Genomic DNA, 57671 nt, shown 5'->3' with positions numbered 1-57671 from the left:
CCCCTGTCAGGCGCCGCATTTACATACGTTTGCATAGAACTGACGGCAGGCACGAGGTATTCCCGTCACATTTCGCCGCTCACGCCGGGCATGACTTGCCGCGGGATGCCCGGTCTGGTCTGCTGAGCAGGCGAGCGATCCTCGCGATTCCCTCCTGTAGAGCGCCCGGCTGCCCACCCCCGTGGCCGGACGCTCCAAGGGGCGGTCGCGCCACCCCCACCCGAGGGCCAAAACTGAGGAAAGTTTTCGTTGGTCCTATTGAGTGCCGGTCAGTTGTCAGATAATCTGTCGTCTGGTTTCTACCACCCGGGGGACGGTAATGGATTCGGATCGGCGCATGCCGTCGTGGCTCAAGGCCACGATTCGTGCTGCCCTGATCGCGACCGCCGTCGGCGGCGGGCTCTTCGTCCTGTCGCAGGTTCTCTCGCCGTCTGAAGCGCACGCAGAGACCCTCTCTGACTCGACGCAGGCCGTCAGCCACACGGCATCCGACAGCTCGCTGCTGGGCCCGGCACTGTCGGGCGTCGGCTCGACGCTTGGCTCGGTGACCCATGCGGTCGACGGTGTCGCCGGTGGCGTCGGAACGACGGCGGACGCCGTGGTGAAGCCGACGACCGGCACGGTCTCAGCCGTCGTGTCGACGGCCGTTCACACGCTTCCGGCGCCGGTCCAGGCGCCTGTCAAAGCCGTCACCACGCCGGTCACCCAGACCGTCTCACACGTGTCTTCGCCGGTCACCCACACCGTGTCTCAGCTTGGTGCCGCAAAGCCCGCGAGCACCGTGCTCGGGGGCGTCTCGGCCGCGGTCGACGGTGTCGTCTCCGGCATCGAGCAGGCTCCTGTTGTCGGCTCCGCGGTCAGCGGAATCGCCGGTCACAACCCGATTTCGACGGTCACGTCGCCTGCGGCGGCCGGCCTCGACGACGCGATCGCCTCCCTCACGGGAACGGTCGACACGACGGTGACGGAAACGACCGACGGGCTCGACGCCGGGCTCTCCGGCGAGGCTCCCACGATCGGCTCGCTGCCCATCGCGGACGGTCTTCTGCCCGGTGGCGACGCGCTCGGCAGCGGCCTCGACAGCGCGCTTTCCGGCGACTCTGCAGGCCTGCCGACGCCTACCGCTGCCGCTCCGAGCATCGCCGCCGCTGAGCCGCTGCACGGCCCTGTTCTGGGTTCTCTCAGCGCGCCCGGCAACGGCCGCATCGCAGCGCTGACGGTCACGCCGTCCGCTGTCGGGCCGGCGCAGCTCACTACCCCGCTCGGCAGCCCGCTGACACCCGGCGGCCTGCTCGCCGGCGGCGCCGGCTCCGCCGCTGTCGGCGGCGGCAGCGGCGCGGGCTCCACGCCCTTCGCGAGCTCGCTCAGCGGCTTCGACTTCCCCGCGCTCGGTGCGGGGCTCTCCACCCTCGAAGGCACCGATGCTCTGCCGGCATCCCCCGTCTTCGAGCACGACTCAACGCCTGACTAGGTAGGGCGCAGTCCGCCTGCTTGCCGTCTCGGCGAGCGCATGGCGGGCAGACGCGTACCCACGGATCGCGCGATCGCTGCGGTCCCTCCTACCCAGTCAAGGAGTTTTCTCGTGAAAGCCAATACCGCTAGGGCGCTGTGGTTCGCAGTCGCCCTCGGGGGTCTGACCCTCGCGGGGGCCGCGGCGGCGAATGCCGCCACCGGCGACCCCACCACATCGACAGCATCCGACCCGACGAGCACCAGCCCCGTCTCGTCGCTGCTCACCAACAACGGCCTCGTCGACGCCGTCGCGGGCGACACCGTCGTCGACTCCGTGGTCGGCGGAGCGGGCACGGCCGTCGCGCCGGTAACCGACGCCGTCGACCAGGCAACGGCCGGCACCGCGGTTCCCGCGGTCGTCGACTCACTCGTCGGCGCGGATTCCGCCGCCGCAGATGTTCCCGGGGACGGCAGCCTCGTGGACGGCGGCACGGTGGGCGACGCCGCGGCGAACACCGACAGCGTGCTCGACGCAGTGACTTCCGGCGGCGACGTCGCGGGCGCTGTGAGCGACACCGTCAGCGACGCCGTGTCGGACGTCAACACGACCGTGACCGACGCGCAGACCAACAGCACCCAGGTCATCGGCGATTCGGGCATTGTCCCGACCGCAACCGACAACGTGGCCGACACCACGAGCGACCTGCTCTCGGGTGACGCGGCTGCGACCGGGGCCGACCTCGGCACGACGGTGAACGACGCGCTGACCGGCACGGCGGATGCCACCGACTCGACCGGCCTCACCGACACCGCGCTTGCGGACACGCTCGGCGCGACCACCGCGACCAGCTCGGCCCCCGGCACGGACACCGTTCCAGGCGACGAGCTCAGCAACGCAGTCGCCCCGGTGACCGACACCGGGCTCACGGATGCCACGTCCGCACTGCTCGGCGGAACGGACGCCACCCCGCTCGAGGACCTCACCGGCTCAGACAGCCCGGTCGACACCGTGGCAGGCGACGACCTGCTCGACTCGGTGCTCGGCTCGGACAGCCAGGTGCCCGCCACCGCTGACCCGGTCACGGGCACGGTCGACGGCCTGACCGACACCACCGCCACGTCGGACATCGTGGACGCGGCCGTCGGGCAGGACTCGGGCCTGAACGACATCGCCGGTGACGGCACCCTCGTCGAGGGCGGCCTGGTCGGCGACGCCACCCAGAACACCGACGCGGTGCTGAACGACCTCGCCACGGGCGCCCCGGTCTCCGACGACCTCGGCACCGACGTGAACGGGGTCACGAACGACCTCACCACCACCGGCCAGGACGCCGCGGCCAACCTGAACGACCAGGTCGCGAACGGCCTTGCCGCAGACGCTGCGACCGACACCGCCCAGACCGTGACCGACCTGCTCGGCGGCGGCGACGTCGCGGGCGATCTGTCGCAGACCGTGACGGACGCGGGTGACAACACCTCCGATGCTCTCGACAGCACCGGCCTCACCGATGACGCAGCCGCCGACCTGCTCGGCGACTCGGGCACCGGCGCCGGCACCACGGCCCCGGCCGGTGGAGCTTCCGCCGCGACCGACCCGGTCAGCTCTGCGATCGACAACGGCATCGTCGACAGCGCGCTCGGCGCTGACAACGCGGTCGACCAGGCCACCGACGGCGGGAACGTGGTCGAGGACCTGACCGACCCGGGCGCCACGCTCGACCAGACGGTCGGCGACCCGATCGTCGACCAGGTGCTCGGCTCGGACAGCCCGCTCGACGCCGCGACCGGCGACGACTCGCCCCTCGCCGACATCACGGGTGACGGGTCCGCGGCGGACGACATCGCCGGCGACGGTGCCCTCGTCGAGGGCGGCCTGGTCGGCGACGCCGCGACCAACGGCGACGACGTGCTGACAGACGTCGAGTCCGGCGGCGACGTGGTCGGCGACCTCACCGACGCTGGCGGCCTGCTCGACGACGCTGCCGCTGACACGGCGCAGACGGTGAATGACGCCGTGGCCGGCACCGACCAGACCCTGGCCGACACCGCCGCCGCGCTGCAGTCCGACGACCCGGTCGGCGGCCTGCAGGACGTCGTGAACTCCGACGTCACCACGCAGTCCGGCCTGCTCGACCCGGTGCTCACCGACGTGCTCGGCGACACCGACACGACCAGCACGCCCGGAAGCGGAGCCGGCAGCGGCACTGGCACCGGCACCGGCACTGACCCGATCACCTCGGCCCTCGGCGCCGGTGTCGTGGACACCGTTCTCGGTGACGGCAACGTGGTCGACCAGGCCACCGACGGCGGCAACGTGCTCGAGGACCTGACCGACCCGGGCGCCACGCTCGACCAGACGGTCGGCGACCCGATCGTCGACCAGGTGCTCGGCTCTGACAGCCCGCTCGACGCCGCGACCGGCGACGACTCGCCCCTCGCCGACGTCACGGGCGATGACTCGGCCGCGAACGACATCGCCGGTGACGGCGCCCTCGTCGAGGGCGGCCTGGTCGGCGACGCCGCAACCGACGTCGACAACGTGATCACCGATGTCGAGTCCGGCGGCGACCTCGCCGGCGACCTCGCGACCACCGTCGACGACGCGCTGAACAACACCGCTCAGACGGTCGACGACACGCTGAACGGCGTGGCGGACACCGCGGCTGACACCGCCGCTGCGCTGCAGTCCGACGACCCGGTCGCCGCCCTGCAGGACGTCGTGAACTCCGATGTCACCACCCAGTCCGGCCTGCTCGACTCGGTGCTCACCGATGTGCTCGGCGACACCGACGCCACCGCTACGGATCCGGGCGACGGCAGCAACCCCGGTGATGGCAGCAACCCTGGTGACGGCAGCGACCCCGGCACCGGCACGACGCCCGGCACCGGCACCACTACCCCCGGCACCGGCACGACGCCCGGCACCGGCACCACCACCAACCCCGGCACGGGCAGCACGCCCGGCAACGGGACCGACCCTGGTGCAGGCACCAGCGGCACCGAGCCTGCCGGTCTCGTGACCAGTGGCGCGCTGGCCGCCCCGCTCGCCCTCGACCCGTCTGCGGCAGCCGCCGCTGCGGCCGATGGCAGCCTTGCCCGCACCGGCACAGACATCAGCTCGGGCCTCGCCGCCGCGCTCGCCCTGCTGATGATCGGCGCAGTCGCTCTGCTGCTGCGCCGGAAGGAGCGGACCGCCGACTCTCCCCGTCGGTAGCCGCAACCCTTGACTGGGGCCGACGCGGTCAGGAAGTGCTTCCTGACCGCGTTGGCCCCATCATCCGTTTAACGTGCGCAGCATGTGGGCTCAGGCAAGCGCGAACAGCGCGGACGCCCCGACCGCGAGCGCCACTCCAGAGACCTGCACCGCCGAGAGCCGCTCGCGCAGCACCAGCCACGCGAGGAGCACCGCGGCAACCGGATAGAGGTCCGCGAGCACCGAGACGACGGCGAGCGGGCCGGCGCGCAAGGCCAGCACGAGCAGCGTGTTGCTCGCGCCGAGCAGGACGCCGGAGGCGATGCCCGCCGCATAGGAGCGGATGCCGGACCGCCCCGGTGCGGCGGCCGCAGGTGCGGCATCCGCGCCGCCGTCGAAGAGTCGCAGCAGACGCGAGACGCGCGTGCTCGCCCGCGCCCACGCAAGCAGCGCGGCCATGATGACGAAGCCGACACCGCCCTCGAAGACCGCCGGGATCAGACCGGAGTCGCGCGGCGCGCGATTCAGCGCGATGATCGAGCCGCCGAAGAGCAGTCCGCCCGCGACGGCCAGCAGCGCCGGCCGCGCGGTCAGACGCTCGCCCGCTCCGATCTTGAGCGACACCAGCGCGCCGCCGGCGATCGCGAGGACGATCGCGAGCCAGGTGAGCGCCGTCATGCGCTGCCCGATGAGCACCGCCGCGATGACCGGCACCGCCGATTCGATGGTGCCGACGATCGGGGTCACCAGGCTCATCGGGCCCGCGACGAGTGCGGCGTAGAACGCCAGTGTGCCCGAGACCGCGAACAGCCCGGCGAGGACGGCCCAGGCGAGCGCGCTGCCGCTCCATCTGCCGCCCGCGACGAGCAGGGCTGCGGCGGCCACGACCGTCGCGAGCCCGTAGGTCAGGAACGAGGTGGGCGCGACGCGCACCCGCGCCGAACTCACCCCGCCGAAGAAATCGCTGACGCCATATGACATTCCGCAGGCGAGGGCCAGTGCGACGGCGACGATCACCGGGCGCGGTCAGTTCTGCAGGATCGAGAGGATGTTGCCGCTCGGGTCGCGGAACCAGGCGATGTCGGGGCCCTCGCCGACCGACTTGCCGCGCACGATGCCCGCCTCGTCGTGCGGGAGGCCCTCGTAACGCTCGAGCTCGATGCCGGCCAGTCGCAGTTCGGTCGCGGCGGTCGTGATGTCGGCGACCTCGAAGTTGAGCACCGTGTAGCCGGCGGGCTCGAAGCTCGGCGACTGGTACACGAACAGGCTCGAGCCGCCGGGCAGCTGCAGCGTGAGTCCGGCCGGGTTCTCTTCGACGACGAGGCCGAGCTTGCCGCCGTAGAACTCCTTGGCGGCGGCGAGGTCGGTGACGCCGAGACCGCTGAAGGCGTGCGCGGATGTCAGCATGGTGGGCTCCTTCGCTCGACGGTCAGTTTGCCTTGCGGCGGCGGGTTCCGGAAGAGGACTTGTCGCTGTCGCTCGAGCGCGAGGACCGCTTGCGGTCGACGCTGCGACGCAGTGCCTCCATCAGGTCGACGACCTCTGCGCCGCCCTCCTCTTCACCCTCTTCCGCCTCTTCGCCGAAGGTCGCGGCGGTGTCGACCGAGTCGCCCTCTTCGAGCTTCGCGTCGATGAGCTTCTGAAGCTCCTCCTGGTACTCGTCCTTGTACACGGCCGGGTTGAAGTCGGCTTCGAGGCTCTTGACGAGGGAGTCCGCCAGTTCCTGCTCCTTCGGCGTGATGCGCGGGGGCTTCTCGAGCACCGAGAAGTCGGCCTCGCGCACCTCGTCGCCCCACAGCAGCGACTGCAGCACCATCACGCCGTCGTCGTGCACGCGCAGCGCGCCGAGGTGCGTCTTGTTGCGCAGGGCGAAGCGCACGATCGCGGTGCGGTCGGTGCGCTCGAGCGTGCGGCGCAGCAGCACGTATGCCTTCACGCCGCCCTTCTCGGGCTCGAGGTAGTAGCTGCGCTCGAAGGTGATCGGGTCGAGCTGCTCGGAGGGCACGAACTCGACCACCTCGACGTCGTCGCGGCTCGCCTCGGGCAGCGACTCCATGTCCTCGTCGCTGATCACGACCGTGCGGTCGCCGGAGTCGTAGGCGTGGTCGATGTGCTCGAACGGGATCACCTTCCCGCAGACGTCGCACCGGCGCTCGTAGTGGATGCGCCCGCCGTCCTTGTCATGCACCTGATGCAGAGAGATGTCGTGGTCCTGAGTCGCGGTGTAGATCTTCACGGGCACGTTCACGAGCCCGAAGGAGATCGAGCGCTTTCCGATTGCTCGCATAGATCCATCTGGCCCGGGCATCCGCTCAGCGTCAAGGCCCTGGAAGCCTGCCGGACGTGCCCGTAGCCTGCCGCCGTGGCCAGGAAAAGCGAACAGCAAGTCGTCAGCGTCGAAGGACACCGGCTCACCCTGAGCAACCTCGACAAGGTGATGTACCCCGAGACGGGCACCACGAAGGGCGACGTGATCAGGTACTACACCGAGGTCGCACCCTATCTGCTGCCCTACGCGAGCGACCGGCCGGTGACCCGCAAGCGCTGGGTGAACGGGGTCGGCACCGCCGAGAAGCCCGGCATGGTGTTCTTCCAGAAGGACCTCGACGACTCGACGCCCGAGTGGGTCGCCAGGCAGGTCATCCACCACAAGGATCACGACAACTCGTACCCGCTGCTCAACGACGTCGCCACGCTCACGTGGCTGGCGCAGATCGCCTCGCTCGAGCTGCACGTGCCGCAGTGGCGGTTCACGGAAGACGGCGAGCGCGGCAACCCCGACCGGCTGGTGCTCGACCTCGACCCCGGCGAGGGCGTCGGGCTGCCGGAGTGCGTCGAGGCGGCGAAGCTCGTGAAGGCGATCCTCGACGACATGGGGCTCGACTCCGTGCCCGTCACGAGCGGCAGCAAAGGCATCCATCTCTACGCCGCGCTCGACGGCAAGTCCACCTCTGAGCAGACGAACGAGCTCGCGCACGAGCTCGCCCGCTCGCTCGAGGCCGACCACCCCGACCTCGTGATCTCGACGATGAAGAAGGTCGATCGCCGCGGCAAGGTCATGCTCGACTGGAGCCAGAACAACGCGGCGAAGACCACCGTCACGCCCTATTCGCTGCGTGGCCGCTCGCGCCCGTTCGTCGCGATGCCGCGCACGTGGCGCGAGATCACGTCCGGCCGGCTGCGCCAGATCGAGCTGCACGAGGTCATGGGGCTGATCAAGAAGCGGGGGGATGCCGCCGAGCCGCTCGCGCCGCCCGCGCAGAACGCCGGCGAGGCCGACCGCCTCGCAACCTACCGCAGCATGCGCGACGCGAAGAAGACGCCGGAACCGGTGCCCGAGAAGGCGCCGCGGCCGGGGTCGGGCACGTCGTTCGTCATTCAGAAGCACGCAGCGCGGCGCCTGCACTACGACTTCCGCCTCGAGCACGACGGGGTGCTGGTGAGCTGGGCGCTGCCGAAGGGCGTGCCGGAGCTCGGTGAGAAGAACCACCTCGCGGTGCACGTCGAGGACCACCCGATCGAGTACGGCTCGTTCTCCGGCGACATCCCGAAGGGCGAGTACGGCGCCGGCCACGTCGACATCTGGGATCACGGCGAGTACGAGTACGAGAAGTTCCGCGACAACGAGGTGATCGCGACGCTGCACGGTGCGCGCGACGGCGGGCTCGGGGGCGAGCCGGTGAAGGTTGCGCTCATCCAGACGAAGCAGGGCGGGGACGAGAAGAACTGGCTCATTCACCGCATGGAGCTGGACGAGGACAAGGGCAAGGCTCGGAACACGGCGAAGAGCACGGCGAAGAGCAAGAGCGCCTCGTCAGGAAAGGGTCTCGATACGGTCGCAGAGCGAGATATTCGACCGGCGGAAGCGAAGAAGAAGGCGGCCTCGTCGGCGAAGAAGCCGTCGGGGAAGGCATCCGCATCGAAACGCGAATACCAGCCCATGCTCGCAACGCTCGGCAGCGAGAAGAGCGCGCACGCCGATGACGCGGCCGTCGAGATGAAGTGGGACGGCGTGCGCGTGCTCGCATATGTTCGCGGCGGCGAGACCAAGCTCGTGAGCCGCAACGGCATCGACATCACGACGACGTACCCAGAGTTCGCCGACCTCGCCGACCGGCTGGGCGGCCACGACGCCGTGCTCGACGGCGAGGTGATCGGCGTGAACAAGCGCGGGCTGCCCGACTTCGGGCTGCTGCAGCAGCGCATGCGGCTCACGAAGCCGGGTGATGTCGAGCGGGTGCGCAAAGGCGTGCCGGTGAAGTTCATGCTGTTCGACGTGCTCGAGCTGGATGGCGAGGACGTCACGGGCGAGTCGTATGACGAGCGGCGGCGGATGCTGGAGGACACGGTGCGCTCAGAAGGCGACATCCTCGTGCCGCCGGAGTTCGACGGGTCGGTCTCGGAGGCGCTCGACCGCGCGCGTGAGCTGCGCCTCGAGGGCATCATGGTCAAGGACCGCGAGGCGCCGTACCGAGTTGGGAAGCGCTCAGAGGCGTGGATCAAGGTCAAGCTGCACCGCACGCAGGAGGTTGTGATCGCCGGCTGGCGGCCGGGGAACGGGCGGCGGTCGGGCACCGTCGGGTCGCTGCTGCTGGGGATTCCCGGCAAGGGCGGGCTCGCCTACGTGGGCCGCGTCGGTACGGGATTCAACGACCGCACGCTCTCGGAGCTGTCGGAGCTCGCGGCCAAGCGCGAGCGAAAGACACCGGCGCTGGTCGACGTGCCGCGCGCCGATGCGAGAGACGCGCACTGGCTGAAGCCCGATCTCGTCGGCGAGGTCGAGTTCGCGGAGTGGACCCGAGACGGGCGGCTGCGCCAGCCGTCGTGGCGGGGGCTGCGGCCCGACAAGGCTCCTGAGGAGATCGTGCGGGAGTCGTGAGGGTCGCCGGCTCGTTGCGTCGCCGGTTTTGGCTCTAACCGCAGGATTTTTGAGCCGGAAGCGGCGACGCGGTGTCCACCTTCTCGTGCACAGCCGGTGTGAGAATCGTGGGGTGGCCGATCTCGCGCGATACTCCCGCCAGCTGATGCTCCCCGGCTTCGGCGCGGGCGGGCAGGCTGCGCTGGAAGCGGCGCGGGTGCTCGTGATCGGCGCAGGCGGCCTCGGCAGCGCGGTGCTGCCGCAGCTGGCCGCCATGGGCGTCGGCACGATCGGCATCGTCGACGACGACCTGGTCGACGAGACGAACCTGCACCGGCAGACGCTGTACGCGCCGTATGACGTCGGGGCCCCGAAGGCGGCGCGAGCCGCCGCCCGGCTGCGCGAGCTGAACCCCGAGGTCTCCGTGCGGGTGCACCTCGACCGGCTCTCGTCCGACAACGCGCTCGCCCTGTTCGCCGAGTACGACCTCGTGATCGACGGCAGCGACAACTTCCCGACGCGGTACCTCGTCGACGACGCGGCGACGCTCACCGGCATCCCGTCGGTGTGGGGCGCCGTGCACCAGTTCGGCGGCCAGGTCGGCATCTCGTGGGACGCGCAGGGGCCGACCTACCGCGAGCTGTTCCCCGTTCCGCCGGAGCCCGGCACGGTGCCGTCCTGCGCCGAGGCAGGGGTGCTGCCCTCGGTGTGCACGGTGGTCGGCGGCCTGCTCGTGTCAGAAGCCGTCAAGCTCATCACCGGCATCGGCGCGCCGCTGCTCGGCCGCGTGGTCGCGTACGACGCGCGCGGTGGCGGGTTCCGCGAGCTCGCGTATGGGCGAGATCCAGAGCGGATGCCTGTCACGGGACTCGTGGATTACGAAGCGTTCTGCGGAGTCTCGGTCTCCATTCGGACTTCGTCCGAGTCGACCAGCGAAGCATCCGCACCCACCAGCGACAGCCAGGAGGAAGAAATGGACGTTCCCGACGAGATCTCAGCCGAGGCATTGGCCGCGATGCGCGAGGCCGGCGAGGCGATTCAGCTCGTCGACGTGCGGGAGCCCTGGGAAGCCGAGATCGCCTCGTTGCCGGACTCGGTGCTGATCCCGTCGCGTCAGCTCGTGGCGCGGTGGAGCGAGCTCGACCCGGCGGCGCCGACCGTCATCTACTGCCACTCCGGGTACCGCTCGGCGATCGCCCGCGATCAGCTGCGGCAGCTCGACTTCGAGTCGGTGACCTCACTCGCCGGCGGGATCGATGCGTGGTCGCGCCAGGTGGATCCCGCGGTTCCTCGGTACTGACGGGGTCTCGATACGCACGGCTTCGCGCGAGCTACTCGGCCAGCGGTGAGGAGCCGCATCAGCCGCCGGCGAAGGGCGGCAGCACGTCGACCGTTCCTGCAACGGGCGTCGCGCGGTCGCGGCGCACGACACCGCCGACGAGGAACGAGCCCGACCGCAGGATGCGCTGCATCGGCTCGCCGTAGCGCTCGACGAGCGCGTCCTGCAGCGCCCCGAGCTCGGCGGGCGACACCGCGAGTGTCTCGCTCTCGACTCCCGTCGCCTCGGCGGCCGCGGCGAAGTACCGAATCTCAATCTCCGTAGGCACAGCTTCAGCCACCGATCGCCCCCATCGACCGCACGGGCGGCGCGAAGTCCGGCAGCGAGATGCCGTGCCCGGACTGCTTGTTCCACATGGCGGCGCGCCAGGCATCCGCAATCTCACGATCCGTGCCGCCTTCGCGCAGCAGGCCGCGCAGATCGGTCTCGTCGTCGCCGAACAGGCACGAGCGCACCGTGCCCTCAGCGGTGACGCGCGTGCGATCGCAGGCCTCGCAGAAAGTGCGGGTGACCGAGGCGATGATGCCGAGCGTCGCGGGGCCGCCGTTCACGAGCCATTCCTCGGCGGGCGACGCCGGGTCGTCGCGGCCGACCTCGGTGAGCTCGAAGTGCTCGCTCAGCACGGCGATGAGCTCGGCCGCCGTGACCATGTGCTCGCGGGCCCAGCTGTGGTCGGCATCCAGCGGCATCTGCTCGATGTAGCGCAACTGCGCGCCGTTCTCGAGCGCCCACCCGAGCAGCTGCGGCGCGTCGTCGAGCGTCTCACGCATCATGACGGCGTTGAGCTTGAGCGGCGAGATCCCCGCAGCTCTTGCCGCACGGATGCCTGCGAGCACCGACTCGAGCCGGTCGCGCCGCGTCAGGCGCGCGAAGTGCTCGGGGTTCACCGTGTCGAGCGAGATGTTCACGCGGTCGAGGCCGGCGGCCAGCAGCGCCGGCAGCCGATGATCGAGCCCGATGCCGTTCGTCGTGATCGAGAACTCGGCGCTCGGTGCGGCGGCGCGGCTCGCGGCGATGATCTCGGCGAGGTCGGCGCGCATGAGCGGCTCGCCGCCCGTGAACCGCACCTCGCGCACGCCGAGGTCGCGCACCGCGATGCCGACGACCCGGCCGATCTCGCCCGGCGTGAGCAGGTCGTCGCGCGCGATCTCGGGCAGGCCCCCCTCAGGCATGCAGTAGGTGCAGCGCAGCGAGCACTTCTCGGTCACGGAGACGCGCAGGTCGCGGGCGATGCGACCGAACCGGTCGATCAGCTCGGGGCTGTCCGGGCGGCCGTCGGTGGGCGGCAGCGCGCGGGGGTCGCGCCGCAGCTGCGGCATCCCCAGCGCGATCGACGTCATTGCGTCACGATAACCCAGCGTGCGCACGCCCATTAGCCTGGGCGGGTGGATGAGCGAACGGATGACTCGGCCGAGGTGCTCGCAGGGGTCAGTTCTGACCCCATCACGATCGAGATCGTCGAGGAGTTCGTGCGCGCATCGGCCAACGGTGCCGTCGTGAGCTTCAGCGGAGTCGTGCGCGATCACGACGGCGGGCGCTCGGTCAGCGCGCTGGAGTATCAGGCGCACCCCGACGCGGAGCGGTTCATGGCCGAGTGCTGCCGCGAGGTCGCGGCCTCGACGGGTCTGCGGGTCGCTGCGATCCACCGGGTGGGTGCGCTCGAGATCGGCGACACCGCGCTGGTGGCGGCGGTGGCTGCGCCGCACCGGCGCGAGGCCTTCGAGGCATGCGCCGAGCTCGTCGAGCTGATCAAGCAGCGCGTGCCGATCTGGAAGCGGCAGCGGTTCAGCGACGGCGTCTCCGAGTGGGTCGGGCTCTGACCGCGTCAGCTTGAGGCGGTCGCCGGTGCGGGTGTGCTCGTCGGTGCGGGTGTGCTCGTCGGCGTAGAAGTGCCCGGTTGCGCGGGTGCGCTCGGCTGCGCGGCCGCCAGCTCGGTCAGCAGCCAGGGGGTGATGGCCGCACCACCGGCCGGGGTCAGGTGAAGACCGTCTGACGTCATCGCCTGCCCGTCGGCGGTCTTCGTGCGGCAGCCCGACTTCGGGCAGATGTATGCGTTGTAGTCGAGCAGCTGCACGTCGGGCTCGTGCTCGGCGGTCTCGCGGATCGCATTGTTGAAACAGCGCATCTGCCGCTTGTCATCGACCACCACGCTGCTCAGCTGATCGGTCGCCAGAAGTACCGTCGGGTGATTCTTCGCGGATCGGACGATGCTCAGCAGCGCCCCGATCTTCTCGGTGTAGCGCTGCTTCCAGGCGGAGTCGCAGGGGCGCAGCCATTGGCCCTCGACCAGCTGCTTCGTGGCATCCCACCCGTTGTGCACGACAACGAAATCCACATTGTTCTTCGCGACGCGGACGCGCAGGTTGGCCTGCCACGGCCAGCAGGCGCGTTTGTTGTCGGCCTTGCTCTGCGTCCAGCCCGTGGCCGTCACCGCTTCGTCTGAATCGAGGATGCCGCAGCCGCCGTACGCGATGCTCTCGGCGCCGATCGCCTGCGGGGCGTTCGCCGTGAGCGCGGAGGACCAGTCCACGGCCAGGGAGTCACCCACGAACAGCGCTCGCGGCGCGGCCCCAGCCACTCCGGGCTTCAGCGTGGGCACAGGCGTCGGCGTGCTCGAGCCCGAGCCCGAACCCGAGCTCAGCATCGCTGCGGCTTCCGCCGTGCTCGGCAGCGACTGCAGCGACGGCAGATACAGACCCGTCGCCACCACAGCGGCGCACGCGACGACCGCGGTGATGATTCCACCCGCGCGCGACCACGGCCGAACGCGTATCGGCTCGGTGATGAACCGGTGAACGAGCCACGAGAGCAGCAGCGTGACCGGGGCGCCGATGCCGAACATCGCCCAGCCGTGAATGGCGGCGCCGCTCAGGCGCTGCAGGATCCAGTAGACGGGCAGGTGAAACAGGAACAGGACGTAGGACATCTTCCCGACTTCCACGAAGAAGCGGTTGTGGAAGGCCTTGGCCAGCAGGTTGCCCGGCAGGCAGAGCGACGCGGTGAGGACAGCCGCGATGACGGCGACGCCCGCGAGGCCGCCTTGGTAGATCCACGCGTCGTGGTAGCTCGTGACCGCGACGCTGGCCAGAACGAGCAACGCGAAGAGCGCGGCCGAGGTGAGCGTCAGCCAGGCCCCGGGCCTGCGCGCCACCTGGACACGGCCGCGCGCCTCCCAGCCCGCGACGACGGAGGCGGCCGCGGCGCCGGCGATGAAGGCGACAGCGCGGCTGTCGGTGCCGAGGTACAACCGGTCGCTGTTCGTTCCGTCGAAGAGCAATGGTGCGACAGCGCCGGCGGCCACCGTGAGCAGAATCAGCGTCGTGATCAGCCACGCCGGCCGGCGCCGCGTGATCAGCCACAGGACGAGCAGGAGGACGGGCCACACCAGATAGAACTGCTCGGTGATCGACAGCGACCACATCTGCCCCAGCGGGTTGATCGCGCCGAGCGCGTCCCAGTACGACTGGTTCGCGGCAAGCTGCTCCCAGTTGGCGACCTGCAGCATGCCGGCGATCGCCGTGCGGCGGGCTCGGCCGAGCTCGGCGTCGGTGCCGAAGCGCGCGACGAGCGCGACCGTGACGATCAGAGCAAGCACGACGCCCGGCAGGATGCGCCGCGCCCGGCGGCCGAAGAACGCCCCGAGGCGCAGGCGCCCCGTCTTGCGCAGCTCGCGAAGCGCGAGCAGGGTGACGAAGAAGCCCGACACGACGAAGAAGACGTCAACGCCGAAGAGCCCGTGGCTCGTGACTCCCGAGTGATAGAAGAGGACGGACAGGATCGCGAGGCCCCGGAAGCCGTCGACCGCAGTGAAGCGCGCTGAACGCATGGCCGGCCCCGACGCCGACGACGGCGACGGCGACGAGCGCACCGTCGACGCTGACCTCCCCGCTGGGGCGGAAGCTCGCGCCGCCTGCAGCTGCTGTTCCGCGAGCCGCAACGACCGCCTGGTCGGGAACGGCGCCTGCTCGGGCGCAGTCGGCTGGTCGGTCATCGGCCGCATTCCCCTGCGGCCATCGGCTCCACGAGCGTGCACATGGCAACAGCCTCGCAAGGGCCGCTACCGAGTGATCACTGAGCCGCTACGGAAAGTCGGCGTGCCGACTACTGAAAGTAGTCGAGCGTCTACGCCGCCTGAGGGAGCTTCGTCAAGGCATCCTCGACGGCGACCCAGGACAGCATCGCGCACTTGACGCGCGCGACGTAGCGCGAGGCGCCACCGAGCACGACGGCGTCGCCGAGCAGCTCCTCGTCGCCCTCGACCTGGCCGCGCGAGCGCATCATCTCGCGGAACTCGTCGATGCGGTGGGTGAGGTCTGCGGTGTCGAGGTCGACCACGAGATCGGAGAGCAACGAGGCCGAGGCCTGCGAGATCGCGCAGCCGTGCCCTTCCCAGCTGAGCGACTCGACCCGATCGCCGTCGGCGCTCAGGTGCAGGCGCACCGTGACCTCGTCGCCGCAGGTGGGGTTGAGCTGGTGCGATTCCGCCGCGGCGCCGTCGCGCAACCCGAAGTGGTGGGGCGCGCGGGCGTGATCCATGATCGTCTCGCGGTAGAGGTCTTCGAGGTCGTCGCTCACCCTCTCAGGCTACGTCGAGTGCGCACACCGTGCCTGAGTCAGTCCTCCGACAGCGCCTGCGCCACGCCCTGCGCCGCGGCCTGAAGGTCGGCGCCCGCGGCGACCTGGTCCTTCGCGGCGAGCGCCTGCTGGGACTGCGCGACGAAGCCGTCGGCGGCGGACTTCTCGTCGGCGCTGAGCTTGGACGAGGCATCCGCATATTTCTTCAGTGCGCGGCCGGCCGCGTCGATCTCGTCCAGCGACGTCTTGGGAGAGATGCTCAGCGCGTAGGCGACCGCGTCGTTCAGCGAGTGCACCTGCGCCGCAGAGGTCGCGGTGGTGGTCGGCACCGAGATGGTATCGGTCGCCCTGTTGTCTGACGCGCCCTTCGAGCAGCCGGTGAGAGCGAGCGCCGCGGCGAGCGCCACTGTCATCACAATGGGGGACTTTTTCATCACCAGGCCAAGTTATCGACGGGCGGGGGCGATACGAAAGGATCTGATTCATGAGTGACGAACTCGTGCTGGGCCTCGACACCTTCGGCGACGTGCTCGAGGACGATCAGGGCGGGTTGAAGACGTATGCCGCAAGCATCCGCGACATCGTCGAGCACGCCGTGATCGCCGACCAGAGTGGCGTCGATGCGATCACGCTCGGCGAGCACCACCGGCCCGAGTTCGCGATCAGCTCGCCCGAGATCGTGCTCGCCACGATCGCCGGCCGCACTTCACGGATCAAACTGGGCACCGGGGTCACGGTGCTGTCGTCAGACGACCCCGTGCGCGTGTTCGAGCGCTTCGCGACGCTGGATGCCGTCTCGAACGGCCGGGCAGAGGTGATCATGGGCCGCGGGTCGTTCATCGAGTCGTTCCCGCTGTTCGGCTTCGACCTCGCCGATTACGACCTGCTGTTCGAAGAGAAGCTCGCGCTGTGGGCGAAGCTGCTCGACGAGAAGCCCGTGACGTGGCGCGGGAAGACGCGGCCGCCGCTCACCGACGCGGACGTGTTCCCGAAGACCGAGAACGGACTGACGACCTATGTCGGCGTCGGTGGCTCGCCCGAGTCGGTCATCCGCACGGCGCGGTACGGATTCCGGCTGATGCTCGCGATCATCGGGGGTGCGCCGGGGCGGTTCCGGCCGTACATCGATCTGTATCACCAGGCGGTGACCGAGCTCGGGAAGCCGGCGCTGCCGATCGGGGTGCACTCCCCCGGCTTCGTCGCCGACACCGATGACGAGGCGAAAGAGCTGCTGTTCCCGCGCTTCAAGAAGGTGCGCGACAAGATCGGGGCCGAGCGCGGCTGGCATGGCGAGGTGACCCGCGAGCACTTCGAGCAGGAAGCAGCGGTTGGGTCGGTCTATGTCGGCTCGCCCGAGACCGTGGCGCGGCGCATCGCCGCGACCGTGCGCGAGCTCGGCGTGCAGCGCTTCGACCTGCTCTATACCTCGGGGTCGGTGCCGGCGTCGGCTGCAGCACGGGCCGTCGAGCTCTACGGCACGAAGGTCATTCCGATGGTGCGCGACATCCTGGCGTCGTGACGCGGGTCGATACGACGGAAGCGGGTCGATACGACGGACGCCTGCGTCGGCGGTCTTCCGCGTATCGACCCATCTCCGCACAGCGGCGCGTGATGCCGCTCGGGCGGTCGGGGTACCGCGAGGGCATGACCGAGATGGAGAACGGAACGCACCCGCAGGACCCCGCGGAGGGCGCCGACGACGACCAGCAGCAGCGCAGCGACGACCGCAGCCCGCACCCCGAGCAGCCCGCAGAGGGCGGCGACCACGGCGCCCGGCAGAACGAGGAGCGCCCGCTGAACGACGGCGACGACATCACGCAGCCGGGCGGCGAAGAGCCCGCCGATTGAACGGCAGTCTGCTGGGCACCGATTGAAGGCGGGTGACGGATGCCTGAGGCATCCGTCACCCGCATCGAGATCAGCTGTGCACAGCAGCCCTCGTCGCCCGCTGCAGCGCGGCCTCGAGCTCGGACTTGGTCAGGCGCGGGCCGTAGCCGGGCGTGTCGCGCTCGATGCGCCAGCTGTCGGCGACCGGGCTCGCATCGACGGTGTCGAAGCCGAGCTGGTCATAGAAGGTGCGGGCGAACTCGAGCGCATCGGCGTGGTCGCTCGCCACGGCGAGCGCGCGGCGGGCGGGGTCGCCGGCCGGCAGGCCCTGCTTCGGGATGTGCGCCCAGTTGATGTGGTTGAAGGCCTTCACGACGCGGGAGCCCGGCAGATGCTTCTGCAGCAGGCCCGTCGTGGTGTCGCGCTCCTCATCGAGGTCGGCGATGCGCCCGTCGCGCGCGGGGTAGTAGTTGTTGGTCTCGAGCACGATCTTGCCCGCGAGCGGCGCGGGGTCGATCTGCCAGATGTTCTTCAGCGGAATCGAGACGAAGGCGATGTCGGCAGCGGCAGCCGCCTCCGCCGCCCACGCTGCCCGGGCGCTGCCGCCGATCTCCGCGACCAGATCGGCGAGCGTCTCAGGCGCACGGGAGTTGCTGACGACGACGTCATAGCCGTGCTGGGCCGCGAGCTTCGCGACGGTGCCGCCGATCTTGCCTGCACCGATGAATCCGAGAGTTGTCATGCTCGGGGCAACCGGCGCCGGCGGCGGCGGATTCCGCGCGCCGAGCTGTCTTTCAGCGTGTTACGGAATGCGACCGGCGCGCTTTGCCGCCCTGCGCCGGCGACGTACCGTCGACCTACTCAGACCGCGAAGAAGGTGAAGCCATGTCCCGCACGATCTCGTCGACAGTCCTCCCGATCCAGCAGGCCATGGCCGGCGCGACGCCGAGCGCCTGGCGCGACGGACTGGTGCTCGAGGCATCCGGCAATGAAATCGTCGTCGCGTTCTTGGAAGGCGGCGTGCTGCGCCTGCGCGCGTTCGACGCGCTCGCCGAACTCGCGGCAGGCGAGCCGGTCGCCTTCCACCCGGTCGCCGAGATCCTCGACGCGCGCCACCTCCTGACGACGGCGCGCGTCGCGTAACTCGGCCCAGCCCGCGCTCTTCAGCGGCGGCCGATCAGGCCTGCATCCCGGCCATCATGGCCTCGCACTTCGCGACCATGTCTTCGCAGGCCATGGCGCAGTAGCGGCAGTGCTCTGCCATGTCGGCGTGCATGCGGCACTCGGCGGCGCAGGCCCTGCCCATGGTCATGCAGGCGGTGAGCATCGCGGTCATGACGCCCATGTCCATGCCGAGCGGGCGCATCATCATGCGCATGCAGGCGTCGGCCATGTCAGCCATGTTCGAACACATCGCGGTGCACTTCGCCATGCTCTCGCCTTCGCCCATGTCGGCACCGGCGCACATCGTCGCCGCCATCGAACAGGCGTTGAGGGATTGGATGCACTCCTGCATCGCGCCCATGTCCATCGGCATGCTGCCCATGGACATGGACTTCATCATCTCCATCGTGTCCATCTCGTTCTCCGTTCCGCTCGCCCCCGCAGCGGCGGTCGCCCCGCCGGAGGCACTCGCAATATGACGAAATGTTACGGAGAACCGGGCGCCGCGTCACTAGCCGGCGGCCAGCGCGATCACCCCTCGTCGAGAACGACGACCCGCACGAAGGTGTAGACCGTGCGAACGTCGTCGCCCTCGCCGAAGACGACGTCGCGCTCGGGGACCCGCTCGAAGCCCAGACTGCGATAGAGCGCATGCGCGCCCACCATGTTCTCGCCGCTGTTGAGCGAGACGGCGCGCAGGCCCCGGTCGCGCGCCAGGTCGATCGCCAGACGGGTCAGCCGAGCGCCGACGCCGCGGCGGCGCGCGGCAGGCGCGACCGCGAGCAGCCGGAAGTAGAGCTCGTCGTCGAGTGCGCGGCGGCGGGACTCCGGCCCGTTGCGCAGGATCGACGTGGTGCCGAGCAGCTCGCCCGTCACCCCGTCGACTGCGACCCAGATCTCGTATTCGCCGTCGCGCAATTCGGGGTGCCGCAGCGTGTGGCCGTAGTCCTCGCCGATCTCATAGTCGCTCGCGTAGGCCGCGTAGCTGAGCTCGCCGATCGCGGCGTACTCGTCGCGGCGAGCCGGGCGCACGATGAGGTCGGATTCCGGTCGGGGCCGGTCGATCAGGGTGGTGGTCGCGTCGCTCATCGGGCCGGGTGTCCGCTCTGCGCAAGGCGGCCGGCCGAGGCATCCGCAAGCAGGCCACCGAGATAGCGGGCGATCGCGCGCGCGCCCGAGTCGGGCGCGACCGCCTCGACCGCCGCGTTGTAGTTCGTGTTCGTGTTCACGTCGTAGGTCACGAGCCGCCCGTCGGCCGTCTCGATGAACTCGATGCCGGCGATCTCGATGCCGTTCGCGCGCGTGAAGGCGAGGTACTGATCGATGATCGGATGCCGGAACCCTTCGCGCAGCGAGAAGAGCTGGTCCCCCGGCTGCGGTGCGATGGTGGCACCGGGCGGCGTGATCGGCTTTCCTGTCGCCGGATCGATCGCGCAGGCGTCCGCAGGGCAGAGCTGGAACCCGCCGCGTGCGGTATCGGCGCGGATCGCGTAGAGGAACTCGCCGCCGACGATCTCGACGCGGGTGATGAAGGGCTCGGCCGGCGGCACGTATTCCTGCACGAGGGTGATGCCGTCTTGCGGCTCGTCGAGGTCGCCGCGAGCGATCGCTGCTTCGAGGTCGTCCGGTGACTCGAACCGCGCGACCGACAGGCCCTTGCCGCCCTGGTTGTGCTTGACGATGAACGGCGCCGCGAGCTCGCGGTGGAAGTCGCGGGCGACGTCGACGAGGTGCGCCGTGCCGATCGCGGCGACCGTGCGCGGCACCTCGATGCCGGCGCGCTTCAGGGCCGCGAGCTGGGCGACCTTGCTGACTTCGAGCTCGAGCACGGCCCGGCCGTTCACCGTACGTCGGCCGTTCGATTCGAGCCAGGCGAGCACCGAGCGCGCGTACTCCTTCGAGAGCGCGTGGCCGCGCGTGTGGCTCGACGCGCTGATGCGCGACCAGAAGACGCCGTCGGGCGGCACCGCGAGCGGGTCGAGCGGGCCGTCGACGAGCAGCCACTCGACGAGCGGCACACCCTCTGCCTCGAACGCCTCGCGGAAGACCCCGAACCACTCCGGGTTCTCGTGGATCGCATAGACCGCGGGACCGTCTGCCACCGGAAGCGCTGAACTCACGCGAAATACTCCTCTACATTCAGGGCGCCGCCCGCGCCCTCGAAATCTTCCCGAGCGGCCGCCCTCAGCTCGCCGTCAGCGAGGAAGTCGAGTGCCGTCAAGGCGAGCCCGAACGCGGCATCCACCGCGGCCCGGTCGCCCGCCTCTGAACTCGCCCACCCGGCGAACTCGGCCGTGTGCAGCGCGATGCCGGGCGGGCTCACCTTGATGACCGGGTGGATGCCCGGCACGCGCACGCTCACGTTGCCGAAATCGGTCGAGGCGGCAAGCTCGCTCGGCACCTCGGCCGAGGTGAGCGCCTTGCGCCCGCGAGTGGCCTGGTGGACCGCCCATCGCTCGGACAGCGGGCGGTTGAACCGCGTCGGCAGGGTCGCGGGCAGCGGGTCCCACACGAGCGTCACACCCGTGCCGGTCGCGAGCGCGGCACCGTGGGCGATGTCGGCGAGGCGACGACTCAGCTCTTTGAGCGTGTCGGCTCGGTGCGAGCGCAGGTAGAACTCGAGCACCGCGCGCCTCGGGATGACGCTCGGCCGCTCGCCGCCCTCTTTCACGATGCCGTGCACGCGGTCGGTCGGCGGCAGGTGCTGCCGCAGCAGGCCGACAGCCTGGTAGGCGAGCGTCACGGCGTCGAGCGCGTTGCGGCCGAGGAACGGCGAGGCGGAGGCGTGCGCCGCGACGCCCTCGAACTCCATGCGCAGAATCCGTCGCCCGATGAACGGGTGGTCGATCGCGTCGTACCCGAAGCCGTGCGCCATCAGCGCGGCATCGATGCCGTCGAAGGCGCCGCGCCGCGCCATGAGCTCTTTGCCGCTGCTGCCCTCTTCCGCCGGAGTGCCGAGCAGCACCACGCGCCCCGGCAGCCGGTCGCCGAGCCGCGCGAGCGCGGCGAACGCGCCCACCGCGCTCGCGGCGATGATGTTGTGGCCGCAGCCGTGCCCGATGCCGGGCAGCGCGTCGTACTCCCCGAGGATCGCCACCGTGGGCGCGCCGCCGTGTGATGAGCCGATGGATGCCTCGACCGCGGTCTCGAGTCCGTAGGCCCCGACCGTGGCCTGCACCCCTGTCAGTCGCTCGACGGCGGCGGCGACTGCCCCGGCGCTGCGCTGCTCGTGGAAGGCGACCTCTGGCGTCTCGAAGATGCGATGCGACAGCGCGGTGATCTCGGGCTCGAGCGAGTCGACTGCCGCGGCGACCTCGGCGGCGAGTTCTGCCGGGGCACCGGTGAACGACGAGGTGATGAACGCGGCGGCATCCGCCAATCTCTCGGCACGCGCCTGCAGCGCGTCGGCATACGCGCGATCGGGCGTCTCGGGATGCCCGAGATCACGAAAGACCATGCCCGCCACGCTAGGCCGCACCCCTGACACCGCGCTCGGATGTTGCCGCGTGTGACCGGACGCGACGGCCCCGCTTGCGGGGTGCGCGCGCGGCGGGCGATGTCGGCGGCGGCTGAGAGAATCGACGCGTGAGCAGCACCAGCGCCGAGAGCACCGAGCAGACCGTCCGTATCGAGCGTGTCGAGTGGGGCGACGATCGGGCTGCTGCGCTGCGCGCCGCGATGGACGATGAGATCGGCCCGCGCTACGCCGAGCTGCAGGCTGCGCTCACCGCCGATCAGCAGGAGCTGCGCGCGTCTGCGTTCGTGCTCGACCCCGCGACGTTGGCCGGCGTGTATCTCGCGATCGACTCGGACGGGACTCCCCTGGGCCACGCGGCGCTGCGCCGCCTCGAGACCGAGAACGGTGTCGAGTGGGAGCTCAAGAGGCTCGTCACGATCGCCGCCGCGCGCGGCCGCGGGGTCGGCACGCTGCTCATCGACGCCGTCGAGCGGGATGCCGTCGCCAACGGCGCCTCGCGGCTCGTGCTGCAGACCGGCATCAAGCAGCCCGAGGCGATCGCGCTCTACAAGAAGCTCGGCTACGAGCCGATCGCGGAATACGGACCGTACGTCGGCAAGGTGCCGGAGGGGCTGTATTTCGCTCGCGCACTGGGCTGAGGTTCGCCACCCTCACCCTATCGGACACAGATTCGATTTCTTTGTGGATTGTTCTTCCACTACATTCGAACGTTTGGTAAGCTGGCGTCACGTTGATCGGGGGATCACATGGCGTCAGACCAGCAGAGTGGGTGCGAGGCGCTGGCGCGCGTGTGCGCGCTGCTGCCGGTGTCGCTTGCTGTGCTGACGGATGATCAGCTGGTCGGGTTCGCACGGGCGGTTGAGGATGCCGGGCGGGTGCTGGACGGGCTGCGGCTCGGCGTCGCCCGCGAGGTCGATAACCGCACGGACGAGACACTGGGTGAGGAGTCCCTGGCGCGCAAGCTCGGGGCGAAGAAGCCCTGGGGCGCGCTGGAGACCGTGACCCGCACCTCGGCGAGAGACGCCCGGGAGCGGGTAGTCGAGGCGCGCCGGCTGGCGAAGCTGCCCGTGCTGGAGGCGGCGGTCGAAGCCGGGGTGCTCGGGCGGGCGCAGGCGGCGGCGATCATCGAACCGCTGCTGCCGGCCACAGAGCGCGCCGACACCGCACTGGTTGAAGCCGCATGCGAGAACCTCGTGGACCTGTCGAAAGTCCTGCCGGCGACCGCGGTCGTGGACGCCGCCCAGGCCTGGGCTCTCGTGCTCGACCCCGACGGGGTGGAACCGGTGGAGAAAGCCGCCGTCGAGAAGCGGTTCTTCCGGCTCGGGCGCGCCAAAGACGGCCTCGTGAAGTTCTCCGGCGCCCTCCCGGTCGAGCAGGCCGCCGCCATCCGCGCCGTACTGGACGCATACGTGAACCCGAGAGCCGGCGCATCCGTGAGGTTCGCCCCGGCCGACGACGACGGTGCCGCGGCTGACCACGGCGAGCACGCCGACGCCGCCCCCGTCACGGAGGCCGCCGCCAACGGCGCCGCGGGCGAAGGTGGCGATGCGCCGGCCGCGCCGAGCGGCACGCCCACGCTCGTGGCGACCGAGACGCAGCCGCCGACGGACATGCGCACCCCAGACCAGAAACGCGCCGACATCCTCCACGCCGTCTTCACCGCCGCCGCACGGGCACCCGAGACACCCACCATGGGCGGAGCACACCCCACAGTCTTGGTCGTCGTGCCGAAGGAGGACTTCGACTCCGGGCACGGGGCAGCGCGCATCGACGGCGAAGACGAACCCATCACCGCCACGACCGCGAAGCGGATCGCCGAGACCGGCGGCTACCAGGAAGTCCAGGTCGACCAGGCGGGGAAGATCCTCAACCTCGGAGACACGAAACGATGCGCCACCCCCTGGCAGCGCAGAGCACTCGCGGTCAGAGACAAAGGCTGCATCATCCCCGGCTGCACGATCCCGGCCAGGTGGTGCGAAGTCCACCACATCCAACCCGATCGCGACGGCGGACCGACGGACATCCTGAACCTCACCCTGCTCTGCTGGTTCCACCACCACGACATCGACACCGGCCCCTACCAACTCCGCATGGGCGAAGACGGAACACCCGAAATCCGCTGGATCTTCGGCAGCCACGCCACCGCATGGGTCAAAGCGGTGCACAAGCCCAGACGTGACCTCACGACCGCCGCGTAAGGCGCGGCGGCGGAGCTCTGCCCTGCCCGCGCCAAGGCGGAACTCCGCGCTGCAGAACTGCGGCCGGATTCGATGGTGCCGATGTGCGCAGACAGGCGTAGACCGGAAGGCATGAACCAGATCGCACACCAGCACCACACGCTGGACCCAGCCGAAGGGCCCGATCTCGACGTCGAAGACATCCCCAGCGTCATCGACGACGAAGACGACGGCCCCGTGGTCGGCAGCGACGCCGTCGCTTCATCCGACGGCGAAGAGCCGTTCGACTGACCCAACACAGATCCAAACAGTCAAACAACACAGAAGGCCCCGCGGGGGGCCTTCTTCTGATTCCGGGCCGCCGTCACTCCGGAACGTCGGTCGGCGCAGCATATTCGATCGTCGGCACCGTGCTCGTGCCGGTGTGGAATCCGGTCACACGCGTCAGCTCCGCGTCCTCCCCGCGAACGTGCACGGTCACCGCCCGCAGCCGATGTTCGGGGAACACGCACACGCGCTGCGAGCCGATGCTTCCGCCGCGCGCGAGCAGCTCACCGGCATCCGTCACGATCTCGAACTCGACCACGCGCTGACCGTCGGCCAGCTCCTCCTGCACCTCGAGGTGGTCGAGCGCGACGTCCGCGCCGAAATCGGCACGCCAACCGTCGTCGACGCGCCTCAGCTCGGCGCGCACCGGTTCGCCGAAGCGCCGGTCGAGCTCGGCGCGCAGCTCGCGAACGCGGGTGACATCGGCGTCGGGAATGCGTCCGCGCGAATCCGGCGGCAGATTGAGCAGCAGGTTCGCACCCAGCCCGATCGAGCCATAGAAGATCGCAAGCAGATGGTCGAGCGACTTCGGCTCGTCGCCGTCCGCCCAGAACCACCCGTGCCGAATCGAGACGTCGCATTCCGGCGGCAGGTAGAGCGCACGTCCGTAATCGACCCTGTCATCCGTGTAGTTCGACAGCGCTCCGCGCTCGACGGCATAGCGCACCGGGTCGGCGGCCAACCCGTCTTCGTTGCCGACCCAGCGGATCGTCGGCGCGCCCATGTTGAATACCATGGCGCGCGGCTGAAGCTCGGCAATCACCTTGAGATAGCGCGGCCAGTCATACACCCGGCCTTCGGAGCCGGCGCCGTCGAACCAGATCTCGGCGACCTCGCCGTAGCCCGCGCACAGCTCGCGCAGCTGCGCGACGTAGAGGTCGTCGTATGCCTCAGGATCGGCATACTCGGGCGCGTGCCTGTCCCACGGCGAGAGGTAGAACCCGAAGCGCAGGTCGTGGCGCGCGCAGGCATCCGCCACCTCGCGCACCACGTCGCCGCGCCCACCCCGCCACGGGGACGAGGCGACCGAATAGTCGGTGGTCACCGTGGGCCACAGGCAGAAGCCGTCGTGATGCTTCGCCGTGAGCACGACATAGCGGGCGCCGAGTTCCCGTGCCGTCGCCACCCACTGATCGGCGTCGAACTCGGTCGGCGCGAAGCTTTCCGCCGGCAGCGTGCCGTCGCTCCACTCGACGCCGTGGAAGGTGTTCAGCCCGAAGTGGAAGAACACGCCGAGCCGCATGCGCTGCCACGCGAGCTGCTCTGCGGTGGGGCGCGGAACGGGAGCGCCCAGCCCCTCAGACACTCAGACACTCAGAGTTCCAGAGAAACCAGTCAGCGAGCGGATGAGCGCGCCGCTCAGGCTGCGAGGTGCGACTGCAGCAGCCAGCGGTCCTTCACGAGCCCGCGCTCGATGCCGATCACGATGTCCTGGCTGTTGAGGTCGATGTCGTCGAGGCCCTCAACGGCGGCGCGCACCGTCACGAGCGCCGCGTCGATGAGCGCGACGACCTGCGAGACCGTGTCGGTCCAGTCCTGGAATCCGTCCTTCAGCTCGGGCAGCGTGGTCTTCGCGGCGACCGTCGCGAGGCGCGAGTCGACCGGCAGCCCGAGGGCGACGATGCGCTCGGCCGAGTCGTCGGCGAACGACTGGGCGTGCTCGACGAGCTGGTCCAGCAGCTCGTGGATCGCGATGAAGTCGGCGCCGCGCACGTTCCAATGCGCCTGCTTGCCGTTCACGACAAGCGCCTCCATGTCGACAACGACCGGGGCGAGGAACTGGGCGACGCCGGCGGCGAGTTCTGCTGAGGTGCCGGCGTTCGACGAGGTGGTGGAAGCGGAAGTGGGGGTCTCGGTAGACATCTGTACTCCTTCGTTCAACTCAGGTGGTGCGACAGATCGGGCAGTGTGTTGAGCCCGGCGAGCCGGGCCTGCAGCACGTCGTACAGAGCGGCGATGTGGGCACTGCCGGCGCAGCCGATCCACATGACCGTGCTCTCACCGGGGTCCGCTGCGGCAGGCATCCATTCGCCCACCCAGCCGGCGATCGCGGTCGCGAGCGCCTCGCCGTGCGCGGCGAAGGTGAGCGCGCTCATCGCGCTCGGCCGCGTCGCACGCGCCAGCCAGGTGACAGTCACCCGAGGCGGTGCGACAAGTGCGACCTCGTCGCGCTCGTCGAGGACCTCGATGAAGACCTGGCCGTATGCGTCATCGGGCAGCACCGCGAGCGTGTGCTGGATCGCCGCCAGGTCGGCAAGGTCGCCGGCGATGAAGACGCGGTCGGCGGGGCGCTTGCGGTGACGGGAGCCCATGAACATCACACTAGGTTAGGTCTGCCTTACTTGGGAAGGGCTGGGCCTTGCCTGACGAACAGCCCGACCTGACGAGCCCGGTCAATGCACGAACAGGCTGAGCACCAGCACGACGATGATGCCCACGACCGAGAGCACCGTCTCGAGGATCGACCATGACTTGATGGTCTGGCCGATCGAGAGTCCGAAGTACTCCTTGAACAGCCAGAACCCCGCGTCGTTCACGTGCGAGAAGAACAGCGACCCCGCGCCGATCGCGAGCACGAGCAGCGAGACGCCCGGCGTAGACAGGTGGTGCGTGACGGGCTCGAGGATGCCTGCCGTGGTGATCGTCGCCACGGTCGCGGACCCCGTCGCGACGCGGATGAACACCGCGACGACCCACGCCAGGACGAACACGCTGATCGAGCTGTGTGAGGCCCAGGTCGAGATGACGTCGCTGATCTTCGTGTCGACGAGCACCTGCTTGAAGCCGCCGCCCGCGCCGACGATCAGGATGATGCCGGCGATCGGCGGCAGCGCGTCGGTGACCACGCTCGAGGTGCGCTTGAGGCTGAAGCCCGCACCGCGGCCGAGCACGATCATCGCGACGATGACCGCGATGCCGAGGGCGATGAGCGGCGTGCCGATGAAGTCGACCACCGTCTTCCATGCGGCCGGGTCGTTCGCGTCGGCGATGTCGATGATTGCGGCGATGAGCATCAGCGCAGCGGGCAGCAGGATCGCCACGAGCGTCGGCCAGAAGCCGGGGCGGCGAGTCGCCGAGGGGTGCGCCGCCTGATCCGCCTGGCGCAGCTGGTCGCCGCGGCCGCCGAGGTTGATGGCTGCGGTGCGCGGGGTGTCGACGGCGCCCCTGCCGGCGTCTGCGGTCGAGGCATCCCCGGTCTCGAACAGCGCCGGAACGTCGGCCGGCACCCAGCGCGCGGCGAAGCCCGCGAACAGCGGGCCCGCGACGATCACGCCGACCAACGCGACGATCACGCCCAGCCCGAGCGTGACGCCCAGGTTCGCGTGCACGGCCGAGATGGCGGCGAGCGGGCCCGGGTGCGGCGGCACGAAGCCGTGCATCGCCGACAGGCCCGCGATGGTCGGCACCGCGACCCGCATCAGCGGCAGACCGGAACGGCGCGCAACGAGCATGATCACCGGCACGAGCAGCACGAGGCCGACCTCGAAGAACATCGGCAGACCGATGATGGCGCCGACGAGCCCCATGATCCACGGCAGCGCCTGCACGCTCGCGCGGCTGACGAGGGTGTCGACGATGCGGTCAGCACCGCCCGAGTCGGCGAGCAGCTTGCCGAAGATCGCGCCGAGGGCGATCAGGGTGCCGACGGAGGCGCTCGTCGAGCCGAACCCGTTCGAGAAGCTCGTGACGGCGGCGGTCGGCGCGAGCCCGGCGGTCATGCCGGCCACGAGCGCGCCGATGAGCAAGGAGATGAAGGGGTGCAGCTTGAGCCACGTGATCAGCACGATGATCACGGCCATGCCGAGCAGGGCTGCGAAGATCAGCCGCCCGTCGCTCGCGTGATGCTGGGCTGCCGCGGCCGCGGTCAGCAGTGCGGATGATGCGTGTGTCAGTGCCATGAGCGTCCTTGATCTGGCGTGGGTCGCCGGGATTCGACAGGAATAACTCCGTCATATTACGCCGCACTCGTGGAGTTGTATGTTTTACCCATGACGGATGCCCCGCGCCTCGCTCCCGTGCACGGAGGGCTGACCGCGCGCCTCGGCGCCGCGATCGTGCATGGGCAGTACCCAGCCGGCGCGCGGCTATTCAGCGGTGACATCGCGTCGGCAGAGGGCGTCTCGCGCTCTGCCGTGCGCGAGGTCGTGCGGGTGCTCGAGACGCTCGGGCTCGTGCGCTCGCGCCGAAAGGCCGGCATCGAGGTGCAGCCCGCGAGCGAGTGGGATCTGTACTCCCCCGACGTGATCCGCTGGCGACTGGCGGGCCCCGACCGGCTGCGGCAGCTGCACGAGCTGAGCCAGCTGCGCTCGGCGGTCGAGCCGCTCGCGGCACGGCTCGCGGCGAGCGCAGCGGATGCCGCCCAGCGCAGCGCACTGAGCCAGGCCGCGCACGACCTCGCGCGGCACTCGCACGAGGCGGACGGCCAGCCCTACCTCGAGGCCGACCTGCGCTTCCATCGCGTGCTGCTCGAGGCCTCAGGGAACCCGATGCTCGCGCGCCTCGCCGGTGCCGTCGAATCCGTTCTCGTCGGGCGCACGCAGCACGCGCTCATGCCGACGGAGGCGAACCCCGACGCGCTGCGGCTGCATCGCGACGTCGCCTTCGCGGTCGCTGCGGGCGACGCAGCGGCGGCCGCTGAGGCCGCGGCGCTCATCGTCGCCGAGTCCGATGACGCGGTGCAGCGGCTCGACGGCAGCTCGAGCTCCGGGCGACCCGGCTGATCCGGTTGCTCACGGCCGGAGCGAGTCGTGCCCCTCGTCCGGCGCGCGGCGGGGGCGCAGCAGCAGCAGAGCCACAGCAAGCCCGGCCAGCCCGGCGAGCGTGAGCCACCGGCCCATGCCCCAGTCGGTGATCGCGAACATCGGCAGGAACGCGACCGCCGCGGCGGCAAGCACCGTCGGCAGACCCGGCGCCCGGAATCGTCTCGGCACGTGCGGCGCACGCTCGAGGCGCGCCGTTCCGAGCGAGATGAGGAAGATCAGCGCGAAGGTCGCAAGAAGCACCAGCGGCCGGGACTTCCACCAGGCGGCCGAGCCCGGGTCGGGCAGCCCGTGCGGAATGACCAGGCCGATCGCGCTGATCAGAAGCAGACACGTGATGTGCCACACGTAGACCGCCATGAGGCGGGTGCCGATCGCGAAGACGACGAGTTGCGCGGGCCGGGTGCGCATCAGCCGATCGAGCAGCGGGTGCAGCAGCACGAGCAGCGCCAGCTGCGCGATGCCGAGCAGCATCAGCGGCACCGACGGCGGGTTCAGGTTGTAGAGCATGTCCATGTTGTAGACACCGCCCCACAGCAGCACCGCGAGCACTGCGACGGCCCCGACGAAGGCGCCGAGCGTCAGCGCGCGGCGGCGTCGCAGGGTGCCGTCTGCGTACAGGAATCCGATCTGCTGCACGAAAAGCCAGACGAAGACGAAGTTGAGCCAGCCGATCGCGACGTGCCCGCTCAGCCGGCGCGCGACGTCGACGGCGACGGCACCCGCGGCGAGCACGACGAGCGTGGCGAGTGGATGCCGGCGATGCAACCCGACCATGACCGGGGCGCACGCCTGGCACAGCAGATAGGCGGCGAAGAACCACAGGGGCGTTCCGGCGCCCTGCAGGGTCAGGTTCACGAGCTGCGGGTCGACGCCGAGGAAATAGGCGAGCCACCCGGCGAGCGCGAAGACGACGAACACCGGCAGCGCGGGTCGCGCCAGCCGCAGAGTGCGCTTGCGGATGAACTCGGCCGGCGCTGGCACGCGCCGCTGATAGGAGGTGAGCGTCGCGAAGCCGCCGAGCGCGAAGAAGAGCGGCATGACCTGCCCGAACAGGCTCGCCGCCGTGTACCACGACTGCTGCTGCAACGGCTGCGTGACGACGAGCTCGCCGTCGTGGTAGCCCACGCCGATCATCAGCATGTGCACGATCACGACCACGACCACCGCGAACACGCGCGCGAGGTCGACAGGGAGGTCTCTGCGCGAGAGATCGATGGCCGCGCGCCCGGTGCGCGCAGGCATGCCGCTCATGGTCCGATTCTCAGATATCGAGGATGCCGGCAACAGCGGCAGATCGCGGCGGGATCTGCCCCGTCGCGATGTCCTCCTCGAGAGAGACGAGGACGTGCACAGGCGACTGCCTAGATCCAGAGGCCGTGGAAGAAGTCGATGCGCTCGCCGTCGCGCTCGGGCTCGAGCTCGATCCGAACGACGGAGCCACCCGCGCGGGAGCGCGACTCCTCAGGCAGCTCGACCTCCAACGCCTCGTCACCGCGTCGCCACTGCACCGTGCCGCTGTGGCCGAGAACGCGAACGTCGCGAATCTCTCCCACAAGACGGCTGCTCGCTGCGAAGCTTCGGATGGAGAGGCGTCCGCTCGGCGACGGCGCGAGTGCGATGGCGTAGACGTAGCGATGACCGACTTCGGTCATCGTGGTGAACCTGAAGTCCGCGTCGGAGTAGTGCGCGGAGCTGGCATCGACGAAGGAACCCGCCAGGGTCTGGGTCGGGCCTTCGCCGTAGGTGGTCCACGGAGTGGTGCCGAAGATCGCTTCCCCGTTCACCGCGAGCCACGCCCCGATCTCCTCGAGAAGACGCGCTTCCGGGTCCGGGATGGTTCCGTCGGGCTTCGGCCCGATGTTGAGCAGCAGGTTCCCGTTCTTGGAGACGACGTCTGCCAGCTCGGCGATCAGCTCGGTGGCCGTCTTGTAGTCGTGGCCCTCGACCCAGCTCCACGAGGTGCGGGACACCGACGTGTCGTTCTGCCAGGGCATCGATTGGATGCCGGGAGCGGTGCCGCGCTCGATGTCCGGCACTGCGGCGCCGCTGGCGAAGGCATCCCACTTGTAATTGATGACGACTTCTCTGCCCCACTCGGCCGCGCGGTTGTAGTAGTACGCGGCCAGGCGGCGCACATACGGGTCGAATGACGGCTCTTCGATGCCGGTGTCGAAGTAGAGCAGCTGAGGGCGGTAGTTGTCGATGATCTCGACGGTGCGCAGCAGCCAGTCTTCGAGGAAGCGCTCGGTCGGGCTGATCTCCTTGCGGAGCGCTGGGCCGTAGAGGTCCGCGTAGGCGGGGTCCCGCACGTCGGAGTCGAACTCGAGCCCGCCGTTCATGAAGAACCAGTGCTCGGCGCGATGCGATGAGGCGCCGCGGATCAGCCACGCGTCGTCCACAGCGGTGAGCAGATCCTTCATCACGTCTCGCCGCGGGCCGATGAGCGCGGCGTTCCATCGCGACCGCTTCGTCTCGTACATCGCGTAGCCGTCATGATGCTCGGCGACGGGGACGACGTACTGCGCGCCGGCCCGCTTGAAGAGCGCCACCCATTCGGCTGGGTCGAACTTCTCCATGCGGAAGGCGGGCAGGAAGTCCTTGTATCCGAACGTGCTCTGCGGCCCGTACGTCGCGACGTGGTGCTCGAACGCCGGGCTGCCGCGCCGGTACATGTTGCGCGGGTACCACTCGGTTTCGAACGCAGGCACCGAATAGGCGCCCCAGTGCAGGAAGATGCCGAACTTCGCCTCGGCGAACCACCGCGGCGGCCGATAGCCGCTGAGCGATTCCCAGGTCGCGTCGAAGGGCCCCGCGGCGATCACCTCGTCGACCCTGGCCAGGTCCGCGGTGTTGTCAGACACGTCGACCGGCTGCGGCAGGCCGGCGGCATCCAGGGGTTCCAGTGTCATTGACTTCCTCAGAACGCTTGGCTCAGTCCTTGTGACTGACCATGCGACCCTTTCCGCGGTTCACGCAGCGGTGGTCGCACAGTGGTTGTCACGCAGTGGTGGTCACGCAGTGGTTGTCACGCAGACAGCGTTCCCGCGCGAACGCCATCATCGCGTAACGATATGCCAGGGTCTCGGTTCTGTGCGCCAGGGCGCTCTGGCTTGCCGGATGCCGGTGCGGATGCACATGGACGGACGATTCGCGATTTGCTTGAAGCCAGAACAATTCCGGCGTTAGCCTGCGAACGCCCCCGTTTCGGGGCCACGCGGACCGACACCGCGGCAGCGGAGGGCGCTTCAATGGGGAGGCAGCAAGTGAAGAGACCAGACGCATCTGAACCGAGTGATCGCCGTGACCGGGGGCTGCCGCTTTCGAGGCGGACGCTTCTCGGCGCGGGGGCCGCAGCGGCCGCGGGCATGAGCCTCGGGCTCGCCGGCCCGGCGTTCGCAAGCCAGGCAAGCGCGAGCAGCGCGGCAAGACCCGCGCAAGAAACTCCCTTCGGGCCGGTGGTCGTGGCCTCGGGCGCGAACGGCCCGCTCGGCGGCCCGTCGTACGCACGCGCCGTGCGACTCAGCTCAGGGCCGGCGGGATCGTCGCGCACGATTCTCGCGACATTCCAGGGTGCCGCAGACCCGGGCTTCCCGATCTATCGGAGTGACGACGACGGCCGCACGTGGACGAAGGTGGGCAACGTTCCGAACGCCGGCACTGCGTCCGGACTGTATCTGCAGCCGTATCTCTACGAGCTGCCGCGTGCCTTCGGGGGGCTCCCGAAGGGAGCGCTGCTCTTCGCGTGCAATGACTTCGGGAACTTCACCAGCACGAACATCCGGCTCTATGCGAGCACCGACAGTGGCGTCACCTGGCAGTTCCTGAGCACCGTGGCGCAGGGCGGCCCGCCTGACACCACCAACGGTGCGACGCCGGTGTGGGAGCCGTTCCTGCTGCTCCACGAGAACAAGCTCATCTGCTATTACTCGGACCAGCGCGATCCGAACTATGGGCAGAAGCTCGCCCACCAGACGAGCACGGACCTGCGCACGTGGGGACCAGTCGTCGATGACGCGACAGGAGGGGCGTACGCAGATCGCCCGGGAATGACGACCGTCGCCCAGCTGAAGGGCGACCTGTGGATCATGACCTACGAGTTCGGCGCGCCCGACGACCCAGTCAACCCCGACCAGAACAACTACACCTACCACGTGCATTACCGCATCGCGAAGGATCCCGAGTCGTTCCGCTTCTCCGAGGACACGCCGCTCGTCGATCAGAACGGCGTCGCACCCAACGCGGCGCCGGTCGTTTCGTGGTCGGCATACGGCGGGTCGAACGGCACGATCGTGGTCACCGACAACGACAACCAGGACTTCTTCATCAACCGCGACCTCGGTGACCCGGGAAGTTGGACGCGTCTGTCGTCACCGATGCCGGCCGGGTACAGCCGGTTCACCATGCCCCTCGAAGGCCCAGGCGAACCTCAGAACCGCGGGCTGATCTTCGTCATCACCGGCGCCCAGTACGGCAAGCCCGGTGACGTCGAAGCAGGGATCGTCTCGCTGGCGGGCTGACCCGACGTCGTCGCAGGCTCAGCGGCCCGCCCGCCTCTGCGCAGGCGGGCCGCTGTGTCATTGCGGCTGAAGCACCGCCCGGAGCCAGGCGGCGGTCGTCGCGAGGGAGGCCGGTGCATCGAACGCGGCATCCTCATGGCCGGCACCGCCGAGCAGTTCGATCCGGCTGCTCGCGCCGGCGCGGGCGAGAGCGTCGTGCAAAGCGAAGCTCTCAGAGGCCGGTATGACGCGGTCGCTGTCCCCGTGCGCGAACAGGAAGGGCGGCGCGGTACGCGTGACCCGGCGAAGCAGGCTGAGTTCCGTGCTGCGCCCGACCCCGTCGCCGCCGACGTCATCACCGGGGCCGACCCCGAGGAAGTCGGACTCGTAGTGAAAAGGCAGAATCCGGGCTTCCAGCTCACTTCGGGCAGCCGCGCGCGCCAGATCCGTCTGACCGAACCAGTGAACGACCGCTTGCAATGAGCTCGAGTGATCCTGATTTCCGCCGACGTCGCCTTCGAGTGCCGGGTCATCGGGCGACAGCGCCACGAGTGAGACCAAATAGGCGCCGGCGGATGCACCCCAGCCTCCCAATCGGTCCGTCGGCAGGCCGAGCTGCTCGCCGTGTGCTCGCAGCCACCTGATGGCCGCCTTCACGTCATGAACGGGTTCCGGGAAGTGCGCCTCCGGCACGAGCCGATAGTCGACCGAGACGACGGTGACGCCGTGCTCGGCGAGGCCTGCCAGGCGGGTGCCCGCTCGGTCGGTGCGGCTACCCCGTGCCCAACCGCCGCCGTGCGCATACACCACGACGGGAGCGTCGGGCGCTGACGCGCGGTGGATGTCCAGTCGCAGCTCGGTGCCGCCCACAACGGCATACGTGATGTCCAACTCGGACCGGTCTGTGTGCTGACTCACTCGCTGCTCGCTCTCTGCGACCCACGCACGCCCGCGGCGGTGGTCCACCCAACGCCGGATGAGCGAAAACCCCCGGAACCGTAGGGTTTCGGGGGTCTTGGTAGCTGAGGCGGGACTCGAACCCGCGACCTCACGATTATGAGTCGTGCGCTCTAGTGAAGCCCCTGATATGGACGGATCTCGGGCAAAATGCCCGGAAATCCGGGGTTTTTCGATCACGTTGGATGACCCTGATCACCTTGGATCTTCTTCAGTTGTGGGCAAAATGTGGGCAAGTGGAGGGGCACCAACCCCGCGGCTCTTTGTCATGTCTCGGGACATCGGTGACGAATCTGTGTCAGGACATCGGTAACACTTCATATCTCAGGACATCGGTAACAGCTAGACGGTTTTGCGTGCCGGTCGCGGCGGCGGCCGTTGCTGACGTACTTGATCCCGGCCTTGGGCCAGGGGTGCTCGATCAGGAGCGTGCCTTTCAGGTCGAAGATCATCACCGTGGGGCCAGCGTCCATGACGCAGACCATCTGCTAGGCGCGAGCTCGTCCGATTCCGAAGCGGATGCCGCGGAACTCGACCGCGTCGGTGTTCGTGGTCTTCTTCACGCGGATCTCGTCCGATGGGCTCACGACCGGCGTCGAGGGTGCCACGGGCCTGGGCGCTTCGACTTTCGGGGTGGCCTCCCATGCCTGCTGCGCGGTGATGCGGCCGGGCAGTGCCTGGTGCGGCCGCTCGGCGTTGTAGATGGCATCGAAGGCGTCGACTTGGGCTTGCAGCTGCTCGAGGGTCTCGGCGATCGGCTGCTTGTTCAGGAACCGGAACAGCGTCTGGTGGAAGCGCTCGTTCTTGCCCTGCGTGGTCGGCTTGTATGGCTTGCCTGTGATCGGCTCCACGCCGAGGGATCGCACGTAGGCGACCAGCTTGCCGAGCTACCCACGCCTCGTCGGGTTCAGCGCCGCCCCGTTGTCCGACAGCAGCCGCTGAGGCACGCCGTGCGCGGCGATGGCCTTCTTCACGACCGCGATCGCACCCTCGGAGGATTCACCCCAGGAGACGTGGGAGGCGACCGCGTAGCGGGCCCAAGCTCGAGGCCTCCAACACCGCACGCACCCCAAAGTGCCTGCTTCACGACTTCAGCTGTGACCCGTGACGGGCTGCTCTTCGGGCGCCGTGACCGCGGCTCCAGCGCCGCCGCCGGCCCCTCCACCGCGGCACGCTTCCGGATCGCGTAAAACGTCTCCCGCGAGATCCCGTGCTCGGCGCAGAACGTCGTCACCGACCCGCGCGGTGCGTCCGGCGGCCACTGCACGATCGCCAGACGGGCACGATGACCTCGGCCGGCTCGTAGCCGAACCGCTTGTGGACCACCTCGCCGGTGGCCTAATCGATCGCGCAAGCAACCACGCTGCGCGCGTGCACATCGAGCCCGACGCTCGTACGCTGAGCAAACAACTGGGGCCTCCACATTCGCCTGTCGGATAGGCCAGCCGACCCACGCTTACGCGAATCGAGCCCCCAGCCTCAACAGCCCGGCCGAAGACCCATATCGTCTAGCGCACCGGTGGCTGTCTATTCATCGCCGTTGCGCAGTTCCCGACCGCTACTGCCGCCGGAACCAACGAAACCAGGACCGGGGCTTGTGTGCGCCCGCGCGGACTGCATCAAATCCTTCCTCCGCATAAACGGCAACGTCAAGTCGCCATCGCGAGTCCAGCGCTTGGATTTGCGACATTAGATCATCAACTAATTCGCTGTCAGCGCTTCGCGTTATAACGGGGAATGACATAGACGTGTCTCCCTCGTACCTACTCTCGGTCGACAGTTGTTCCGAGGTCAATTTCGCGGCGTATTCCTGCGCGAGGCTCATCTCTTTTTGTCGCAATTCAAAGAGCCGGCGACCAATCGCGTCCGCTTCGGACACCCCCAACGCTTCGATTTCATGGCGCAGTACACCGTCAAACAATTCCCAGGGGCGCGGTATCATCGCAACATTTACCGTACGTGACTCATCTACCCACATGAGATCTCCAATCCAAAAGCTACGGCTCCTACCAGTAAAAATGCATCGTCAATTGCTTTACGCCGTTGTGGTAGACATCCACATGAACGTGTCGTGCCCCGGGATAGTCCTGACCGCGATAAACAACTTGCCAACCGCGGCCCCGGTTCTTCTGCTGCTCCTTTTTCGCCCACTGTTTTGCTGCCGACTCAGCACTTCGACGATTCTTATAGCCAGACTTGCCCAAGTTTATCTTCGCGCCTTGCCGACTATTCACCTTTTTCTTATGGGTGTTTCGATAGTTGATGACAGCCATGACGATTAGCACGATGCCAATGGCAGCCAACACCGCTGCTAGCGCCCAACCCACGGGGTTCCAGTCCATAGACAAGTCGAAGACAACGAGTGCCATGATCCACGCGGCGACCTCGCCGCTGAGGTCGGCCTGATCTATCGGATCATTCGGGTAATTGTATACATTTTCGTTTCCTCCGGAGGTCGGATCGACGCTGGTAAAACGCCCGGACGCTGGGTTGTATATTCTGGCGCCCATGAATAGCAATCCGGCACCGTCGGCGGCCCGTTGCTGTGCTCCGAGCCATCCATAGTTCGCGCCCTCGCTGTGCGGATACGTAGATTGAGGGTTGCCATATTCGTCATAGCTCGAGAAGGCATCAATTCCTATCGCACTCCCGGTCGTCGGTAGAGTCACGGTGGCGACGATGTTTGCCCCCAGGTCGGCGAGGTCGAGACCTGTCGTTGAACTGCCTGCCGCACTCGTCGCGGACGCGGACAAGCCACCGGCAATCGACGAGGTGTACGCCGTGGTACTGACGCCTGACGTGTCCGCGTTCGTGACCCAGTTTGGGTTGTCGGAATCGTCGCCGTAATGATTGGTCGCAGTGCTCGCGCCCGCGCCCACGGTCGTCGCTGTAACCCGCCGGCCGTTCGGGTCGAGCCCGTACGTTGTCGTCGCGTCGCCTTGGGCGATAGTGCGTGCGGAGTCCGTGTCGTAATAGGCCACCGTCACGTCACCGACGGTGGGATCGGGGGCGTCGGAGCCGGGGAGCGTCGTTTGGCGTCCGAATGCGTCGTAGCTGTAGGTGCCGGCCGCGTTTGCGCTGGTGAGCTGCCGGGAGTCTGCGTCGTAGGTCCAGGCCTTGGTCGTCTGCGTGGCGTCCGCGGCGGTGGCGTCGGTGGTGCATCCGTCGAGGTCGTGTGTGGCGGTGAGGTTGGTGCGGTTGCCGTGCTGGTCGAAGGAGTACTGCCGCACGGAGCAGGTGGTATCGCCGCTGTCGGGGTCGGTTGCGTCGTTGACCTGGATGAGGCGTCCGGCGCCGTCGTAGCTGTATTGGCGGGTGTAGCCGGTGAGGGTGTTGCTGGCCCCTGCCGGGGACCAGTCGTGCAGGACCTGCCCGTTCTGGTTGTAGTCGCGGGAGAAGCTCAGCCAGGCGCCGGTCGTGACGTTGCCTTCCGGGTCGGTTTTCTGCCCGTCGTATTCCAGCGAGATCACGCGTCCGGAGTCGTCGTAGCCGAGCTGCTGGGTGATGCCGGCGGGCAGTGTCTGGGTGGTGAGGTTCCCGTCGGAGTTGTACGCGGCCGTGTAGCTGCCGACTCCGGAGACCGTCAGCGCGGTGACAAGGCCCCGGTGCTCGGTCCTGCCGGCAGCGTCCGCTCCGTCGTAGCTGTAGGTGGAGGTCGAGACCGGCGTGGTGACCGTCTTGGTCTGCCCGGCGCCTGGCGTGCCCGGGTTCACGTAAGTTGTGGTGGTGGTGTCGTCGAGGGAGTTGCGGTAGCTGATCTGCCGGCCCCATGCGTCGAAGGCCGCCTCGTCATAGGAGGTGACGTCGCCGGCCGCGTTCAGCGTCGAGGTCCCGATCTCCTGTTTCGTGGTCGTGTCGTAGCGCACCTGGGTCGTCGGGACCGGGGTGGACCCGTCGAGGTTCGAGGTTGCGATGCTCTCGGTGTCCGGGCGGCCGTCTGGCAGGTAGGTGTCGGTTGTGGTGCGCGTCGCTTCGGCGGCGCCGCTGCCAGAGGTCTCGACCGTGGTGGTGGGGTTCAGCCAGTAGTCGTAGCCGGTGACGCGCTTATCTGCGATGTTCACGCCGTGCGCGGGCGGCGCGGCAGGGCCCGTCCAGCATTCCAGTCCCGCCCATTCCGGCTTGCTTCCGCAGGCCGCGTCAGCCGCGTTCGCGCCCGCACTGTAGGTGATGGTCTTCGTGGTCAGGGAGTCTGCTCCGGTGGAGCCGGCCGCTAGAGTCTCAAGCGCCTGCCCGTGCGCGTCGTAGAGCGTTTTGGTGGCCACGTTCGGCTCACCGAAGGAGGAGAGCACCTTCGTGGTCACTGTCGGCTGGCCGAGGGTCCATCCGGAGGTCGGACCGGCGGGGTCGGCGCCGTCGATCGGGTTGTAGCCGTACACGGTGTCGGAGATGACCGTCTCCCCGGAAGGCAGGGCCGTGTCCGGGTTATCGGTGGCGGTGGCCGGGTCGGCGAGCGTCACGGTCACCTCGGTGGGCAGCAGATACGGCTTGCCGGTGCTGGCGTTGATGCCGCCACCGGGCGCACCCAGGTCGTACGCGTAGTGTGTGTGCTGCCGGTACTGGCTGACGATCCCGTCGTCGCTCGTGGCGTCGTATACCGGGGACCACACATCGGTCGGGGTCGTGTCCTTCGGCACGATCGGGTCGTCCGCATCGTCCGGGTTCGGGACCTCGGGCAGGTAGCGGGTGATCGTCTGCGAGGCATCGGGGCCGACGCTGCCGCCAGTCGCGATCTGGTCGACGGCGGCCTGCGTCTGCGCGGCGGTCAGCGAGTCGGTGGGCGTCCCGTCAGGGCCGTAGGCCTGCCAGGTGACCAGCCAGCGGCCGGAGCCGAAGGTGGCGGTGTTGACCGTGTACCCCTCGTCGTCGGTGAAGTACAGCTGCCCGAACGGCAGGTCCGCGGCGGTCGGGGTGCCGGTCACGGGGTGGTCGAGGCCGAACACTGCCCACGCGTGGGTGGGTGGGCTCTGCTGCCCCCAGTCGCTCACCGTCGAGGCGGTCACGTCAGGCATCCCTGCGGCGGTGGGGCTCAGGCCATAGGCGAAGCTCGCGTACGTCACGTCATTGCCGGTGCCGGAGGCCGGGCCGCGGTTCACCTTCTGCAGCTTCCCGGCGCTGTCGTAGTCGTACGTCCACGGCGCCGACCCGGTCGCGGTCTCGGACGCCAGCAGGGTCAGGTTCCCGGAGGTGGTGTACGTGTAGGCGGTCGTGAGGCCGGAGCGGTCGGTGAAGGTCGCAAGCCGGTTCGCGGAGTCGTACGTGTACGTCGCCACCGCCGTCGTCCTCATCGCGGCGGTGCTGGGGTCGAAGGCGGTGTAGTCGACTTCGCTCAACCGCGCTGCGGTCCCCGTGCCGGTGTACGTCAGGGTCAGCGCGGCGCAGCCGCGGTTCAGAGCGCCGGTGGCCGGGCACGACAGGGCGTCGTCGTAGGGCTGGGCGGCGAGGATCCGGGTGATGTGCCCGGCACTGTCGGCGCTGTAGGTGGTCGTGCCCTGCTGGCCGGCCTGCGCCACCCCGGTGGGTGTCCAGGTCGGGGTGCCGGAGGCCGACGACAGCGTCCACGTGGTGACCGTGCCGTCGTGCTGGGTGGCCGTCAGCGTCTTCACACCGCCGCTGCCGGTCACCGCGAGGGTCGTGAGGGTCTGGGCGGTGTCGTCATCCACCGGCGTGTACACGCCGGTCGGGCTCGGCCCGGTGGCGCCGGACGGCGGGTCGAAGACCAGGTCCCCGTCACTGGTCCCGGCGAGGATGATCGCGCCGGTCGCGGCCTGGCCGGTGGGGCGCTTGGCGTTCTCGTCCGCGACGTCCGCCCCGGCGTAGCCGAGGCCGGACCCGTCAAGGCTCGCCGACCAGCCGGGTCCGAAGATGCCGTTCACGGCCGTGTGCGGGCCGGCGTACGAGTAGAAGTCGCGGGAGATCCCGAGGCTGTCAGCCGCCGTGGTGACCGAAACGTCGCTGCTTGAGGTGTTCAGCTCCCCGGTCCACAGGGCCACGGTCCCGTCGCCGGCATCCGCAGTCGGGAACCCGTCGCCGAACGCGTGGGGGATGCGCACCACGGTGACCGCTTTCGTGTCCTGGGTGGGGCCACCGGTGTACGCGTAGTGCACCCGCAGCTGCAGGGTCGTCACCTGACGGGCGTCGATGTCCCCGCCGGTGGCGGTCGTGGTGTCCCAGTCGAACGATGCGGCAGCCGGCGCGGTCGCCGAATCCGGGGTGACGGTCGTCGGGCTGCCGACACTCGTCCAGTCCACGCCCGGACCCGACCACTGCAGCTGCGCCGTCACCGCAGTCGCCGCACCTCGCGGCGGCCCGGAGGCGGCCACGTGCACACTGTCGGCCGTCTTGAACCCCGTCGATGGGGACGTGATCGACGCCGCCCCGTACCCGAACGAGTAGGAGACCGTGCTCGAGACGATAGCGTCCACCGAGGAGCTGTACGCGGTGACCGTGTGCGCGCCGACCGTCTTCGGCACCGAGACCGTCGCCGACCCGGCAGACCCCTTCGTCACCGCCGTCGAGACCGCGGCCACCCCGTCCACGCTCGTCGTGATCTTCACCGGCGCCGACGACACGGAAGAGGCCGGCGTCGTGACGGTGCACGACACGTTCGAGGCCGGCGCGGCCTGCTGCCACGAGCCATTGCTGTACGGGGACGGGCACGAGATCACCGGCGCCGCAGGCTTCGCGATCGCCGTGGTGAACGTGTACATCACCGCATACGTGAACGTCGTCGTATGGCTGTCATGGGCCCCGACCCGCCAGAAATACGCCGTGTTGTCGGACAGGTCCACCGCCACCGAGCACCCGTAGACATGCCCGGAGGAGCCGCCCGTGACGGTGCAGGTGCCGAGCTTGTTGGCCGCGGCGAACGTGTTCGCGTTGTACAGCTCGAACAGCAGCGTCACCGAATCCCCGTCCGGGTCCGTGGCCGCCGCCTGCAGCGTCGGCCGCTTCGACGAGACGTACGGGACCGAGCTGGCCGTGTACTGCCCCGCCACCGACATCGACGTCGGGGCGGCCGTGTAGTGGTTGTACGTGACCGTCAGGCTCGGGATGTACGCGCCCATGTTCGCCGAGTTGAAGCGCTTGTACGACGCGTTCGCGGTCTCGCTCGCCCGCACCTCGAGCCCCACCGTGGTCGCGGCGCCGGTGGCCCAGTACTGCAGGGGCGTGACCACGTTCGTGCTCACCCAGCCCGCGGCGGTGCAGCTGCTGCCGGCCGCCGAGGACGCCGTCACCGTCGAGCCGGTGTTGATCGCCGGCTGGTTGTTCCAGGTGATCGACGGGTAGGCGATCGCCGAGTTCGCCGGGTAGATCGTGAACGGCGTCGCCGTGCAGCTTGATGAGTGCTCCGCCCATAGGTTCAGCGTCGCCGACAGGATCTGCGTCCCCGAGATCGGCACCCCATCGAAGCGCACCAGCGCCCGCGCCACATGCGCCCCGCTGTCATACGTGCCCACATGCAGCAGCGTCGCCGCGTTGTAGTTCGTCGTCGGGAACCCCGAGTCGATGTACGTATCCGCCGAGTCCGACCCCAGCGACACCGACGGGTCCACCACCACCGGGTACTGCGCCGCATCCAGGTACTCCTGCGACGGCTGGACCACCAGCGCGGGCGCCCCGTCCACGCTCTCCACCTGCTGCGCCGCGACGCCGGTGTGCTCCGGCGCGCCCGTGCGGGCATCCGACTGAGCATCAGAGACGACCGCTGGCCCCAGGCCACCGACCACCTTCCCCGCCTTCGTGGTCACCTGGACGACCGTGTCCCCGGCGTTCGTCTTCGACGTGAAGAACAAGCCGTGAGAGACCACCGGCAGCACCAGCTTCGCCGCATCCGCCGACGCCGGCTTCGACTTCAACACCAGCGACTGCTCGAACCCCGTGCGCGTGGCCTGCACCACCAGGTCCTGACCCGGCCGCACATCCTTGTACGTCGCCGTATCCCCGGAGATCACCGGCTTCGGCAGATCCCCCTCCGGCCACGACAGCGCCACCGAATCCGTCCCCGCCCGATCCGACACCGACACCAAAGGCGACGACCCAGACCCGGCACCGCCCGGGTTCAGCACGAGATCGTTCACCGGGGACACCGGCGCGATCGACCCGTCGGCTCGCTTCTGCAACGACAGATCGACGTCCCGCCAGCCGTCCTTCGCCGACGCGTCTCGCACCCGCGAGATACCCGCCGTCGACTCACTCGTGAACGATCCATCCGGGTTCGCGAACGTCTGCGACGTCTCCGTCCGCTCCGACAGCACCTCCACACGCTTGCCCTGCGCGCGAGCATCCACCTGCGCCGACACCACATCCGGCGCCACCGTCACCACCGCGGGCTTCGCCGCCTTCGGCGCCGCCGACGCGACATCCCCGGCCCCCGGCACCAAGACCGTCACGACCAGCAACGCGGCCGTAGCCGCCGCGACCGAGCCCAGCCGGCCAGCAAACAAAAGGAACGACCCTGAACGAGCCACACCGACTCCCGCTTCACTGCGAGAGCCCCAAGCGCCCACACCAGGCGCCGATCGCTCGCTGGACTAATTCATAGACCACGCCACATCGCTAGACAACAGTCTGGGATTCCCCACAACAGGGGCATTGGTTCGCATCGAGCAACGATCATGCGCTTCCGATCCGACGCACGTGTCGCGCAATTCCGTGAAGATGAGAATGCCTTATGTTTGAGTTCTGCGCCGCACTTCGCGGCGACACGTCAGGCTCGTGCTTCAAGGAGGAACGCAACATGGCATGGCGATTCGTTGTCTCGGCAAACACTCCCGGCAACTATTCATGGCACCTCTACTCGGCAAACAACCAACAGGTCGCGTGGGCCGGTGAGAGCTTCGCATCCAAATACAACGCCGACCGCGCCGCAAACGCCTTCAAGGCAGGCGCCTCTTCCGCTCGCTACGAGATTTACACGGACGCAGGAGGCAAATATCGGTGGCGAGCCTGGCGCTCAAGTGACAAAGTCGCAGCGTCCGGAGAATCGTTCGCGAGCGAGGACAGCGCTCGTCGGGCCGCGGAGAATGTCCGCATGAACGCTGGCAGCGCAACGGCCCCATAGACACGGGGCCGGCGCTCTAACCGCCCCGCGTCGGCCCGCGAACAAAGATCTGCGACCGCTGTGCCCGCGCGAGCTTCAGCATCAAAGGAACCCGGTTTGCCGAGTCGCGCCACCTTTCCGCGATGGCCGAGCCCCGCCCGAGAAAAGAACGAGCCGGCCAAGGCCATCGACGAGGCCGAACAGCCCAGCTGATTGAACTCCAACCGCGATCCTGACCAGAGATGAGATCACCAAGGTTCACGGCAATGCACGCACGCACCATGGGTGGAAAATCGCGATTTGCGCGCGAGATCAGCCACTCGCGGCACAAGTACATAGTGTGCGGGGCGGTATTGCGCGGTGGAAACGAGGGCAGGCTTCACAAGGGGTGAAGCAGGCGATCGCCTACGCGTTCGGCGGCGTCTGCGACGCAACCCTGACCGCAAAGACTGCAGACGGCGGCATAGCCGCTGCCAATTATGCAGACGCCGTGATGACGCGGTACATCGTCGAACACGGAGCAATTCGCGACGATCTCCTCACCCGAACTCAGCTGCGCGACTGGGTCGACGGGGTCGATCCCCTGGCGGGCGAGCGCCGAGGAACCCGCCGAGAGTGGCCAGACGCTGACCTCGTACTGGATGCGACGATAAACGCGCCGAAGACATACTCGATTGCCGCCATGCTGGATCCCGAGCTCAACGCGGCATACGAGGATCTTCAGGATCGACTGCGCGACCGAATCGTCAAGCTTTGGCAGTCCGAGCTGAATGCTCGACGCGGCCACGCCGGCGCAATACGCGAGGACCTCAAGCGGATCGAGGTTGTCGAGCTACGCCATGAGCGCTCCCGATCGCTGGACCCGCACAAGCACCGGCACCTGTGGCTGAACGTGCGCGTGCAGGGTACGGACGGGAGGTGGTCGAACCTCGATACACGGGTCGCGATGCGGTTCCAGAACATCGTCAATGCCGAAGGGGATCTCGGCGCGCGCACGGACCCCGCATGGATCGGTGCCCTGGCTTCGAAAGGGCTCACGCTCAACGCAGATGGCGAGATCGAGCAGCTTGCCCACCTGGTGCGGCCGCTGTCAAAGCGCGCCGCGCAGATCGAAGCCAACAAAGCGGCGCGCATCGCCTGGTGGAAGGAGCAGCACCCGGGGCAGGAACCGTCCCGCGGCGTGCTCACGCAGATCGATCGGTGGGCATGGGCAGCCGGCCGCCCCAACAAGCCGACAATAGTGAACGAGGATGACTGGGGCGCCGTCGTCCGCAGCGAGATCGGAGAGATCGACCCCGCGCTCGGAAGCGCGCGCCGCCCGGTCACGCCCACCGCAACCGATATCGCAAGTCTCGATCTCGCGCTCCTCGCCGCGAAGGCGATCGTCGACGCCGACACCCGGTCGACCGGAACGGGCGGCCGATTCAGCGTCATGGACGTCCGAGCCGGCGCCATCCGTGCGCTCGCATCATCCGGCGTCGTTGCTGAGCGCGACCAACTCGACGCGCTGCTTGACTCGGTGACCTCGGAAGCGATCGGTGCCTTCACGGTAACGTTGCTGACAGCGCCCGACATCCCCGCGCATGTCAAGCGGCTGATGGCAACGAACACTGCCACGCTGAAGACGACGCTCGCCGCCCGCATCGACGCACTCTCCGCTCCCGGCATCCCACTCATCCAACGAGACATCGACCTGATAGCGCGCGCCCTCAGTCCCGACAAGACACTCGACGCAAACCAGACCCAGGCTGCGTCCGAGATCGCAGGCACATCGCGAACCGTCGCAATCTCTGGACCGGCGGGTACCGGCAAGACCACGATGCTCAAGGTCGCCGGCGCTGCGCTGCGTCGGCAGGGGCGCAACATGATCATCATCGCGCCGACGAAGAAGGCTTCGGCCGTCGCGGGGCGCGAGACGGGCAGCGCCTCATCGTCGCTGCATCAGTTGCTGCACGACTACGGGTGGCGGTGGTCTACCGATGAAACGGGCGCCACGAAGTGGGCCCGCTTGAAGAGCGGCGAGCTCGATCCGCAGACCGGCGGTGTCTACGCCGGCGCGAGAACCCGGATCCTTCCCACCGACCGCATCGTCGTCGATGAAGCCGGGATGCTCGACCTCGAGGCCGCCAGCGCCCTCGTCGACGTGGTCGAACGCACCGGGGCGAACGTGGCCGTTGTGGGCGACGAGCGCCAGGCGCTGCCGGTCGGGCACTCCGGCGCCATGGCGCTCTTCTGGCGCCGCGCAGCCAGGCCAATCGAGCTCACGTCGATCTACCGCTACAGCGACCCGGACTGGGCTGACCTCACGCGGCGACTGCGCGAGCCTGATACGCGCGAGGCCGAGAACGTCGCGCGCGAGCTCGTCGAGACGGGGCACGTCGCTTTGGTGCATAACGCCGCGGCCGCACAAGAGACGATGGCGGATGCTTGGTTCAACAGTCGCCACCACGGCGAGACCCTCGCCCTCGTCACCGCGACACACGCCGAGGCGCAAGCAGTTGGCGAAGCTATCCAGAAACGACGTCTCGAAGCTGGCGAACTGCGGGCTTCACAATCGATCGTCGGCCAGGCGGAACAGATCATCTACGTCGGCGACGTCGTACAGACGCGTCGCAATGATGGCGCCGCAGACGTGCAGAACCGGCAGAGCTGGGTCGTGAAGTCGATCAGCCGGGAACACGCGGTACTGGCGTCCGCGTCTGACTCGTCGGACCTGCGCAAGATCACCCGCAGCTATGCAGCCGCACACCTGCATCTCGGCTATGCGTCCACCGTCTATGGCGTGCAAGGTGAGACCACCGACCGCTCGCTCGTCGGCCCGGGAGTCGACTCAGCCGGCCTCTACGTCGGGCTCACACGCGGCAAGCATCAAAACGCGACGGTGGTGATTGCCTCGACCGATGCTTCGGCTCGCGCGCAGTTGGCCGAGACGATGCGGCGGGGAGGCATCGAGGAGACCATCGCGAAGTCGAGGACAGCGGCGATGGCGGAGCTCACCAGCGCGGCAAGTGCCGTGGCCGCTGGCCCGGCAGCGCTTGCGAATCGGGATCGGTCTGCTGTCGAGCTGCGTTGATCGCTTGACTCGACCGCCGGTCGGACACCATACCGCCGACGCACAGCTCATGGCCCCGAGCGTTGCCGCCGAACAAGTCACCGTCATAGGAATCGAAACGAAGAAGTGCCACGCCGAGGTCATCAGCCCGGTAGTAGGCGGTGGGTAAAATGCCGCCTCGGACGAAGATGATGGCCTCGCGACCGTCGACCGCTGCACTCGCGGCGGCATGTTCGACGTACTCGTCCTCGAGGTTGCCGTGGCGATTGAACACCCACGCCAGGTACGCCGAGCTGTACAAGTCGCACACCTGCCGGCCTGCTCTCAACGTCAGCATCGTTTGGCCGGCTCCGAGATAGACCATCCACTCGCGGCAGAGCTCGAGCGCTTCCCTGTCAGAAGCTCTGTACTGCCAGGATCTGAACGGTCTGTTCGTCACGGCCCTAGTGTGCGTCTCGCCACCGACTTCGACGAGAGCTGCGCAACTGCCGCGCAATCGCCGTCATGCACCGGCAAGGAAACCCACCCCTCGAAGGGGGCGGGTGGTCTGGCTTACTTATTGCACCCTCGAGAAGGAAGCCGAGGCGGCGCTCGGTCTACAACAGCGGCTGCCTCGAGCGTCGCGTGGGGACGTTCCAGACTCACGCAGCCTGCCGCGGTGACCCTGGCCCGCGATCGCGCTTTGCGCAGCTGCCAGATAGCTTCCAACGCTTGATGCCAGCGCTGCGGCTGCGTGCAAGTTGTCGAGAGCTTCAGCGACGCTCGCGGCCGCGTTTCGCCTCTCGTCGTCCTCTGTGAGATCAAAGTCATCGAGGGATTCCGCGAGCCGTCCGCCAAGCTGATTCAGCGCCTGCTCGGCGCCGCACCCGAGTGCCATCTTCAAGTTTCCAAGCACGCGATAGGCCACGGGCGCCGGCACTGAGCTCGCGTTGATGGTGAGGTGATTGATCGCCCTGATCGCCTCGTATGCCTCATCAGCGAGTGAGATCAGCCCCGGCTGTTCCTCTTGCTCAGTCATTGCGTGCTCCTTCCTCTGGACTCGATGCGGTAGGCCCACGCCGCCCGCTCTGCGCGTAAGACGCCCTGCGCAATGCCGAGCAACCGCTTGAGGGTCGCGATCTCGGCGCGCGCCCGGCCGGGGTGGATGTGAAATGCGCTCGCGATCGCGTCAGCATCCTGGCCAGGGAAAGTCGCCACCTCACGTAGTCGGCCATCGTCAGGGACGCACTCAAGTAGCACGGCGGGCGTGATCGGGAGACCGGCGTCCGCGGCGCTGAGCGCGCCTCGCACCGTGTATGTGGTTAGGTACACGCGGTGCCGGAGTCTTGCCAGCGCGGCGGGGCGCAGCTCATGGCGAGCGGCTACAGCTTTGGTGCCGTCCGTGCTCAGCATCAGATCGACGACTGCGGCCCACTCCTTCTCTCCGACGTGTTTGGCGACCATCGACGTCCAACGCCCGGCCTCGAAGCGACGCTCCAGCACTGCAAGGGAGTCGGCAGTGGCGAGTGCATCCAGGTTGTCAGGAAGCGCATCTGGCCGAGATGGGCGCGCATGCAGCCACTGGCGGAGCACGTTGCGGGTAATGCCAAACACGAACTCGTGAGGTGAGCCACGGGTTGGGTCATATCTCGCGCTGATGCGCCATACGATTTCGCGCACCGACTGAAGCACAACGTCAACGTCATCGGCCGGATCCCAGATGTGGGAACGCACGAGATCGCGCATGGAGTCGACCTCCCCGAGCAACTCGCGCATCCGAGCATCTGCGGTCGAGCGCGAGCGCGCGGTCACCCGGGGTAGATCTAGACCTGTGCTGCTGTCGTGCTGCGAGCGCTTGCCTCGAGCCATGCGATCACCTCGGCACGCTTGTAGAGCACGTGATGTGGGGTCGGTTTATAGAAGCGAGGACCCTTGCCCTCGTAGCGCAGCTGCGCAAGCGAAGCGATGGAAAGTCCGGTGATTTCCGCAACTTCGGCGGGTTGAATGAATTCGCCGCTCATTGTCAATCTCCTTCGTTTCGACAGAATTTGCCTAGTGATTCTGTCGAAATCACAATAGATAAGAGCTGCTGCATTTACAAGAAACTGATGGATAATCTGTCGGAATGGCGGAACTATCATCCGGACGGAGCATCGGCGGTCGAATCAAACGCATACGCCGACAACGCGGCTTCGCCTCCGCAAAAGCACTTGCTGACGCGTGCCCTGGCGGCAATATCACCGAAGCTGTTCTGACCAATATCGAATCCGGGAGACGAAGCGACCTTCAGGTCAGCCAGCTGCTCAACATCGCCCGTGCTCTCGATGTGCCACCGAGCATGCTGCTTGCCCCAACAACCGAGCCGAAATCAGAGCTCGATCTGCCCAACCTCAGCGCGGACTTTGACGGCATGACCGCAGCCGAATTCGACTGCTGGTTCTCGGGCACGCCAGCAAGCTGGTACCGGCCGCGGCGGGCAGCCGAACGCATCGACATCGAGTTGCAGAACACGCTGCGCGAGCTCGGAACTCTCGAACGAGAGTCGGAGCGACTTCGGATCGTGCTCGATGTGCAAGCCTCCTCCGGAGACGCGGATCTCGCGAGTGCGAACAACGAGGTGCGCGCGCGTGCCGACCGGATCGCCGCCGAAGCAGCGCGGGTTGCGAAGCTTCTCACGGAAGCCGGCGTGGTCGGTCTCGAGCCGCCGACTCCCACTCACCTCGGTAACGGGTAGGTCAGACCCATGGGAAGCATCACCGCGTACGACTCGGCCGCCGGCAAGCGCTATCGCGTGCGCTACCGCAAGCCAGATCACTCCCAGACCGACAAACGTGGTTTCCGCACCAAGCGCGAAGCCGAGCTTTTCCTCGCCTCGGTCGAGTTGAAGAAGGCGACCGGCGAGTACATCGACCCGGCCGCGGCTCGAGAGACCGTCGGGAAGCTCGGGACTGCGTGGCTCGCGTCTCGCTCACACCTCAAGCCGTCCTCGAACTACGTCTACGAGTCCGCGTGGCGCCTGCACGTGAAGCCGAAGTGGGGCGGCCTGCGCGTCGGGACGATTCGCCACAGTGACGTACAGTCCTGGGTCAGCGAGCTCAGCTCCGGCGGTGCCACCGGGAAGCCGAAGTCAGCCACGATCGTGCGCCGCTGCCACGACATTCTCGCGGGCATCCTCGACACTGCAGTGCGCGACCATCTCATTCCCTCGAACCCGGCACGCGGGGTCAAGCTGCCGCGGAAACTCGGTCGCGAGCACGTCTACCTCTCCCATCAGAAGGTCGCTGCACTGATCAAAGCCAGCGGCGACCATGCACCCGAGGTCGCGACGCTCGCGTACACGGGGCTGCGATGGGGCGAGCTCAGCGCGCTGCGCGTACGTGATCGCGACCGCGCTCGCCATCGGCTCAACGTCGTCGAGAACGCCGTCTATGTGAACGGCCGGATCGTCGTCGGCTCCCCGAAGACGCATGAGCGCCGCAGCGTCCCCTACCCGCAGTTCCTCGACGCAGCGCTCGACGAAGCCTGTGCTGACAAGAATCCCGACGAGCTGATCTTCGACGACGGCCGCGGCGGCTATCAGCGCACTCCGACGATGACGGTGAACTCGTGGTGGGATCGCGCGCTGGCGGATGCCGACCTCTCCCCCATGACCATTCACGACCTGCGCCACACCGCCGCTTCGCTTGCGATCAGCGCCGGGGCCAACGTCAAAGCAGTCCAGCGCATGCTGGGGCACGCTTCGGCCGCCATGACGCTCGACACCTACAGCGACCTCTTCGACGACGATCTCGACGCCGTGGCCACGCAGCTTGACCACGCTGCTGATCCAAGTGTGGGCAAAATGTGGGCAACCGGCGACGCCAGAGCAAAGAAAAAGGCCCACTGAGGGGCCTTGTTCCCTGTGTTTTCAAGGACTGTAGCTGAGGCGGGACTCGAACCCGCGACCTCACGATTATGAGTCGTGCGCTCTCACCAACTGAGCTACTCAGCCAAGAAAAGAGAAGAGCCCCGAGTCAGGATTGAACTGACGACCCCTTCCTTACCATGGAAGTGCTCTACCACTGAGCTATCGGGGCGCTGGCCGAGCAGCGAAGCGCGCTGGCAACCTGCAAGAGCATAACAGAGCAAGGGTGCCGCTTTGAAATCGAGCCCGGTCGGAATGCGCCTAGGGCGCCACCACTCCGGGCAGCTTCCACATGGTGAACGAGATGCCGTCTGCGGCGAGTTCGACACCCGCCTCGCCGTCGCCTGCCACGAGCCGCCCTGGCCCGAACAGCAGTTCCGCCCGGCCGCCGCCGAGCACCGCGTCCGCCGCGAGCCGCAGCCGATACGGTGCCCGTGACGCGACGCACAGCACCGACTCCTCCGCGTGCTCACGCACGTAAACGAGCACGTCATCGCCGGCGTGCAGCCACCGCATGCCGCCGTCGGTCAGCGCCACGTGCTCGCCGCGGCGCGGCATGAGCTCGCGGTACATCGCGAGCACCTCTTCGCCCTGGGGAGTCACCCGGCCCCACGGCATCGGCTCGCGCGAGGCCTCGCCGTCTTCGCCGACGAGACCGAACTCGTCACCGGACCAGATCACCGGCATCCCCACGAACGTCGCAGCCAGCCCGACGGCGACCGGCAGCGCGCCCGCGCGCGCGTTCGTCGCGAAGCGCGGCACATCGTGCGTGTCGAGCGCGTTCATGTTGCCGAGCCGCGAGCGCCACGGGAAGCCCGCGCTGAAGTGCCGGTGCGCTTCGAAGAACTGCCGCCCGGTGTAGCTCGGAATGACGCCGGTCGGCTGCCCGAAGTAGCTCGACGGCGCGTTCGGCTCGGAGAGCCAACCCCACAGGGGGCGCGTGAAGTTGGCATACGTCATCGCCCCCTGCCAGCCGTCGCCCTGGAAATCCGCCGCGCCGTCGTTCGTGTGCTCGCCGAGCAGGATCGTGTCGGGGTTCACCTCGTCCATCGTGCGGCGCACGGTCTGCCGCACCTCGGCGTTGAAGTCGTCTGCGAGGTAGCGGCCGGTCATGTTGGCCACGTCGATGCGCCACCCGTCGAGATTGAACGGATGCTTGAGCCAACGACCCACGACCGACTCGGTCCCCTCGATGAAGCGCCGGCGCAGTTCCTTCGAGCCCCAGTTGAACTTGGGCAGGCTCTTCACGCCGAACCAGCCGACGTACTCGGTGTGCTCGTCGTTCAGCCAATAGAAGAACTCGCTCTCGGGCGCCTCGGGGTTCCCGTAGGCCGCCTGGAACCACTCATGACCTGCGCCGCAGTGGTTGGTGGTGAGATCGCCGATGATGCGCATGCCGCGGGCGTGCACCGCCTCGACGAGGCGGATCAGCGCCTCGTCGCCGCCGAGCAGCGGGTCGACGTGGTTGAAGTCGCTCGCGTCGTAGCGGTGGTTCGAGCGGCCGGCGAAGAACGGCGTCAGGTACACGACCGTGACGCCGAGCGACTGCAGGTGGTCGAGGTGCTCGATGACGCCGTCGAGGTCGCCGCCGTAGAACTGCCGGCTGCGGCCGGGCGGCAGCACGTCGACGCGCTCGTCCCAGCGTGCGGCGATGGCCCACTCCGGCAGGGCGCGGTCGTTCGCGGCATCCGATCTCGCGAAGCGATCCGGGAAGATCTGGTACATCACCGACTCGCGCAGCCAGTGCGGCGGCTCCGGATAGATCGCGAGCTTGAAGTCCTCCGCGTCGCGCGTCTCGGTCTCGTGGACGCCCGTCGCGTTGATCCAGAACGCCGCGTCGTCGGCGCGCACGACCAGCCAGCGATAGGGCTGAACCGGATTCTCGACCTCGACTTCCGCCTCCCACCAATCCCAGCCGGCGGCGCTTCCGACGAGCTGCGCCGGCACAAACTTCGGCTCGTGGTCGGGGTTGCTGCGCGCGAAGACCGACTTCACCTCGCCGAAGCCGTGCGGCACGCGCAGACGAACCGTGACGGTTTCGCCGAGGCGCGGGTACGGGTTCGAGACGTGCAGGGGTGAGCCGTCGTGGTGGGGGTGGTGCATGAAGGTTCCTTGAGTTGGTGAATCGTGCCGTGCGAGCGCGGCACGGGGGGGCGAGGCGGTGGGCGAGACGGCCGGGGGCGCGTGGCGGTCAGTGAACGCGGATCACCGCGATCGCCCCGGCGGGCAGGGTGAGCCGATGGCCGGACAGCGTGGGCTTCTTCGATCCGCTCGTGAGCAGATAGTCGGCGAGCTTCGCGCCCGAGGGAATGCCCATCGCGGCGAGGTGTTCGGTGTGCGAGCTCGTGTCGAGGTTCTCGAGCACGTAGATCGTCGTTCCCTGGTACGCATCAGAGAACGCCAGCACCGCTTTGTCGCCGGCTTGCAGCGCCGTGTAGTTCCCGCGCGCGATGCCGGGGTACTGCGCCTTGAGCGCGAGCACGTCGTGGTAGAAGCTCAGCAGCGAGTTCGGATCCGTGAGCTGGTGGTCGACGGGCACGACCGCGCTCTCGTCGTAGGTCCCGCCGGGCGGTGCCTTGGTCGTACCCGTGCCGCCCCTCGCCGACCACACCATCGGCATGCGCTTGTTGGGGTCGGTTCCCGCGCCCAGCATCCCGATCTCTTCGCCGTAATAGAGGAACGGGCTTCCCGGCATCAGCAGATAGGTGGCGGCGGTGAGCTTCTCTGCGGGCAGCTTGCGCAGCAGGTACCCTGCGGGCCGCGGGTTGTCGTGGTTTGAGATGAACGGCGCATCCATCGCATCGGGGTTCGCGGCGTGGATCGTCTGGTTCCACTGCTGCGTCGCGGCGGCGAGGGCGGTTCCGTCCTTGGCTCGGAGGTCGGCGTTGATCGTGCCGTCGACGAGCGCGAAGGGGTAGTTGAAGAAGTCGGCGCCGCTCGCGTAATAGGAGGTCAGGGTCGAGGCATCCGTCCACGCCTCGCCGACGACGTACGCGTCGGGATCGGCCGCTCGACTCGTCTTCGTCAGCCAGTCGATGAACTTGGCCGCCGCCGCCTGGTCGTGCGGGTAGTACGACGTGGTGGCGTCCAGCCGGAACCCGTCGGCGCCCTTCCCAAGCCAGAACTTCACGATGCCGGCGATCTCGGTGCGCACGGCCGGGTCGTCGAGGTTGAGGTCCGGCATGTCGGGCGAGAACGCCGCCGAGTAGTAGATGTTCGTCGACCCGTACTGCGCATAGCCCGGCTCCGGCGTGCGCGCGAAGCGGTAGTAGTCGATGTAGGGGCTGGATTCGCCCGCCTGCAGCGCGGCCACCGCTTTTTTGAACCACGGATGCTGCGACGAAGTGTGCTGCACGACGAGATCGAGCAGCACGCGAATGCCCTTCCGATGCGCCGCGGCGGTCAGAGCCTCGAAGTCGGCCAGCGTGCCGAACGACGGGTCGACGCCTTCGAAGTCCGTGATGTCGTACTTGTGATACGAGGGCGATGGGCTGATCGGGGTGAGCCAGATGCCGTCCGCCCCGAGATCGTCGCGGATGTACGAGAGCTTTTCCGTGACACCCGCGAGGTCGCCGACCCCGTCGCCGTTCGAGTCGTAGAAGCTGCCGACGAAGATCTCGTAGTAGTTGCGGTAGGCGTCGGAGCTGGCGGGGACGGCAACTGGGGCTGGGGTCGGGCGCGCCGAGGCTGCGGAGGCGGCAGGACTGCGCAGCGCTTCCGGGGCACCCGACGAGCCGCACGACGTGAGCGCAACGGCGGCGAGCAGAGCGGTGACCGCGGCGGCGATGCGGCGCGCCCTCACGAGAGCACCCCGATCAGGCCTGCCACCAGGAGCCCGAGCGGATAGAGGCCGTAGAGCAGGTCGCGCGGGAAGAGCGGGAAGAGCGGCGAGCCCGCGGCGACAGCGGAGTCGCCGGCGATGGAATCAGCAGAATCAGCCGTTGCGCCGTCGCCGCTCTCATCGCGACGGAAGTGCAGCAGCAGCATCCCCAGTGCCGGAAAAATCAGCGCGAGCGCACCGAGCGTCCCGCCGACCATCATCATCGTGTTCTCGCGCGAGTGCAGGAAGTAGAAGACCAGGCAGAAGAGCAGCAGCACCACGCCCATCGGCACGATGCCGAGACGCACCCCGACATCGAAGATCACGAGCCAGAGGATGCCTGCGATGCAGACGAGCACGGCGACGCCCGCGTTCCGCCGCGGGCCCCTCAGCAGATGGTCGAGCGCCCACATCACGATGAAGCCGATCAGCAGCGCGAACACCGGGTTCTGCGAGCTCGGATCCCACGCCCGACCGCTGGTTGCGAGGTCGTACGGCAGCTCGGTGACGACCGCGAGCAGCGCGAGCCACAGCGCGTAGCGCCCGCGGCGCTGTGCGCGGCGGAACCCACGCCACAGCAGCCACGCGAAGATCGGAACGGCCGCCCACGACACCGCCTCGAGGAGCACCACGCGCGTCAGCGTCGACATGTCGACGGCGCTGCCCGCCGCGGGGGTCTGTGCGACGGCGATCGCCGACGACACCGCGCCGAGCGCGACCAGCACGAAGCCGACGACCCGCAGCCGGGCCGCCGACACGCCTCGCGATCTCACAACCCGGCTCAGCCCTTGACCGAGCCGGTCATCGACGACTGGTAGAAGCGCTGCATGATGATGAACAGGATCGCGATCGGGATCGAGATGAGCACCGCGCCGGCCGCGAACCGCGTGTACCACTCGGCGATGTACTCCTTCTGCAGCATCTGCCAGAGCCCGAGCGACACCGTGTAGTTGCCCTGCGTCCGCGCGATCGCCTTGGCCAAGACGAAGTCGAGCCAGGGCGTCAGGAACCCGACGATCGCCTGGTAGACCATCATCGGCTTGGTGATCGGCAGGATGATGCGCGTGAAGACCTGCCACCGCGTGCAGCCGTCGAGCACCGCGGCCTCATCCATCGACACCGGAATGGTGTCCATGAAGCCCTTCATCACGTAGAAGCCCGCGCCTGACCCGGCCGAGTACACGAGGATCAGGCCGACCGACGTCGCGGTCGAGCTTCCGGTGAGGCCGAGCGCCTTGAGGATGAAGTAGATCGCGACGACCGCCATGATCCCGGGGAACATGCCGAGCACGAGCGCGGTGTTCATGAACGGGCGCCGCAGGCGGAACCTCAAGCGGCTCATCACGAAACCCACGCTGAGCACGAAGATCAGCTGGATCGCGCAGACGAAGATCGCGATCACCAGGGTGCGCACGAACATCTGCGGGAAGTTCATGACAGAGGTGTCGGTGAACAGCTTCACGTAGTTGCTCAAGGTGTACTGCGTCGGGAAGAACGTCGTCGTGAACGGCAGCGTGTTCTTGTTGAAGCTCTCCATGAAGATCCACACGATGGGGATCAGCCAGAAGACCGCGAGCACACCGAGGAACACGTGAGTGGCGGTGTCGGCGGCGAGGCGCCGACGGCGTGCACCGCCCGTGACCACGGCGTGAGAGCGCGACGCGGCCGCCGGCGCATCGCTCACGACGGCGCTCGCCTGCGCGGTCGGGGCGGAGGCTGGAGTCGGGGTCGAGGTCACTGCAGTTCCTCCTCGTTCTTGTACGAACCGGTATTGCGGTAGGTGATCAGCGCGGTGACGCCCAGCACGATGAACGTCATGATGCCGATCACGGCGCCGACGTTGTAGTTGCCCTGGTCGACCGTGAGCTTGTAGAGCCAGGTGATGAGCAGGTCGGTCTGGCCCGCAGAGTCACCGACCCGGGTCGGCGCGCCATTGGACAGCAGATAGATGACGTTGAAGTTGTTGATGTTCGCCGTGAACGTGACGATCAGATACGGCGTCAGCACGAAGAACACGTACGGCAGAGTGACGTTGCGGTAGAGCTGCCACCAGTTCGCGCCGTCGAGGCGTGCCGCTTCGTAGAGCTCGCCTGGGACGTTCTGCAGCACGCCGGTGATCTGCATGATCGTGAACGGGATGCCGATCCAGAGGTTGACGAGGACGACGGTCCCGCGCGCCCACCACGCGTCGGTGAAGAACGGCAGCGAGTGGTCGATCAGCCCCCAGCTCTTCAGCATCTGGTTGACGATGCCCTGGTCCTGCAGCATCTGGTTGATCACCAGCAGCGAGACGAACTGCGGCACGGCGATCGACATCGAGAACAGCGCGCGCCACATGTTCTTGAGGCGGGTGCCACGGCGAAGGATGAGCATCGCGATGCCCATGCCGAGGAAGAAGTTGAGGAAGGTCGCCAGCACGGCCCACACGAGCGTCCACGCGAGCACCCGCAGGAAGAGCCCGAGGTCGACGCCGGCAGCTGCGGAGCCGCTCGGCGAGAGCACGGTCACGAAATTGCTCAGGCCTGCCCAGTTGAAGGCCACCGGGTGGTTCTTGTCGAAGGTCGTGAAGGCCATCGAGATCATGAAGACCAGGGGCAGGATCGTGAACACGACGATGCCCACGACCGGCAGTGCCAGCAGCGACTGGTGCGCGCGTTCGTCACCGAGCTCGCGGGCGTCGTCGCGAAGTGACGGCGCCCGACCGGTGGTCTCGGCGAGGACCTGCGCACGGTAGGCGCTGCGGACCGCCGTCGACCAGAGCAGGAGGAACGCGGCGACCACGAACACCCAGGCGATGCCGTAGAGGAGCCTCGCCACAGAGTTGGTGGGGTTGACGTTCACGAAGTTGCCGTCGGCGTCCCAGTGCTGGCCGCCCTTGGTGACCGGTCCCAGGTTGCCGAGGCCCGCGAGCTGACCGAGCCCCTTGGTGACGAAAAGGACGAGGAATCCGATCTCGACGATCAGGAACATCGCGCCCTTGGCGTACTGCCGGCGTGCCAGGTTGCCGAGGCCCATCACCACGGCCGAGCCGCGGGTCAGCAGGTCGCCATACCGGAAGGCCGCGATGAGGCCGGTGTCGGCCGCTCCCCGGGGCGACGGGCGCGTATCTCCGCGCGGCGTGTCGGCGCGCTCCGCCACGACCGTCTGTGTCATTCGTCTACCACCTCATTGTGTGCAGCGACCAGGTCAGGTCTCGGGCCGCCGGTGGCGCACCCGAGACCTGACCAGAGAGTGTCGCGAGCTACTTGTTCATGCTCGCGTTCCATGCCT

Annotated in this window: 48 protein-coding genes, 2 tRNA genes and 1 pseudogene (1 of these 51 only partly in view); 16 read left to right on the top strand and 35 right to left on the bottom strand. The window is 68.3% G+C overall.

Going from position 1 to position 57671, the window contains the following annotated elements; genetic code table 11:
- Nucleotides 1-337 precede the first annotated feature (337 nt).
- Nucleotides 338-1471, top strand: a complete 1134-nt coding sequence (locus ABD736_RS12745) for a hypothetical protein (protein ID WP_344792157.1) — start codon at nt 338-340, stop codon at nt 1469-1471.
- A 111-nt stretch (nt 1472-1582) separates the two neighbouring features.
- Nucleotides 1583-4666, top strand: coding sequence for a beta strand repeat-containing protein (locus tag ABD736_RS12740; RefSeq protein ID WP_344792156.1), 3084 nt, complete (start codon nt 1583-1585; stop codon nt 4664-4666).
- A 90-nt stretch (nt 4667-4756) separates the two neighbouring features.
- On the opposite strand, the gene ABD736_RS12735 is transcribed toward ABD736_RS12740, so the two are convergent.
- From ABD736_RS12735 to ku, 3 genes are read right to left on the bottom strand one after another with little or no spacing between them, the layout of a single operon-like run.
- Nucleotides 4757-5662 carry an EamA family transporter gene (locus tag ABD736_RS12735; protein ID WP_344792155.1) on the bottom strand — a complete coding sequence of 302 codons (906 nt, stop codon included), beginning with the start codon at nt 5660-5662 and terminating at the stop codon, nt 4757-4759.
- A 9-nt stretch (nt 5663-5671) separates the two neighbouring features.
- Complete coding sequence (locus tag ABD736_RS12730) at nt 5672-6052, bottom strand: VOC family protein (RefSeq protein WP_344792154.1); 381 nt, start codon at nt 6050-6052, stop codon at nt 5672-5674.
- 22 nt (nt 6053-6074) lie between these two features.
- Nucleotides 6075-6932, bottom strand: coding sequence for a non-homologous end joining protein Ku (gene ku, locus ABD736_RS12725; RefSeq protein ID WP_344792153.1), 858 nt, complete (start codon nt 6930-6932; stop codon nt 6075-6077).
- Between the two features lie 75 nt (nt 6933-7007).
- Between ku and ABD736_RS12720 the strand changes: the two genes are divergently transcribed.
- Nucleotides 7008-9524 (top strand): ATP-dependent DNA ligase, encoded by a 2517-nt coding sequence (locus tag ABD736_RS12720; RefSeq protein WP_344792152.1) that lies wholly within the window; start codon nt 7008-7010, stop codon nt 9522-9524.
- 112 nt (nt 9525-9636) lie between these two features.
- A complete protein-coding gene (locus ABD736_RS12715; RefSeq protein WP_344792151.1) occupies nt 9637-10803 on the top strand; it encodes a ThiF family adenylyltransferase in 1167 nt (388 codons plus the stop codon).
- A 58-nt stretch (nt 10804-10861) separates the two neighbouring features.
- Here ABD736_RS12715 and ABD736_RS12710 read toward each other — a convergent pair whose 3' ends face one another.
- Together ABD736_RS12710 and moaA are read right to left on the bottom strand one after the other, a co-directional pair.
- Nucleotides 10862-11110, bottom strand: a complete 249-nt coding sequence (locus tag ABD736_RS12710; RefSeq protein WP_344792150.1) for a MoaD/ThiS family protein — start codon at nt 11108-11110, stop codon at nt 10862-10864.
- Nucleotides 11111-11114: 4 nt separating this feature from the next.
- Nucleotides 11115-12182 carry a GTP 3',8-cyclase MoaA gene (gene moaA / locus ABD736_RS12705; protein WP_344792149.1) on the bottom strand — a complete coding sequence of 356 codons (1068 nt, stop codon included), beginning with the start codon at nt 12180-12182 and terminating at the stop codon, nt 11115-11117.
- 45 nt (nt 12183-12227) lie between these two features.
- On the opposite strand from moaA, the gene ABD736_RS12700 reads away from it, so the two are divergent.
- Complete coding sequence (locus ABD736_RS12700; RefSeq protein WP_344792148.1) at nt 12228-12662, top strand: molybdenum cofactor biosynthesis protein MoaE; 435 nt, start codon at nt 12228-12230, stop codon at nt 12660-12662.
- Between the two features lie 5 nt (nt 12663-12667).
- On the opposite strand, the gene ABD736_RS12695 is transcribed toward ABD736_RS12700, so the two are convergent.
- From ABD736_RS12695 to ABD736_RS12685, 3 genes are all read right to left on the bottom strand, one after another.
- Nucleotides 12668-14833, bottom strand: a complete 2166-nt coding sequence (locus ABD736_RS12695) for an acyltransferase family protein (protein ID WP_344792147.1) — start codon at nt 14831-14833, stop codon at nt 12668-12670.
- A gap of 131 nt (nt 14834-14964) precedes the next feature.
- Nucleotides 14965-15417 carry a Fe-S cluster assembly sulfur transfer protein SufU gene (gene sufU, locus ABD736_RS12690; protein WP_344792146.1) on the bottom strand — a complete coding sequence of 151 codons (453 nt, stop codon included), beginning with the start codon at nt 15415-15417 and terminating at the stop codon, nt 14965-14967.
- Between the two features lie 38 nt (nt 15418-15455).
- Nucleotides 15456-15854: a hypothetical protein gene (locus tag ABD736_RS12685; RefSeq protein ID WP_344792145.1), complete on the bottom strand. Its 399-nt coding sequence runs from the start codon at nt 15852-15854 to the stop codon at nt 15456-15458.
- Nucleotides 15855-15901: 47 nt separating this feature from the next.
- On the opposite strand from ABD736_RS12685, the gene ABD736_RS12680 reads away from it, so the two are divergent.
- Together ABD736_RS12680 and ABD736_RS12675 are read left to right on the top strand one after the other, a co-directional pair.
- Nucleotides 15902-16936: an LLM class flavin-dependent oxidoreductase gene (locus ABD736_RS12680; RefSeq protein ID WP_344792144.1), complete on the top strand. Its 1035-nt coding sequence runs from the start codon at nt 15902-15904 to the stop codon at nt 16934-16936.
- Nucleotides 16933-17265, top strand: coding sequence for a hypothetical protein (locus ABD736_RS12675; RefSeq protein WP_344792143.1), 333 nt, complete (start codon nt 16933-16935; stop codon nt 17263-17265). The genes ABD736_RS12680 and ABD736_RS12675 overlap by 4 nt, the downstream gene beginning before the upstream one ends.
- A 70-nt stretch (nt 17266-17335) precedes the next feature.
- On the opposite strand, the gene ABD736_RS12670 is transcribed toward ABD736_RS12675, so the two are convergent.
- On the bottom strand, nt 17336-17986 hold the full coding sequence (locus ABD736_RS12670) for an NADPH-dependent F420 reductase (RefSeq protein WP_344792142.1): 651 nt from the start codon (nt 17984-17986) through the stop codon (nt 17336-17338).
- Between the two features lie 143 nt (nt 17987-18129).
- Between ABD736_RS12670 and ABD736_RS12665 the strand changes: the two genes are divergently transcribed.
- Entirely contained in the window at nt 18130-18387 is a 258-nt protein-coding gene (locus ABD736_RS12665) for a nuclease (RefSeq protein WP_344792140.1), read from the top strand.
- Nucleotides 18388-18421: 34 nt separating this feature from the next.
- Here ABD736_RS12665 and ABD736_RS12660 read toward each other — a convergent pair whose 3' ends face one another.
- The 4 genes from ABD736_RS12660 to ABD736_RS12645 form a co-directional block, all read right to left on the bottom strand.
- The gene (locus ABD736_RS12660; RefSeq protein ID WP_344792139.1) at nt 18422-18823 is read right to left on the bottom strand and encodes a four-helix bundle copper-binding protein; all 402 of its coding nucleotides are present in this window, start codon (nt 18821-18823) and stop codon (nt 18422-18424) included.
- Between the two features lie 116 nt (nt 18824-18939).
- On the bottom strand, nt 18940-19497 hold the full coding sequence (locus tag ABD736_RS12655; protein ID WP_344792138.1) for a GNAT family N-acetyltransferase: 558 nt from the start codon (nt 19495-19497) through the stop codon (nt 18940-18942).
- The gene (locus ABD736_RS12650) at nt 19494-20528 is read right to left on the bottom strand and encodes an ATP-grasp domain-containing protein (RefSeq protein WP_344792137.1); all 1035 of its coding nucleotides are present in this window, start codon (nt 20526-20528) and stop codon (nt 19494-19496) included. Before ABD736_RS12650 ends, ABD736_RS12655 begins: the two co-directional genes overlap by 4 nt.
- Nucleotides 20525-21865 (bottom strand): M20 family metallopeptidase, encoded by a 1341-nt coding sequence (locus ABD736_RS12645; RefSeq protein WP_344792136.1) that lies wholly within the window; start codon nt 21863-21865, stop codon nt 20525-20527. Before ABD736_RS12645 ends, ABD736_RS12650 begins: the two co-directional genes overlap by 4 nt.
- 128 nt (nt 21866-21993) lie before the next feature.
- On the opposite strand from ABD736_RS12645, the gene ABD736_RS12640 reads away from it, so the two are divergent.
- The 3 genes from ABD736_RS12640 (at nt 21994) to ABD736_RS12630 (ending at nt 24354) form a co-directional block, all read left to right on the top strand.
- Nucleotides 21994-22524, top strand: coding sequence for a GNAT family N-acetyltransferase (locus tag ABD736_RS12640; RefSeq protein ID WP_344792135.1), 531 nt, complete (start codon nt 21994-21996; stop codon nt 22522-22524).
- Nucleotides 22525-22632: 108 nt separating this feature from the next.
- Nucleotides 22633-24084 (top strand): HNH endonuclease signature motif containing protein, encoded by a 1452-nt coding sequence (locus ABD736_RS12635; RefSeq protein ID WP_344792134.1) that lies wholly within the window; start codon nt 22633-22635, stop codon nt 24082-24084.
- Nucleotides 24085-24195: 111 nt separating this feature from the next.
- Nucleotides 24196-24354: a hypothetical protein gene (locus tag ABD736_RS12630; protein WP_344792133.1), complete on the top strand. Its 159-nt coding sequence runs from the start codon at nt 24196-24198 to the stop codon at nt 24352-24354.
- 73 nt (nt 24355-24427) lie between these two features.
- On the opposite strand, the gene ABD736_RS12625 is transcribed toward ABD736_RS12630, so the two are convergent.
- The 4 genes from ABD736_RS12625 to ABD736_RS12610 form a co-directional block, all read right to left on the bottom strand.
- Nucleotides 24428-25696, bottom strand: a complete 1269-nt coding sequence (locus ABD736_RS12625) for an alpha-L-fucosidase (RefSeq protein WP_344792132.1) — start codon at nt 25694-25696, stop codon at nt 24428-24430.
- A 53-nt stretch (nt 25697-25749) separates the two neighbouring features.
- Nucleotides 25750-26253 carry a Dps family protein gene (locus ABD736_RS12620; RefSeq protein ID WP_344792131.1) on the bottom strand — a complete coding sequence of 168 codons (504 nt, stop codon included), beginning with the start codon at nt 26251-26253 and terminating at the stop codon, nt 25750-25752.
- A 14-nt stretch (nt 26254-26267) separates the two neighbouring features.
- The gene (locus tag ABD736_RS12615) at nt 26268-26702 is read right to left on the bottom strand and encodes an SIP domain-containing protein (RefSeq protein WP_344792130.1); all 435 of its coding nucleotides are present in this window, start codon (nt 26700-26702) and stop codon (nt 26268-26270) included.
- 81 nt (nt 26703-26783) lie between these two features.
- Complete coding sequence (locus tag ABD736_RS12610) at nt 26784-28289, bottom strand: GntP family permease (protein ID WP_344792129.1); 1506 nt, start codon at nt 28287-28289, stop codon at nt 26784-26786.
- A 90-nt stretch (nt 28290-28379) separates the two neighbouring features.
- Between ABD736_RS12610 and ABD736_RS12605 the strand changes: the two genes are divergently transcribed.
- Complete coding sequence (locus tag ABD736_RS12605; protein ID WP_344792128.1) at nt 28380-29111, top strand: FadR/GntR family transcriptional regulator; 732 nt, start codon at nt 28380-28382, stop codon at nt 29109-29111.
- 9 nt (nt 29112-29120) lie between these two features.
- Here ABD736_RS12605 and ABD736_RS12600 read toward each other — a convergent pair whose 3' ends face one another.
- Together ABD736_RS12600 and ABD736_RS12595 are read right to left on the bottom strand one after the other, a co-directional pair.
- The gene (locus ABD736_RS12600) at nt 29121-30404 is read right to left on the bottom strand and encodes an acyltransferase family protein (RefSeq protein WP_344792127.1); all 1284 of its coding nucleotides are present in this window, start codon (nt 30402-30404) and stop codon (nt 29121-29123) included.
- A 110-nt stretch (nt 30405-30514) separates the two neighbouring features.
- Nucleotides 30515-32062 carry an alpha-L-fucosidase gene (locus ABD736_RS12595; protein ID WP_344792126.1) on the bottom strand — a complete coding sequence of 516 codons (1548 nt, stop codon included), beginning with the start codon at nt 32060-32062 and terminating at the stop codon, nt 30515-30517.
- Between the two features lie 546 nt (nt 32063-32608).
- On the opposite strand from ABD736_RS12595, the gene ABD736_RS12590 reads away from it, so the two are divergent.
- Nucleotides 32609-33670, top strand: a complete 1062-nt coding sequence (locus tag ABD736_RS12590) for a hypothetical protein (protein WP_344792125.1) — start codon at nt 32609-32611, stop codon at nt 33668-33670.
- 57 nt (nt 33671-33727) lie between these two features.
- On the opposite strand, the gene ABD736_RS12585 is transcribed toward ABD736_RS12590, so the two are convergent.
- The 4 genes and pseudogenes from ABD736_RS12585 to ABD736_RS12575 form a co-directional block, all read right to left on the bottom strand.
- Nucleotides 33728-34567: an alpha/beta hydrolase fold domain-containing protein gene (locus ABD736_RS12585; protein WP_344792124.1), complete on the bottom strand. Its 840-nt coding sequence runs from the start codon at nt 34565-34567 to the stop codon at nt 33728-33730.
- Between the two features lie 527 nt (nt 34568-35094).
- Nucleotides 35095-35457, bottom strand: coding sequence for an integrase core domain-containing protein (locus tag ABD736_RS16395; RefSeq protein WP_425555016.1), 363 nt, complete (start codon nt 35455-35457; stop codon nt 35095-35097).
- Nucleotides 35458-35723: 266 nt separating this feature from the next.
- Nucleotides 35724-35882: pseudogene (locus tag ABD736_RS16390) on the bottom strand (helix-turn-helix domain-containing protein); the annotation flags it as partial.
- A gap of 730 nt (nt 35883-36612) precedes the next feature.
- Nucleotides 36613-42996, bottom strand: a complete 6384-nt coding sequence (locus tag ABD736_RS12575; protein ID WP_344792123.1) for a DNRLRE domain-containing protein — start codon at nt 42994-42996, stop codon at nt 36613-36615.
- 1038 nt (nt 42997-44034) lie between these two features.
- Here ABD736_RS12575 and ABD736_RS12570 point away from each other — a divergent pair.
- Nucleotides 44035-46719: an AAA family ATPase gene (locus ABD736_RS12570; protein WP_344792122.1), complete on the top strand. Its 2685-nt coding sequence runs from the start codon at nt 44035-44037 to the stop codon at nt 46717-46719.
- On the opposite strand, the gene ABD736_RS12565 is transcribed toward ABD736_RS12570, so the two are convergent.
- From ABD736_RS12565 to ABD736_RS12550, 4 genes are all read right to left on the bottom strand, one after another.
- A complete protein-coding gene (locus tag ABD736_RS12565; RefSeq protein WP_344792121.1) occupies nt 46640-47137 on the bottom strand; it encodes a hypothetical protein in 498 nt (165 codons plus the stop codon). The two genes, ABD736_RS12570 and ABD736_RS12565, sit on opposite strands and share 80 nt — an antisense overlap.
- A 117-nt stretch (nt 47138-47254) precedes the next feature.
- Nucleotides 47255-47716: a hypothetical protein gene (locus tag ABD736_RS12560; RefSeq protein WP_344792119.1), complete on the bottom strand. Its 462-nt coding sequence runs from the start codon at nt 47714-47716 to the stop codon at nt 47255-47257.
- Nucleotides 47713-48453 carry a hypothetical protein gene (locus tag ABD736_RS12555; RefSeq protein WP_344792118.1) on the bottom strand — a complete coding sequence of 247 codons (741 nt, stop codon included), beginning with the start codon at nt 48451-48453 and terminating at the stop codon, nt 47713-47715. The genes ABD736_RS12560 and ABD736_RS12555 overlap by 4 nt, the downstream gene beginning before the upstream one ends.
- Before the next feature lie 47 nt (nt 48454-48500).
- Nucleotides 48501-48698, bottom strand: a complete 198-nt coding sequence (locus ABD736_RS12550) for a helix-turn-helix transcriptional regulator (RefSeq protein ID WP_344792117.1) — start codon at nt 48696-48698, stop codon at nt 48501-48503.
- 104 nt (nt 48699-48802) lie between these two features.
- Between ABD736_RS12550 and ABD736_RS12545 the strand changes: the two genes are divergently transcribed.
- Nucleotides 48803-49411 carry a helix-turn-helix domain-containing protein gene (locus ABD736_RS12545; RefSeq protein WP_344792116.1) on the top strand — a complete coding sequence of 203 codons (609 nt, stop codon included), beginning with the start codon at nt 48803-48805 and terminating at the stop codon, nt 49409-49411.
- 9 nt (nt 49412-49420) lie between these two features.
- On the top strand, nt 49421-50563 hold the full coding sequence (locus ABD736_RS12540; protein WP_344792115.1) for a tyrosine-type recombinase/integrase: 1143 nt from the start codon (nt 49421-49423) through the stop codon (nt 50561-50563).
- Nucleotides 50564-50594: 31 nt separating this feature from the next.
- On the opposite strand, the gene ABD736_RS12535 is transcribed toward ABD736_RS12540, so the two are convergent.
- The 8 genes from ABD736_RS12535 to ABD736_RS12500 form a co-directional block, all read right to left on the bottom strand.
- Nucleotides 50595-50668: transfer RNA gene (locus ABD736_RS12535), tRNA-Met, on the bottom strand.
- Nucleotides 50669-50681: 13 nt separating this feature from the next.
- A tRNA-Thr gene (locus ABD736_RS12530) sits at nt 50682-50753 on the bottom strand.
- A gap of 89 nt (nt 50754-50842) precedes the next feature.
- Nucleotides 50843-52684, bottom strand: coding sequence for a glycoside hydrolase family 13 protein (locus ABD736_RS12525; RefSeq protein WP_344792114.1), 1842 nt, complete (start codon nt 52682-52684; stop codon nt 50843-50845).
- 88 nt (nt 52685-52772) lie between these two features.
- Nucleotides 52773-54383 carry an alpha-amylase family glycosyl hydrolase gene (locus ABD736_RS12520; protein ID WP_344792113.1) on the bottom strand — a complete coding sequence of 537 codons (1611 nt, stop codon included), beginning with the start codon at nt 54381-54383 and terminating at the stop codon, nt 52773-52775.
- Nucleotides 54380-55159: a TraX family protein gene (locus ABD736_RS12515; protein ID WP_344792112.1), complete on the bottom strand. Its 780-nt coding sequence runs from the start codon at nt 55157-55159 to the stop codon at nt 54380-54382. Before ABD736_RS12515 ends, ABD736_RS12520 begins: the two co-directional genes overlap by 4 nt.
- Nucleotides 55160-55182: 23 nt before the next feature.
- Entirely contained in the window at nt 55183-56139 is a 957-nt protein-coding gene (locus ABD736_RS12510) for a sugar ABC transporter permease (RefSeq protein ID WP_344792111.1), read from the bottom strand.
- On the bottom strand, nt 56136-57554 hold the full coding sequence (locus ABD736_RS12505) for a carbohydrate ABC transporter permease (RefSeq protein ID WP_344792110.1): 1419 nt from the start codon (nt 57552-57554) through the stop codon (nt 56136-56138). Before ABD736_RS12505 ends, ABD736_RS12510 begins: the two co-directional genes overlap by 4 nt.
- 88 nt (nt 57555-57642) lie before the next feature.
- A protein-coding gene (locus tag ABD736_RS12500; protein ID WP_344792109.1) for an extracellular solute-binding protein crosses the window boundary here: on the bottom strand, nt 57643-57671 show its final stretch. 1216 nt of this gene lie beyond the right edge of the window; the window shows 29 of its 1245 coding nt (coding positions 1217-1245); its start codon lies off the right edge, out of view; it ends in the stop codon at nt 57643-57645.

Origin of the sequence: Gryllotalpicola daejeonensis (assembly GCF_039538145.1) — a bacterium.
Lineage (GTDB): Bacteria > Actinomycetota > Actinomycetes > Actinomycetales > Microbacteriaceae > Gryllotalpicola > Gryllotalpicola daejeonensis.
This window is presented reverse-complemented; position numbering and strand designations above follow the sequence as displayed.

Coding starts and splice junctions, on each gene's coding strand:
- ABD736_RS12745 (WP_344792157.1), top strand. CDS start 338: ATGCCGTCGTGGCTCAAGGCCACGATTCGTGCTGCCCTGATCGCGACC.
- ABD736_RS12730 (WP_344792154.1), bottom strand. CDS start 6,052: ATGCTGACATCCGCGCACGCCTTCAGCGGTCTCGGCGTCACCGACCTC.
- ku (WP_344792153.1), bottom strand. CDS start 6,932: ATGCGAGCAATCGGAAAGCGCTCGATCTCCTTCGGGCTCGTGAACGTG.
- moaA (WP_344792149.1), bottom strand. CDS start 12,182: ATGACGTCGATCGCGCTGGGGATGCCGCAGCTGCGGCGCGACCCCCGC.
- ABD736_RS12695 (WP_344792147.1), bottom strand. CDS start 14,833: ATGACCGACCAGCCGACTGCGCCCGAGCAGGCGCCGTTCCCGACCAGG.
- ABD736_RS12680 (WP_344792144.1), top strand. CDS start 15,902: ATGAGTGACGAACTCGTGCTGGGCCTCGACACCTTCGGCGACGTGCTC.
- ABD736_RS12670 (WP_344792142.1), bottom strand. CDS start 17,986: ATGACAACTCTCGGATTCATCGGTGCAGGCAAGATCGGCGGCACCGTC.
- ABD736_RS12665 (WP_344792140.1), top strand. CDS start 18,130: ATGTCCCGCACGATCTCGTCGACAGTCCTCCCGATCCAGCAGGCCATG.
- ABD736_RS12660 (WP_344792139.1), bottom strand. CDS start 18,823: ATGGACACGATGGAGATGATGAAGTCCATGTCCATGGGCAGCATGCCG.
- ABD736_RS12655 (WP_344792138.1), bottom strand. CDS start 19,497: ATGAGCGACGCGACCACCACCCTGATCGACCGGCCCCGACCGGAATCC.
- ABD736_RS12645 (WP_344792136.1), bottom strand. CDS start 21,865: ATGGTCTTTCGTGATCTCGGGCATCCCGAGACGCCCGATCGCGCGTAT.
- ABD736_RS12635 (WP_344792134.1), top strand. CDS start 22,633: ATGGCGTCAGACCAGCAGAGTGGGTGCGAGGCGCTGGCGCGCGTGTGC.
- ABD736_RS12630 (WP_344792133.1), top strand. CDS start 24,196: ATGAACCAGATCGCACACCAGCACCACACGCTGGACCCAGCCGAAGGG.
- ABD736_RS12620 (WP_344792131.1), bottom strand. CDS start 26,253: ATGTCTACCGAGACCCCCACTTCCGCTTCCACCACCTCGTCGAACGCC.
- ABD736_RS12615 (WP_344792130.1), bottom strand. CDS start 26,702: ATGGGCTCCCGTCACCGCAAGCGCCCCGCCGACCGCGTCTTCATCGCC.
- ABD736_RS12610 (WP_344792129.1), bottom strand. CDS start 28,289: ATGGCACTGACACACGCATCATCCGCACTGCTGACCGCGGCCGCGGCA.
- ABD736_RS12605 (WP_344792128.1), top strand. CDS start 28,380: ATGACGGATGCCCCGCGCCTCGCTCCCGTGCACGGAGGGCTGACCGCG.
- ABD736_RS12600 (WP_344792127.1), bottom strand. CDS start 30,404: ATGAGCGGCATGCCTGCGCGCACCGGGCGCGCGGCCATCGATCTCTCG.
- ABD736_RS12595 (WP_344792126.1), bottom strand. CDS start 32,062: ATGACACTGGAACCCCTGGATGCCGCCGGCCTGCCGCAGCCGGTCGAC.
- ABD736_RS12560 (WP_344792119.1), bottom strand. CDS start 47,716: ATGACTGAGCAAGAGGAACAGCCGGGGCTGATCTCACTCGCTGATGAG.
- ABD736_RS12555 (WP_344792118.1), bottom strand. CDS start 48,453: ATGCGCGAGTTGCTCGGGGAGGTCGACTCCATGCGCGATCTCGTGCGT.
- ABD736_RS12550 (WP_344792117.1), bottom strand. CDS start 48,698: ATGAGCGGCGAATTCATTCAACCCGCCGAAGTTGCGGAAATCACCGGA.
- ABD736_RS12545 (WP_344792116.1), top strand. CDS start 48,803: ATGGCGGAACTATCATCCGGACGGAGCATCGGCGGTCGAATCAAACGC.
- ABD736_RS12540 (WP_344792115.1), top strand. CDS start 49,421: ATGGGAAGCATCACCGCGTACGACTCGGCCGCCGGCAAGCGCTATCGC.
- ABD736_RS12525 (WP_344792114.1), bottom strand. CDS start 52,684: ATGCACCACCCCCACCACGACGGCTCACCCCTGCACGTCTCGAACCCG.
- ABD736_RS12505 (WP_344792110.1), bottom strand. CDS start 57,554: ATGACACAGACGGTCGTGGCGGAGCGCGCCGACACGCCGCGCGGAGAT.